The following is a 57,671-nucleotide window of genomic DNA, read 5'->3' as shown; positions in this document are numbered from 1 at the left end:
GAAGACAAATGAAATCTGGTATGAAAATACCTTTAGTATTAATGACACCCAAAAGTTTGCTTAGATACCCCGACGCTAAATCAGCAAAGGAAGAATTCCTCAATGGGAAATTCGAAGAAGTTATCGATGATGATACAATTCAGAATCCAAAGAAAGTAGATCATTTGATTTTAACAAGCGGAAAAGTTTATTACGATCTGACTAAATTCCGAGCAGATAATAAAATAAATAATACTGCAATCATCAGAATCGAGCAGTTTTATCCCTACGCTTCAAAAAAGATTAGAAAAATTGTTGAAAAATATCCATCAGTAAAAAAAGTAAAATGGGTTCAGGAAGAACCTAAAAATATGGGAGCCTGGAATTTTTTGTATCACAGGCTACGTAATGATCTGCCAAAAGATTGTGAATTGGATTACTCAGGAAGATCGGAGAGTGCGAGTCCGGCTGTTGGTTCTTACAAGATTTCGACACAGCAGCAAAAGAAACTAGTTAAAGATTCTTTTAACTAAAAGTTAGTCAGATGATGGTTGGTGTATTTAGCTGAATGAGGCTTACCACCTCACCGTAACGGTAATTTACAACTTTGATTGAATTACCTTTTTGATCATACTTTATCCATCGTCCTTCAGGTTTACCATTAATATAATTCCCCTCACATTTCATATTACCATTCTTATGATACCAAATCCATTTTCCTGAAGGTTCATCATCAATAAAACTGCCGGAACATTCAAGCTGCCCGCTATCGTAAAAGTATTTCCAATCACCGTCATTTTTATTTTTTTTCATATGACCAAGCACAGCGTAACTGCCGTCCATTTTCAAAAGATAAAATTCACCCTGCTTAAAACCATTTACCACATTGTAGTCAACAATTAATTTATTATCCAGAGTATCAAGCATTCTTCCCGTAAAAGGCATATCTGTACCCTTTGAATAAATTACTTCTTCCTCAAAAAATTATTTTGTCTGAATCAGGATTGGATGTTAAAGAATCACTGAACCATACTATTAACAATATTGCAATTACAATAATTTCAACAGCAATGATGAAAGAAAAAAACTTAATTTTATTCATTAAGAATGTGCCCTCAAATATTGAGTATGTTATCAAAATAGTTTAGCCGGAGGCTGGTTTATTGCCCAATAAACCTTTTTATTTATATACAAGGATTGTTCCAAGCATAGTATTGATAAAGTGTAAATAATTGTTAATCACGATTTTTATTTGTTTTGTTCTGATACTATATTGATGACCATTGGCAATAATGATACATTGAAATTCCAAGTAAAAATGCCAAACGTCAAAATAATACTTCCATACTACTATTTTTATAAAAAAAGTTGTTGGCACATTTATTGGCAAAATGCAAGGAAGAAATCTTCCATTCGAGGGCAAAATGAACAACTTTGAATTAAGACATCATAACGATTATGTGATTGCATCAGTCAATCTTGATAAAGCTACTTTTCAGGAAGCAATAGAATTCAAGAGTATGATAGATGATGAAATCGAAAAAGGATTCCATAATATTGTCATATCTTTGAATGATTGTGATTTTCTGGATTCTGCTTTCGTTGGTGTTTTAGTTGTGATTTGGAAAAAGGTTAAGATCAGAGGTGGTTCATTAAAGCTGGTTAAGCGTGGGATATTTAATCATTCCGTCCTGCATCTCACCGGTGCTATTGAAATTTTCGAAAAATATGATTCGGTATTAGAAGCTCTGGCAAGTTCAACTTCGACTGCATAAAATCATTCTCATCAGAAAAATTCATCTCCTTAATTAATCAATAATTCTGATCAGTACATCATACGCATTTACCAAATTATCTTATCTATATCTAAGATATTTGATTATGTCAAAGCTCAGAAAGTAAAAAAAATGAAATGACTTACATCATAACTCTGCTATGATGCAAGAATACCGGTGAGTAGATTAAGACTGACGAGCGCCAATCAAAATATAAAGTGTTAACAATGTAACTACAGAGAAGATGATAATACCAGTAAGCATAGCTTTCCTTTATTCAAATATGGATTACATCAATCCATTTGATAATCAAAATTTTTGTTTTTACCGGAGCTTTTACCCTCGCTCCATAAAATAGTTTAGTTGATTAGAACAATTATCCTCCACAATAAATATACCGAATATTCATTAATCTGAACTTTGAAAATAGAAGGAAATGATTGTATCGACATCGCTTTTTATTATTTTGAAACTTTTTATTGAATCTTAATTGCATAATGAAACATATAATTATTGCAATAATCATTTTTGAAAAGCAGTTTTAATACATTTATCTTTTGGAAGTAAATTTTATTCAAAAGAAAATTTGCGGGCGTAACTCAGTTGGTAGAGTGTCAGCTTCCCAAGCTGGATGTCGCGGGTTCGAACCCCGTCGCCCGCTCAGGGTTCTTCAAAAATTTGCTTTTCAGTGCTATTAGTTTGATATTTGTGCCCTCAATTATTGGGAGCTTAGCTCAGCTGGTTCAGAGCACCTGCCTTACAAGCAGGGGGTCAAAGGTTCGAATCCTTTAGCTCCCACTCCTTCTTTTATATTTTCTTAAATATATGGACACTACGTTTATATAATTTATTCTCACCTTAAATTTCTCCACTACATTGGCACACAAATAATCTTGAGGATAGATTATTCAGACATAATACTAATAGAAATAAATTCACGAAGGGTAAAGGATCTTCGAGTTTGGTTGCTTCCATAAAATGCCATTCAAAATCTGAAGCTTACAATCTTGAATTGAAACTTAAAAAAATGAAAAATCCTGAAAAAGCTATCAAATATTTGAAAAGCCTGGTTCAGAGCATCCCGACTTAGTCGGGAGGGTCAAAGGTTCTGCCATAGGCATTCCATTGGGAAGAATCCTTTAGCTCCCACCTAAGATAATACCCTGTAAGTTAAGCACTTACAGGGTATTTTATTTTAAATTTTAATGTAATTTCAGCTTCACTAGAATCAGTTTTGTTGCATTGCGAACTCTTAATAACCGATCTGAAATTTAAACAATGCGTAATCTGTATTCGTTGTGTTTCCGGAAGAAAGATTTTTGTCCTGAGAGTAATCGTATATCAAAAAAAAGATGAAATCCCGAACAGGTTCAATTCTTAATCCTAGTTGAATATTAGTCTGGTTAAATCTTTCTCCATCTAAAAAATATGCGTTGTCTAATTCCGGATCAGGACCATGTGATACGTTGATATCTCCGCCAACATTTTTAACCAGATTTCCTTCTTCATCATAGATATTCTCACCCCTTCGAATAAATCGATAATTAAGTGAAATCCTTATCCAATCGTTGACGTTGTAGGCAAGTTCACTGAATATTTCATCGGCATTTGGTCCGATTGGATGCCCCATATTTGTTCCCCAGGCAGTATAAGCATTTTGGACATTAATATGTGAATAAACGAACGGACGAATCTTTGTGTATTCAAGTTTTAGAGAAAGATTATTCAATGTAAAAGCTTCATACCAAAAAGCACCAAGCTGATAAGCAGTTTTATTTTTATAACTATCCAGATTTTGGAGATTGGACAGAATATTTTCATCAAGGAAGAATGTGCCCTGAAATTCTAAATTCGGGATAAAACTTGTCTGGATATCAAAGTATAAATTGGCATTATCCCGATCCTGCAGCGATACTTCTACAAATTTGTAAAATGCCAGTGGAGAAGCATAACCGAGTTCAAATCCTCTTCCTGAGTAAACGATGTTCTCTCCGATTCCAATATCGAATAAATTCTCAAAAGAAAATTTTAATCTGTTGAATGCCCAGTACTTAGTATATCTTTCATCCATATTATATGAAAAGTCACCAACAGTAGAACCGTGAATCGAAGAAAAATTTACTATGCCATAGTTCAATCCAAACTCAATAAAATCAAGCGGTGGACTATCACCTGACAAAATCAGTTTGCTTCCATAACCATAACCAACGGTTTTATGTTCTCTTCCCAACTGGAAGAAAATATCCATATCATCAACCGGATTTGTATGATACTTTAAATAACCATCGGTGAATTCGTAATTGCCAATATTCTCAGAATCTTCTACCCATTTAAAACTCTGTTTAATTCTTGGTTCAATTAATTCTGCAACTTGCTTGTTTCCAGCAGCACCTCCTTTAATTACGGCCATATTGTAACCAAGATGCTTGAATAGTGTCCCGTGAAATCTGAAACCGATATCAAATAAATGAGCATTATTGACAGATGGCTGGAGCTGCTGACCATAATAATAATGACCAAGCATGTTCAAAAATACGTTAGCATTTTCCCCCGAATAAGCATAAATATATTTCACTTTATTCGTGAAAGTTTCTGATAGGCTTGCAACAAAATTGTGTTCTGGATGGAAAAAGTATGTTGCATCCTTCAGATCAGTCAATTCATAAAATTCAGATTGATGACGGTAAAAAAGTTTTTTTTCTGTATTACTTAACCTTTCAAAATTTTCTTGAACCATCTGGAGATATGCCTTAACCTGAAACCTTGATAGATTAGGAACGTCTTCATTTATATAAGGAATTATTCTTTTGACTTTCATTTCTTTAAGGAAGGTATAAACCGGATGCGTGAGTGGCACGTTTTCTATCTGAGCTATTATTTCTATACCAAATAAAAGAACCACAATGATTATAAATGATATTAATGTTCTCATAGAAATTTCATGTTGATTTTAAAACTGCTATTAAATATAGTAATAGAGCTTTTTAATGAGTAACTGAAAAATCTGATAAGATGCGGGATAATAGAATTGAATAACAATTAACAGATATTGATGGGCAACAAGAACCTTTCTTTTGCTTGAAAATTTTTATAAAAGATTTGGATAACTCCGAACCAGTTTCGATTACTTATTTTCGATCAATAATAATGTTGCCATTACAAACTCAGATTCAGGTAAAAGAAGATTTCTTGCCTGCTGATACTGCATTTGTGCCATACCAGCATAACTATCCGTTTTCACAAATTTGTTCAACTGGTACTCAAGCAGATTTTCATTATCATCAATAATTATATAATCTATAATTTCGGGGTGTTCATCCAACCAAAGCTGAATTTCCCTACCTCTATTGACAGGACGAAGAATTGGTGTATGCCAATCTTCATGCAAATACGGAATAAGTTTACTTTCTTCGAGTTCATTCATCAGACGTTCAGCAATTCCATTACGCCAGGTAGAAGTAATTACTATTTTAAGTAAAAATTCTTCCACCAATCTTTTTATCAGAACTACACAGTACGGGTCAAAGCGGCTGTGTCCTTCTTCCGGTTTGTAGATGTATTTGTAGTAAATTTTTGAATTTAGGACCCCATCAATATCAAGGAAAAGAATTTTATCGCTCATCGTTTAACACTATTTAATGTTGAAAATTTAAAGATTATCTGCACTTGGAATAGACAATACTTTTCCAATTAAGTGCCAGCAAAATGTTGTCGTCGTTAAATTATTTTAAAAGATTTAGTAAAACTTTCCATGCAAGAAGTAAAAAGCGCGATAAGATTTGGTTAATTTGTTGAAGTGAACTTTCTTACTACAAAATCTGTCGTAAAATCTTTGCTAGTAAACAAACAAAAAAGCCGCTAATAAGCGGCTTTAAATTGCGGGGCCGACGAGACTCGAACTCGCGACCTCCTGCGTGACAGGCAAAATTGATAAAAAAATTCCTTTAAATATTTCGTTTATTTGCAGAATTCAAAGGGTGAATGGTCCAGATAGACCTGGTCAGAACCACTTTTTGCTACCAATTTGCTACCTAAATACTATACTAAATTTAAACACGTTTTTATAAAAACTTTTTTCAATTTTATCTTGCAAAAATAATTATTTTACTCATCCACCTCCCACCAAAATTCACTCACCTTCTCTATGAAGAATATTTTCCTTTCAGAAGTCTTCTTAATGTTCCTTATCTTTTGGTGGGTTAGGGTCATTACCAGGGGCAATAGTATCTTTACTACGAATTTTACCATCACGACCTTTAGTAATCAATTCACCACCTCCCTGATTTCTAAGCATTTTTCTTGCAGCATCTTCAGCAACTTTCTGTGATGAATGTAGAGATGATGCCTTACCAGCACTAGTCTTTTTATTTACCCAGTCTCCACCTGTTGTCTTGAAAACGATTCTATCATTCTTTCTGCTCATTTTTTCTCCTTATTATTATATTATTAAATAATATTTAAACCCTTTTTTGTAAATCCGTCCATTACTAAGTGAAGCAATATCGAACTGCATGTTAAAATGATTGCTACATCGACATACTCTCGAGGACTCCGCGGCTGTATGCCCTTAACCTTTCTTTCATTTCTTTTTAACTGAAAATCTTTCCAAGCTTGGACTCCAACAAATCCTACAACACATCCGAAAGTTAGGCTGTGGTAAAAAGCTCTATGATTTGGATGGATAGCAGGTTCAAGAATATCTGGAAGTCTTGATGTGCTTAGACCAATACTTGTTGATAATATAAGTTCACCAAGATCAGCTTGTTCTCTCTTTTGGGAATCATTTTTAATAGCCAGGTAAGTAATTGATCCTATAACTGCACCAGCAGTTTTATGAATATTTCCATTAGGCATAGAGTTCTCCTTTAAGATACCTTTTTGATTTTAGTAATTCTTCCATTTCTTTTTAGTTCAGCAATTTCGTGCTTACCATAAATTTGAACATTAGGATGATCACCCTTCCCGATGACAGAATGATAAAAACAGTTTGGATGACAAATCTTATCATCCTTTTCCAACTTGCCTAATGACATCTGATAAATCTGTGATCCTATATCGGGCACGCCCCCAGGAGAAACAAACAGTGATATAAATTGTAAAACTTCCATTGAAGCTACGTGAGAACTGAATGCAAAGACATTTTCTCCATTATTGATGACACTCTTATCAGTCATTCCTTTTATATACTCCGGATCATCCAAAAAACCTTCGCTTTCAAGTTTTGCATTTTCTGAATTAAATTGTCCCAAACATTCTAAACAGGTTCTATCGTAACCTACCCTATGTGCACGCCAACTTGCACCAAGTAATTTAGTGTTGGAAGAATTTGTTCGGACTGTTATTCCTCCATCAATTACTGGAATCAAATGTGCATAGGATATAAAATTTAATACCTGTCTTGCCCAAGGTCTATCGACACAACTAAATAATACATCACAGTCAAGAGCAGCTTTGTAGCCTTCTTCTTCACAAATACTAAATTCAACCGGATCAACAAAAATATTTGCTACTGGAGAACTGTTCTTGATTGACCTTGCAATTACCTCAATTTTTGCTTTTCCTATATCAGATTTATATGCACCCTGAGTTCGATCTAAATTTTTTGCTTCCACTGAATCAAAATCAATTAAAACAAAATTTGTAATGCCAGTACGGCAAAGAATTTCTGCAACTATACTACCAACACTACCTAAGCCGACAATTCCAATTTTTAATCTTGAAATATCATCTTGCGTTTTTTGACCCCACGATGAAATAGTTCTTATTTGTGTTTGATTACTGCTTTTTGGTTTTAAAAGTCTATCGTTAAAAGTAACCGATAATTTTTCTCCGATAACTCTAACAGAAATACACCATTTTCTATGATAAGTTCTTTTTATTTTTTCATCCTTAAACCAGAATCTTGCACTCCAGGATTCATCATTACCTAATGTCATTCCCAATAGAGGTGTTCCAGTCATTGCAAAAGCCGTTGTCGATATTCTCTTCTCTGCAATTTCGTCGGGGTAACTCACTCTCTGCCATCCGGGGAACGGATGAGAGTGAAGAAAAACGAGTCCTTCTTTTCTTTCCGATGCAATTTTTGCTGAACGGATTAAATAATTAGAGTAGAATTCTGCATTTCCGTGTACACTTCGTTCATTCTCAAAAGGTAAAATTATTTTGGAGATTATTCCTGTGAATCTTTCACTACCGCTACTTGGAACATATGTAGCAAAACAAAGATCTTCCTGTCCATCAAGTCTTATTAGATGCTTACAGAGTTGTTTGTGAATTTTGTCGGTCAGTATTACACTATAATTATTCATGTCTGTAATAAAAGATTTCGAATATGTGCTAAATACACCTTCACTGTCTTCTTTGTTCTATTCCACTCATTAAATGGACGGCTCCAGTGCCGCCAATCGCTACCGAAACTACTAGAGTGAAGTCCTTGTGATGGATTAATCCATCCTTCATCAATCGGTTTAAAGTGGGGACCGTGCGGACAGTTCAATGGGAAATCTTGAAGATTCTCAAATCCAAGCCATACTTGCTTTCCGCGATTCTTACCTGCATCAACATCATAGATGAAACATACTCTGTTTGGTGAAGGCTCCTGGGGTTCGTATCCAAGAGCCTTTAGTTGTTGAATAAAATCAGACGTTGCCATTTTACCTCACGCTACTGGTGTACCCGCTACGATAGGCAGAAATAAACTTATACCCTGGACATATCATTTCAATCGGCTCATTCGGATTATCTTTATAGGAAACATCATTCGGATAAATTTGTGTAAGATAATAATCGGTTGGATTTAAACCTGCTAATTGGAGTATTTCGTTTGCAGTTAAATAAGATTTGTCTGTTGTCTCGGGCTCCCCATCAACTGTATAATGAAAAACCTCAGGCAGTTTAACTGTGAAGTGCTCAAGCCCAGGTTTGGAAAGATCTACCTTTTCATCAGGACTTATTTTTTCAAAATCACATCCCCTGAATTTCTGATACAAAGTAAAACACTCAACTGGTGTCTTTCCAGCTTTGATTAGAATCTCAGAACCGGCTACTATCGGTTCATTAAACTCTAAAATCATTTCATCGACTTTGATTTTATATTTGTGTTTCTTTTCTACTACTTCCGTTTTCATTTTTTGCACCCTATGTTTGTTTAATAAATATGACATTTGTTGCACCAATGATACATAATTAATTTTTGTTTTACAAATGAAATCTTTGTATTTTTTATGCAACACAAAAAAGAGGTTCAAAATGAAGAAGAATTTAAACGTTGATAAGTTGGGTGAAATGATTAAGTCGAAACGGGGTAATAAAGGATTAAGAGAAACTGCTGCTGAAATTGGAGAGGTTAGTGCTTCAACTTTATCTAGAATTGAGCAAGGTAAGCTGCCTGATGTAGAAACATTCCTAAAACTTTGTGATTGGCTTGAGGTTTCACCAGAGAAATTGAAATACTCTCAACCCCCATCCAGTTCAAAAAGTGAAAAAGAAATAATTGCACATTTAAGGGCCGATAAGAATCTAAAACCCGAAACGGCTTCCTCTTTAATTAAAATGATTGAACTTGCATATAGAGTTGATGGGAAAAAACATTGAAAAGAGGGTTTAAAAGTTGGGCCGAGAAAAAGGCAGAAGAATATAGAATTCTACTTGGTAAAAAATATTATCACTCATTATTTGCAAATGAATTAGCTGACCATCTTGGTTTAAAAATAATTACTCCACAGCATATACCTAATTTATCAAAGAAGGATTCTTCTATACTATTAAATCACGATCATAATAGCTGGTCTGCTATTACAATAAAAAATTACTTAGGTGAATATATTATTATTAGTAATCCCTCCCATTCAAAAAAAAGACAAGAAAGTGATTTAATGCACGAAATGGCTCACATTATTTGTGAGCATACTATGGAAAAAATAAAAATTAGAACTGACTTCCCTTTCCCTTTAAGAGATTATAACACTGAACAAGAGGAAGAAGCAAAGTGGTTTGGAGGATGCTTACAGGTCCCGCGGCGTGCTTTGGTACAAATGATTTATAAAGGGTTGGACATTAATGAATTATCTGATCATTTCAGTGCAAGTATAGATATGATAAATTATCGATTAAGGATGACCGGGGTTGAAAAGCAAATTAATTGGCAAAAAACTTAGATTACTCCAGATTGTGGTGTTTTTATTGACATTTATCTATTATTACAATTACTAGCTATACACGTTACAATTACTTATCTGCGCCTTCCTGTTTTTCATTAGTTTGTTTTGATTCAAAAATAGAATAAATTAGCATAATAAACTATAAATTATACTTCATTATAAACTATAAATACTTAAACATAATAAACTATAAATTGAGCAACAGAATAAACTAAAATAAAATGGCAGCACCAAACGAAAAACTAGCTCAATCCCTTGAAGTGCTAAAGCAGTTCCAGGATAAGGATGGAGTGGCAATAATAAAATCTGATGCACTCTCAAGAACCCATAGAGAGCGATTGTTGAAAAATGGTTTCATTAAAGAAGTGATGAAGGGATGGTACATTTCCAATAATCCACAGGAAAGAAAAGGTGAAAGTACTTCTTGGTATTCATCTTTTTGGAAGTTTTGTTCTGTTTACCTGAATGATCGTTTCGAGAAGGATTGGTGCATTTCGCCCGAACAATCAATATTAATACATTGTGAAAACTGGACGATACCAAAGCAGTTGTTAATTCGTTCTTCCAAAGCAAGTAATAATGTTACCAACCTTTTATTTGATACATCACTTGTAGATGCAGCGCTAACTATGCCTGCAGAAAAAGATATTATTGAAAAGAATGGCATTCGTATTTTCTCATTAACTTCTGCCTTGTTGGCGAGTACACCAAATTTCTTTTTACAAAACCCAATAGATGCCCGGACAGCATTAACTGCTGTAAAAGATGCCTCAGAAATTTTGTCACCGCTTCTTGAAGGCGGTAATAGTGTTGTTGCTGGCAGGCTGGCGGGTGCATTCAGAAATATCGGAAGAGACCGCATTGCTGACGAAATTATTAAAACTATGAAAGCAGCCGGCTATGATATACGGGAAAGTGATCCGTTTGAAAACAAGCTTCAATATACTTTCACAAACCGCACAACTTCTCCATATGTAAACAGAATTAAATTAATGTGGCAGCAGATGCGAGAACCTGTGCTAAAATATTTCCCAAAACCTCCGGGAATTCCCACAGATAAAACTTCTTACTTCAAACATATTAATGATAATTATAAAACAGACGCATACCATTCATTATCTATTGAAGGTTACAGGGTAACATCAGAACTGATAGAACGTGTAATGGGTGGTAACTGGAACCCGAACATAAATGAAAAAGATAATGAGCAGAAAAATGCTCTTGCATCACGTGGTTATTTTCTTGCCTTTGAAGCTGTTAAAAAAAGTATAGCAAAAATATTTGAAGGTGAAAATCCCGGAAAAGTAGCAGACGATGATCATGGTGATTGGTATAGAGAGATGTTTAGTCCATCTGTAACAGCAGGATTATTACGCCCATCTGATCTTGCTGGTTACAGGAATTCACAAGTTTTCATTTCCAACTCAAATCATATTCCGATGAGTTGTAATGGTGTCCGGGATGCAATGCCGGTATTATTCGAAATGCTGCAGGAGGAAAAAGAACCGGCAGTTCGGGCAGTACTCGGACATTTCATTTTTGTTTATATTCACCCTTATATAGATGGCAACGGAAGAATTGGAAGATTTCTGATGAATGTAATGCTGGCATCTGGAGGATTCCCCTGGACTGTTATTCCCTTAGAAAGACGAAATGATTATATGAGTGCATTGGAAATAGCTAGTGTTGAACAAAACATTAATGACTTTGCAAAATTTATCGCAAAACTAGTTTCTAGGGAAGATTAGATATTCTTTCTGTCGGAATTAAGTTTGTTAAATCTATTATTATTATTACAATGTTTTAATCGGAAATAAATTTACTCATAGTTATTTAAACCAACTTCAACTCATTTAGATAAATACTTTTTAACTCCATACTAAACTTAATAAATGCATCTAATTGCTTAATCCTTGATTTTAAATTGTTTTCTTTTTCTTTTTTGAGCCTTTCATCTTTACTTTCTTCACTTTCTGATTCTTCACCAAACAAGCGAATTGCAATTGATACTTCCTCGTCTTTTGGTAGCCCTGATGCAGTCTCAAACCATTTAATTATTTCTTTGTCAGTAGCACTTTGTGCAGCGTATTTAAAAATGTATGAAAGCCAAGCTCGCGCTGCCTCGTCAATTACTAAAGCAATATCTAACCATTTTTTGACATCAGCGGCAATCTTTTTTCTCTTATTAGATTTCAATTCTTTATCAATAGGTGGCTCATAATAATATTGTCTTTTATTGTTAGGGTCTATTCTTTCTAATACTCGAAAAATTGCTTCGAAATTTTCAAAAGGCCTATGACCCGATGGAAGATAAGCTCTATGCTTCCAAAGTTTAAGAATTGTTTCAAAACAGTTTCTCTCAGCTTCTAACTTCTTTTTACCTTTAGCTGATTTTGCAATCCTAATTTGTTCAGCTATATAATGAACCATCCATTTAGATAGCGAATCAATATCTGATTTAGAATTAAGTTCTTTAATAAACTTTTCACCTAATTTTATAACTTTTTTTCTCGTCTCTAAGTTTTCCATGCTGCGAGAGGACAAAAAATTTGAAATGTGGTGGTTTATATCTTGTTTCATCATCATCCCTTGAATATTGCTTATATCTATAATATCGTTGAATTTCTACTTTGTAAATTAATTCACAATTGTGAGTTTTACATAAATTTTTTATGAACTCTAAAGATGCACTTATTCTTATTCCTGTCCGACGAGGATCCTCATCAATCCTAAGTTTTTCCGAACTCCAAATCTCACATATAAATTGTGGTTCCTTTTCATCATTTATATACCAAACTCTTTTCTCCGAATCTGATGACAATTTGAATTCCTTAACAATTGAATTATTTATTTGGTAAGGAGGATATCTAATTTCACCGGAATACGGATCGTGTTTATCTAATCCATTGTCAGTAGAATTTCTCATTATCCAATCAGTTAGTTCAAACGGATATAAACTAAAATTACCGTCATCTCCTTCTCTCTCATTATTAGGCAAATAGGCATCATATGGATTTGAAATAGAACTTAGATAATTTAAAAGAGATTGAGCTGTAGCTTTAGGAACTAATGCGGTAATTATAGAAAAGTTTTCTCTTCGTGTATCATCTGCTTCATCCCAATAACCATCAACTCTTAACCAATATTTTCCATTTATATGAGAAAGTATCCCGTCTAGAAAATCGTAATCAGAAATTTCTGAACGCCAGTTTTCAACATTTTTAATATAATGCCAGTTTCTTTTTTCTAAAGGCACTGGATCTCGTCGATCAGATAGCCAATGCCCGTCTCTACGAGTTAAAATGTGCCTATCAAGCCATTCTTCCCACTCATCTTCATACCAATTTTCTCTATGTACTACGGGAATTATTCTTAGCAGTTTACTTGCAACAACAAACATAGAGTGATAAGATATATAAAAGCCGTAATCATCTGTTCTTGGATAACTACCGTGACTATGCATTGTCTCTCTTTCCCTAGCACTAGAACGCCATATATAATTACGCGGATCAGTTTTATAGCTTCCATCTGTTTTTATTCCCCAATCATTAACTACGACTTCAGTTGCAAGTTCTTCTATTTTCTGCCCTGAAATCCCAAAAACTCGTCCCAATGGTTCGAACCAATAGCGATCAAAATCATATCCAAAATAAAAATTAACTTTTTTATCAGCTATCTTTCTATTAGGCCATATTCCATCAAGACTTTCTTGATATTTCATTTTTCTTCTAGGAAGTTGACTTATACATACGGAACCCAATTTCAGCACTTCCTCATCATTATAAGTATTAGGAAAACTTTTTTCTATGTTAATTGCAATTTCAGCAGAAAATTTTTGAATAAGTATATGAGGTATGGAGTTTAATGCATAGTAAGAAAAAATATCATAGTATTCTCTTAACAATTCCGGTTTATAAATAGAGATTCGAGCTAATGATATTAATAAATACAGACGTGCATGAAGATTGTAGAAAGGAAATTTTTTACTCCCAAAAGCATCTACTTTATCTTCTTTCATCCAACTAATTAGTGATTCTATTTCCGATTTGCATCCGATGTCTGCAAGCCTCCTTATACAGTGTGCTGCCTGCCAACGAATTTCAGAACGAGGAGATCCTAATGCTGCCCATATAAAACCCGTAAGAGCAACACTTACGTTTTTGGGAGGAGATAACCATTTGGACCAATTTCCATCAGCATATTCTTTATCAATATGCATTTCAATTCTTGTTAATCCAAAATCGAGTAGTTCGATTGCTTCTTGTGCGGTAATTTTATAAGCTACTAGCTCAGTAAATCCAAAAAATGTTTCTGCATCATTGAGATCATTTTCATTACATAATCCTTCAAGAATTCCCTCCTGAATTATAGGTATTACATCTTCTTTTTCAGAAATAGTTTCTAAAAAATATTTTAAGGTATAACGATTGGTTAATTCAGTAGGAAAACGTTGACCAATTGATTTTAAAATATTCTCCCAGTTGTATTTTACACTTGCCTTTTGCTTCCAATATTTTGGCATTAATGAAAAGGCATATTTAAGTTCATACAAATTAATGTTTTCAGTATATATCAGAGCCTTTAAAAATTTTAGAACAGCATTATCTGCTGTTCTCTTAAACAATTCTTCCCAAAATGTATTTGAAATATGATGTTCTTGTGAATTAGAATTAAGACGAGTTATGGCCTGATCAATCCCATAACTTGATGCAAGATCTAAACCACTAAATATTTTTTCCCAATCATATTTTTCTTGTTTAGTTATTTGGTTATAGCTAAAACTTTCTTTTTTGTCTTTGTCAAATAAAAAGTGTCTTACCTCCTCCTTTTTATCCGAATAAAATAAAAGAACCTTATCTAGCTCTTTAGACCCGAGTGAAAATTTATGAGCAATGTCTTTCATCGTTTTCCAGGTTTCTTCATTTGTTTCTTTAAGTCGGAGATCGTGAATAGCTTGATCAAACAAATATTGACGTTTATTTTGTTCATTTTCTTTTTCAATACAGAGTGATAGAAATTCATCAAGCATAAATCCGTCCAGAAATGCTGAAAGAGACCAGGCAGATGAAGAAGGTATACTTTTATTTGATACAATTTCACAGGCTAAGGCGAAAAGCTGTTCTTTAAACCATCCGACATCTCTATCTCTCCATCTACTTAAAGCAGCTAAAGCTGAACTTGGTGATAATCTTGTACAAATTCTAATCGCCTCATTTCTATTCCAATGTTTTTCTTCTACATAATCACCAACTAATTCAGCACTTCGAATAAATCTATACGTCAGTTCTGGAGTTACGTCATTTCCCTGTGCACTTCTATTTGCAAGCGTAACAATTGCTTGCCAGCGTTGTACTATTTCATCACCAAATTTTGATACGGCTTCAATTGCATTATTAAAATATGTAGCGGCATCTTCTCTGCTTACGGGAAGTACAGACCGTGCCAGATCAACATACCAATCTGCTTTTGTTTCAGGAGCTTCATCGGTTGTTGAAGAAATTAGTTCATAAGCTGACTGTTCTATTTGCATCCTGATTTCTGAAAGATGGTCTAAACGAAAGGAACAACGCGTTGCTTTTATTAGGTCCTTAATCCAAATTTTATTTTCTGATTTGAGCTTTCTATTAAAAAATTCTTCTATGAGAATATTGCCGCTACTATGCATTAACGATAAAATTTCATAAAGTAATTTTGATATTTCATAAGGAATATTATCATTTTCTCCCCACCTGTGTGTTAACGAACTTCTTGATTTTTGCTCTGAATTTTCTATTTCTTTATTGAAATCAATTGTTCTGTTAGTAAGCATCTTTGCTCGTAGTATATACCATGGTAACAATCCACCAATTACTTCATTAAACTCTCTAACTTCATTTTCATTTTTATACTTATTCTTCTTTTTATCTTTTAGAAATTCCTTTGGAAGTAAATCTTCTAAATTAAGGTCGCTTGAATTAAGTACAGATTTCAGTGCAACAGCACGTAAATAAGGATCACGTTCATTCATTTGAAATCTTTCATAAATCCAACGAGGTGCTCTTGGGGCAAAATAAAAACGGATCACTTTCAAGATCTTTGCCTTTGAAAGATTGTTAGCAGCGCACATCTCTATGAAAGAGATTATAGCAGAATAAGTTGTATCATTATATGAAGAACCAAGCTTTAGAATTTTAGCTTGTTTATTACAAAGTAGATTCAAACAATTTTTTAAAGCGGTTGCGTTTATAAATCTTCCTACTTCTAAAAGTTCACGAGATATGGCAATCATCAGATATGGGTTGGTAGACCCAGCATTAGCTATCTTCTGAATCTCATTAAATTTGCCGCCATCAACGAGCCTTCTAATAAACTCTGATGAAATACGATAGACTACTTCTGGAGGACGCCAGCTTTGAATGAAATTGACGACTTCTTCACTTCCAAATAAATTGAAATGTGCAAATATTAATTCAACAATTTCTTCATCTCTTAATTTTTCATTAAGATTATCATTTTTATTTTGCTTACGTTCTTCAAAATATATATGAAGCCAATTTTCAGCTGATCTTAAATATCCTCTTGCTTCACCTTTGAAATCATTAACCGAAGATAACAATGCAGCGGAATAAACATTTTCTGAACCATTCCAATTACCCTTTAATATCCTTCTAAAAGCTAATTCTTGAACTTTCTGATCGCTTTGCAGAGGTGCTATTAAATCAACATTTTTCATAAACAGATCAAGTTGTCGCTTATCTCCAGCTACTTCTTCCCCAGCGCGTAGAGCTAGCTTTGCAGCATCGGCAAAACGGTTTAATCTGAGTGAAGCTTTAAACGCAAATTGGAGACGATAAACTCGAACATTACGTTCATCGATAGGGCTGTTTACTGGAAGTAATTCATCTGAAATTGCGAGTTTTATCAATTCATCATACATTCCTGCTCGCAAAAATAGAGCGGGTAATGTCTCAGCTACATATGTGTATGTATTGGCAAGTGACTTCAAGCAAGATATATATGATGTTATTTGTTCCGCAGTTGCTGAAAACTTTTGCCTAAACCAGGTTTCCGTTGGTTCATCTCTAAATTGAACTGAATTATCTGTAATCCAAAGTGGCCTACCTAAATCAAAAACAAAACTTCTTACTAGTCCTTCATTTACACCAGCAGCTGTGGCAAGAATATTAATAGGTATAAATGGTGGTAACGTTACAAGCCCTGTACAAATTGCATCAATACTATTCTGATAATTATTTGGTAATTTTTCTTTAACAAAGGATATAGCTGAATCAAGTTGTTTTTCTATCTGTCTCTCAATTGTGGTACCTGATGGACCCAAGCTCACCAATACTTCTTCAATGTTTTGATAACCAAAATTCAATGCGTTTGCTTGCACTCGTGGATTGCCATTATTTGTCAAACGATGAAATTCTAATCCATCTTGTTCAGATGCATTCGGGAAATAATTTCTAAGATGTGTTAGTGTTTCAATATCCGAAAAGGGTTTTAGTTCTAGTTGTAGAATTGTATGGGATGGCTGTAATAAATTTATTCGTTCAGTTCTGCATAACTCAACAAGCCTACATCCATTCGGCAGTTGTTCTTTCAATAAATCTCTAGCAAAACAATGATCTTTATTAATTTCTGCAGCCATTTCCGCATTGTCTGCTGCATCAATTAAAATTACTAGCACCGCCTTTTCATTTCGTTTTCTTAATGATCTAACTGCAGTTTCAATTCTAGATAAGAAGCTTCTCAAAATCTCATCATCTTTGGTGTAAGATTTTGCAATAAGTGGGTTACATAATCCTTTCATTGCAAGTTCATTTGCAATTTGAATAAGAGCATCGCAATGACGATGCCTGAATTTGCTTCTATTTAAATAACTACCTCGACCAAAGCAATCATAGATTATTCCTAGTGAACCATTTGGTAAAGATTGAGTGATCTGGTATGCAAAAATAGATTTTCCAACACCACCAGCAGCATGAATTATTATAGAAGTTGAAGTATTTAAAATATTAGCTAAGTATTCCTGATGCTGTTTCCGAAGAATCGGAGTATCAATTTTTTCTAACTCGTATGGAGCAGGGTATAAATCTCGTTCAGATGTAACCTCAAAACGAAGGAGAATATCCTCTCGAGTAATTTTTCCATTTGAATTGGGTAAAGCTTTTTCCTGTATTAGATTTATCACATTATTGATTTGCGGATTATCAACTGTGCCTGCTACAAATTGTGATATTTCAGATTGGAGCTCAAAGTGTTGTGAATTATAATCACCCTCGCCATCAACAAACTTAATCAAACTGCAAAATTCTTCAAGATCATTTCCATTTAAGTTTGCGTATTTCTCAAGAGTACTTATGAAACGAGCATTCACGGTTTGATTAAGGGCAACAGAAGTAATGTTTTTCTTCAGAATTTCAGAAATCGGCCTGTTTGTTACAATCGAGAAAGTTACTACATAATTCTTTTGCAGTTTGTTTTTTTTAGAAGATATCTCAGAATATCTCTTAGCAAATCCTTCAAATGTAACTTTCAAATCACTTAAGTTGAACGGTTTCTTTTTCCTTACAGTAGTATATTTTAGTTGGATATATTCTATTTTTTGGGTATTTGATTCAGGTACAAAGGAATATTCAGCAACATCAATTACACATTCACCAGCCAACTTGTTCTCATTAGAGCCCTCAATTACAATCGATTGTATAGGAGATTTTGGATAAATCATTCTAAGACAACGGCGAGCTGCCCAACGATAATGGAAAGCATCACCTGCTTTAGAATATCTTACAAGTTTATTTTTCATATATAAAATTGAGATCTAGAGAAAATGCTTTTTCCAACAATGATCAAACCCCCTCACCCCACCACTTTCTTCACCAACTTATCTATCTCCTTCATCTCCTCGACAAGGTGTTTTTTTACGTCGAGACGGAGTTTGCCGAGACGCGTGGCGGTTAGTTCTTTTTGCGGTGGATTGTCCTGTAAATATTTTGCTGCTTTTTTGTGTGCTCGCTCGCTTAGATATGCAAGCTTTTGATGCACTTCGTTTGTTTCATCAAAGCGTGGGAAGTATATGTCGAGAATCTTTTTGTGCACATCCCTTGCACCAAATAAACCTCGTGACTGAAAATCTTTCATTAATTCGTTTGGAATTTTTGAGTTCAGTATTGCTGACAAATAAAATGCCTCAGATAAATTATCTGTATAGAAACAATAAGTTTTATTCTCAACAAAAAATGTAAAATCATAATCGTCTCTTTCGATTACCAGTGAATTAGCATCTTTTGCAGATGAATTGTACAAGACTAAATAAGGTGCAACAAGATTTTGGTCAGTTAATTTATTCTGCCAGTTCAAATAATCTTCACTTGAAATATTCCTGTTCTTTTCAGTTCTCAGAAGTTGCCAGGTATTCTCAACATTACTAAACCACTTCGAAGCATTCAAATTTCCCCCTTGCATCAATTCATTCGCAGAATGCAACTCTATTTCTATCCTTCCCACATTATTCTTCTCTATTAAAATCGGAAGAACAACCAGATCAGGTTTATATAAAGCAAAAGGCAAAATACTTTTTGCAAGTGCAGTTCTAAAAATGAATCTGCTTTCAACCTTACCCGAAAATGTTAAGCCTTTCCAAGGTTTTTTCGAATCTGCATCAATTGTCGTTGTTGTCTTTATATTAATTATTCTCCCTTCAAAATCTTCGGGCAGCTCCTGAGTAATATCAACAAAATAAAATACTCGTGGATAAATTGTAGCTCCATTTTTGAACAAATTCTTATACGGATTTTCACTTTGTTGCTTTTTACTTTTTCTTATTGAGAATGCAGAAGCTTTTCCCTGTTTAACATAATACCATTTAACCGGTTCTTCTGCAATCATTTCTTTAGCAGTTATTAGGTTACAGTTATGTTCAGTTAGTTTCCCGCTAAATACATTTCCTTGTAAACTGGAGAAAGGAACTTTATTCTTTTCATATCTCTCAGCAAAGAAAACAGAGCTTGGAATTCTGAACAATGGAGAAACATCTTTCAAATCCCAAATTTGTTTAAGCTTAAAACCAATAGCTTTCCCACTTCTTGTGTTATCGTGGTGATCTGCACTAAAGAAACTTCTCGGCAGAACAAAAGCAATCTGTCCTTTGTCATTCAAAAAATAGCTGCTGCAGTAGGCTAAAAATATAGCAGCAATTTCAAGATGAGGAAAGTTTGCAACTTTAACCGGCTTCACTTCATATTTATCAGCCAGTGCGTTGAGTATGTTTTGATAATCTTCATTCCTTATCGAGCTGTAAGTAAACCAGGGCGGATTGCCGATAACATAATCAAACTTACCGGCAAGGAAATAAGGTTTGTAAAGGTTCTGCACAATAAACTTCCAGATGCTGTCTCTTCCTTTTTCTTTTACAGATTTAAGTCCTGAATATATTTTATAGAAGCTTTCAATTACCTGCTTGTTAGCGCCAGATTTATTTCCGTTTTTTGCGAAATGCTTTCTGAAAATGTTCTCAAATACTTCCTCAGTCTCTTTCTTTTTCCCCATAGTCTGCTCGGCAAGATCATCACAAATTCCTAGCGCCTCATCAAACAGTTTAACATCTTCAAGTATTTGCGTGGTTAAGTGATACTTTTCTTTGTCAATGTTCAGAAGAAACTCATTGCCGAAAAGGTTCTGCACTCCTTCGGGTGCAAGAAGTGTGTTTGCAAGAATTATGTTTAAGTAAACAGGTTTCTTTGCATTTATAATTTCTTTTCCGAGAGCAAGAAGTAAAGTCGTTTTGGCTATCTGCACACTAAGCGGATGGATATCTATTCCATAAATCTGCTCGTTCAATTCTTCAACTGTTCCTCCGGGATTAAGCTCTTTAATTCTGTGAATAGCTACTCTTAGAAACGAACCACTTCCACAGGCAGGATCGAGAATTTTGTCAGTCTTTTTAAATTCAAATTCTTTTACAATTCTTTCACAAAGCCAGTCAGGAGTGTAATACTCACCGAGAGAGTGTCTTGTATCAATGTCAATTAGTTCCTGGTAAACACCCTTCAGTACATCTTCATCAACATTATCAAAATCGAAGTTTGAAATTTCCTGTGCAATCAGTCTGAATACTTTTTTTAAGTTGTTAAAGCTTCGGTCGGTATTAATCCAGTGGAAGAAATCGTTATCAACAAAATTTCTGATATTATACCTATTGAAGATTGAACCGTCGAGAATTCCTTTCAGTTCAGAGTCGTCGATGTATTCGTCATTTGAAACAACACTATACGCAAGCATCTTTGAAAAAACGCTAAGATAAGTATGAATGAGAAAAACACTATCTCTTACATCAAATGAACCGTATGCAATGCTTAAGAATTTTTCCCATTGATCATAAGAGACCTGGACTTCTCCAAACTTTTTAGCTTCTTTAAACCACTTCTGCAGCTCACGGAACGATTCAATAAATATATGGCTCTGATAACCGAATGCTTCTTCAATTCTTTTAAGGGTTGCGCGCTGTTTCTCTTCTTTGAAAAGAAATCGATCAATCCAATAATAGAACTCATCAGCATTTCTTTCAGTGAGGATAAACGATGCACTTTTTATTTGATTGAGAATGAGTTCGTGTTCCTGCAAAGTTTCAATTTTGTCAAGGCAGGAGACATCAGAGCAAAAACGTTCCAATTAATAAAATCCGAAGCTATCAGAGTAAAGTTATAACCTTCACCGGAACGTAATTGTCCAAGCAGATACCCACTAAGCTGTTCTGTAGCGTGGTCGAATGTAACTTTTAGATCATTTTCAAATTCAATTAATATGTGATTGTAAAGAGTATCTGCACTTCCTTTGTGGATTTTGTCTTTGCGGGGTATGTTCAGGATAGTTTTTTCTGCACCCAAAGTAATCTTATCAATCAGTTTTAATAATTCTTTTTCGTTTGCATAAAGTCTATTTAGTAAGTCTTTGAACGCTTCTTTTTTGGTGGACTCTTTATTAGCCTTTTTAACTTTCTGCAGGTATTCTTGAATTAATTCTGTTTTTAGATCAGCCATAGATTATTTATTGAAGTGTATCACATTTAAATATTTCACTGTAAAAATAAGGAATACTCCCGTTTAAGTGAATAGGAATTAATTACAAAAGGAGAATTGATAAAATTGGGTATAAGAAGGATAGTATTAACAATTAATTGGAGTTACTATGTCTTCTTTCACCATTGGTTGCGACCCAGAGCTCATCTGCCGTCGCAACGGTCAGTTTGTTCCCGCTCATAATTACTTCAAATCTCAGTCTTCATTTGGGCTCGACGGTTGCGAAAGCACGGCAGAGTTGCGCCCCGGTTTTTCAGAATCACCCGTTGATCTGACTTCAAAGATCTATCAGATTCTAGATTACGGTCACGAGAAAGCGCCGGAACTTGAGTTCTATGCCGGACATTTCCAGGATAGTTATGCTATCGGAGGTCATACTCATTTTGCAATTGAATCAACCACTCAGATTATTGAAGCACTTGATTGTGTTCTCGGAAGTCTCTCTAACTGCATCGATGATAAAATTCAAAGACAAAAAAGAGAACGGAGTGGTTATGGTAAACGAGGTTCATATCGAAAGAAACAATATGGATTCGAATACCGGACTCCGGGTAGTTTTCTGCTCTCCCCTTCTGTTACTCTTGTTCATCTTACTCTTGCTAAGCTTGCAGTAATCGGAGTGCTTGAGGATAAAATAAATTTCGTTGAACTTAAGAACGGTCATCACAGCTGCACATTTCTTAAACAGCTCAAACATAATCTTCATACAATACCATCTGATTGTGAAGAAGGTCTTAAAGAGCTTGATACTCTACTTGGTAAAAAGTTGAACTGGAACGTCGATATTTTACCTGGATGGGGCTTAAGGAGGGTAGCTTAAATATGCACTGCACAAATTGTGATGAACCAATAAATGATTATACTATCAGGTGGGCAAATGATCTGCCCTTCTGTGAGGAGTGCTGGGATGAGCTTTACAATTACTGCTCGAGATGTGACAGCGTTATCTTAAGAGAAGCTACACAATACGATTGCAACGGAGATCCACTCTGCTGCGATTGTTATGACGATAATTATGATGATGACTGTCCCGACAATCCACCTGTGTCTGAATCAGATCGTGAGCTTGTAGTTAAACTTTCAAGATGCTGGCTTCAGGGTAAAGTAGAAACCAGAAGACCAATCTATATCAATGAGAAGGATCTTCTTCTCAAAACCATTAAAGATAAAGTCGGACTAGTTGATAATCCGATATATCTCTTTGGTCTTGTGGATAGAGATGAATACCAGATATCAGCTAGTTCTGATCTGTTTGAATCGATCCAGCAGTATATATTAATTAATAATATATTAGCCACGGTAGTTTCAACGCCAGGATGCAATCGTCTGGGTATTAGTCTCTCACTTCGCAAGAATAATCAACAACAGATTGTTGAACTGATCAAATCAATTACAACTGTTAAAGAAACAGTTCCAGCCTAACCAATAACAAAAACGGAGTTTTAATATGTGTGGAATAATGGGATTTTATTCCTTCGGGAATACTCTGCCCGATAGAGAAAAAATAACAACAATGTTTTCATTACTTGAATCCCGCGGCAGAGATGCTTGCGGGTTTGCTTTTATTGAGGACAATAATCTCATAGTTCATAAGAAGCCGATAAAATCATCAGAACTTATTAAAGAAGCGGATTGGAAAAGCCTCACTCTTCCAAAAGTGATGATTCTTCATACAAGAATGAAAACACAAGGAAGTGAGAAGAATAACGCTAACAATCACCCGCTGTTTTCAAAGAACGGAATTGCAATAGTTCACAACGGAATAATTTATAACGACAAGGAGATAATCGGCAAAAAACAGAGGGACGGAGAAGTTGATAGTGAATCCATTCTTCATTTGCTTACTGCAAAAACAAAAAGTGACAGATTAAAAAGATTATTTGACAGAATTGAAGGTTCATTTGCTGTTGCTGTCATTGACAGGAATGATCCTGAAAAACTGATTCTGATAAAGAAAGATAATCCGATTGATCTGTATTACGATTTCAGGAGTGATATCCTCTACTTCTGCAGTGAACGAGAAATAATGCAGCAGTCACTGAACATCGAATCAGTTACTCAAAGAGGATTTAATCTTGGAGAAAAGGACTTCCATTTTTATGAGATGCAGAACAATTATGCACTCATCATAAACAAAGACGGAGTTGAATCCTACCAGAAATACTATCCAGCAAAAAGCAGATGGTTTGACCGAAGATATAATTACCCGATAAAATCTGATTTTGATGAGATGTTGATTGAATGTCCCTGGTGTTTCTGTCAGACCACATATTATGACGGAAAGTTGTTCAACAAATGTGAAGTCTGCGGTATGGGGATAAATGAGGAGGACTTATATGTGTTATAGTCCAAAGATTCAACCTGAACTCGTCAGAAAACTTTACCTGCTTAAGCATTCGAGTAAACCAAAGACACCAATGACAAAATTAGTTAACGAAGCAATAGAAGAATATCTGGAAAGGAAAGAAAATGGAAAGCAAGAAAATGATACGAATAGCAATGAGACTAACAGAATCAATAATTGAAATCCTGAAGGAAGAATTCGGAGACGATAAGAAAGGAAGAAGAAAAAATGCGCAGAGGAAGAAATCGCTGGTTAAAAAAAGCAGCTAAGACTGCAGGTAAAATCGCAATTGAAATAGTAATTATAATCATCACCAGAAGATGGAAAGGAGGATTGCCTTGGAAGTAAACTTCATTGATGAAATGCTGATGGAGATTGAAGCAGCCGAGGAAAAGCAGACTGAAGCAGGTTATGATCTGATGCTTCTGGCTATAAAAAAATACCAGTCAGATATCTCTCACAATTTTGAAGAGAGTGAAAAAGAGATCGCAATGATAAGAAATTTCATTATCCGGAAGAATGCCCAGATTCAGGAAAGAATCAACTGGCTTGAGAAAAAACTGGAAGCATATATTCGTGAGCGAGGAGATAAAACTATCTCCCTTGCCAATGGAACGCTCAGGATGCATAAGAAACCTGATCGTATCGAAGTAGAAGACTTGGGACTGTTTCTAAAGAAAGCCAGACCTGAAATGCTGACAGTTATTCCGGAGCAGGTAAAGCCAAATCTCTTAGCAATAAAAAGTCATATCAAGACTAGGTCTACTCCACCGGGAGTTAAAGTAATAGAGGGTCAGATTGAATTTAGCTATTCATTAAATAAAGAGGAAGAAAATGCCGGAAAAGAAACCGAAACTGGAGCTCGAATTAAACAAGCCAGTTAGAATCGAATTGATGAACGAAAATTGTCTACAAGGAACATCACATTACGGAGAATACTATCTTTACTCTGTTCGCAATGGGAATGGTCAGGAATATAGCTTCTTCCCTGATAAGGAAGTTCACGAAAAGATCAAAGATCTCAGACGAGGTGATAAAGTGGAGATCTGTAAGCGTGCTGAACAGAAAGGAACAAAGATCGTCACAAGCTATGAAGTAAAAGTCTTGTCCAACCATTCAGCTTCATCAAGTCCTACTCAGTCAAGTAAAGATAATTACTTCGAGACAATGTTGACCTCTTACCAGGACGCTCAGAAAATACAGGAAGAGCTGAATGGGATGGTCGATGTAAATCGGATCGCAATAACTCTTTTCATTGCGAGAAGCAAGATCTCACCTAACGGATACAATTAGGAGAGGCAAATATGCCAGAAGAAATATATGTGTTCATTGAAGATGGCAGGATTACAGAGCTCAAGACTGAAGCTAAGAATATCAAAGTAATCATTATCAATCTGGATAAAAGGAAGAAAGGCGAAGAGCCTGTCATTGAGTTCTATGAAACAGAGCTAAAAAAAAGAGAGTTCTCACTAAACTGAAAGATTCGTTCAGAATATTCAATCGATAATGCCAGGCAATTAGTCTGGCATTTTTATTTAATAAACAAAGGAGATGTAATGAAATATTTATTTTCATTAGTGCTTATACTATTGATTAGCTGTAGTTCAACAAATAATATCAGCTGGAATGAAGAGAATGGATATGTTATTATTCAGCTTACTGAAATAAACCCGCTAGTTGAAACTTATTACGCAGAGATTACACTTGAGTTAGGTAGAAGGATAGCAGTTGAGCTTGGATTACCTGATAAGAATGGAACGTTTCGATTAAAGAATAACTTCGGAAGGTTCACTGATATCAAGTTGTATTCAAATCTTGATCTTGAATAGGGAGGGAAATCCCTCCTTTAGCTTGAATATTTTTTAATAAAAAAATTTGATTTAAGAATCGATTGCATTTTGAATTTGCACCTAAAAAATACTTGACTGTTATTCCATTAAAGTAAATATAAAATTGTACCACACTTTATTTGAGATATAAAACGGTCTATTTAAGCAATACCATTTTCTTAGAATCAACAAAACCACCAGCTTTTAGAGTATAGAAGTAAACGCCGCTTGGTAGTTCTGATCCATCAAACTGAACATTATAATTTCCGGGTAGTTTTTCACCATTTACAAGTGTTTTTACTTCTCCGCCTATAACATCATATACAATGAAACTGACATTCGAAGCACTGGGCACAGAATAATTTATTGTTGTTACAGGATTAAAAGGATTGGGATAGTTTTGACTAAGTTGGTATTCAGTTGGGAAAATATAATTTGAATGATAATCAATTCCCGTTACAAAATCCGTTTTGTAAATACCGCTTGCTGAACCTGTATATATGAAATTATTATCAGTTGAAATATTTCTAATGGTGCTGGAATAGTTTATTGGCTGAATCACAGGTAAATTTTCTGAACCAGGAATTAATCTCCAGAATAGAAGTTCATTATCAGAATAAAATAATCCTTCATCCGTCAAAGCATAAAGCACAGATGTTTTTTCATCCTGATAAAAAGACATAAATACTGCATTTGATGTAAACTCACCTCCCATATCATACCATGTGATACCACCATCATTTGAATACTTTATATGTTGATAACCAAATAGATAAATTCGGTCAGGTATAACAATGTCAACAAATACTAATGATACTTGCGGTCCCGATAAGTTTTGCCATGTATTACCTCTGTCCGTACTGCGTCTAAAAAATTCTCCTGCTGAAGCTCCACTAATGTAAAGAGTATTAGGATTTATTTTATCTAAAGCAAAAGTCATTACTATTCCGAATTCTTGTTCGCCGGGACAGCATTTGTATTCCCAATAATTTCCAGCATCTGTTGTTTTATAGAACAATTCAATGGTTTCCCATTCATGACCACGGGTATGAGTTATTACATAATATTCGTTTGGGTCTATAGGCGAAATAATAAAATCTGTAATAGGTGCATCTCCCGGAGTCCCAATTGAATCCCAGCTTAAACCATTATTCGTTGTTCTAAATAAATATCCTGTTTGATAATATGGTTTTAAAATGAAAATTTTTGAACTGTTATTTTTATCTATTGAAAATAAAGTTACAGTCTTATTGCCCAATGAACTATCAAGTTTTTCCCAAGTTTGACTTTGATCAATTGACTTATATAATCCTGAATTATCGTTAATTGAAAGATCGCGTGTACCTGCCCAGATAGTATCCCCTCTTACTTCTAATCCGTAAATAATCATTGAATCCAAACCGACAAACTCCCATTCCTGGGATTTGGTTGGGGTTGCAATTATAAATAGCAGCAAGCTAAAAGAAATTATTTTTGTTTTCATCTTATAATAGCAATTTATGTTTGCACTTGTTTTCAACTTAACAATTATTAATAAAATTACAAATGGAAAAATTGTGAGAGATAAAGGTCTTTTTATAAAATAATTTAATTTGTACTTCTTCAATAAACAAAATTAGAACTAGTAGACAGCAATATTGAAATTGAATAATAAAATGTTACGCAGATATATTACTCATTTATTACCGACTTAACTGAGGAATATGACTTTTCTTAAATTCAAAAGATCAACAATCTCTGTCTGAAGTTTTCTAATTGTCATACGCCCGATCATTGGTTCCTTAATAAGTTCGTTATAATCAACATTGAGTAAATCAAGTATGCATTTTATTTTTTTCTTTTTTCAAAATGCTTGTTTAATAAATTTAGGTAGTTTAATGTAAGATATATCCTGGCTAGCCAGATTAAAATATATTTGTGTTGTTGCGAAATTATCTCTAAGTAATGGGAAGTATTTCCCCACAAAACAGTCTGTATCCGTAAATGTAGTTAAAAACTCTTTTGGTTCTGTTGCTACTAAGCAATCTTTTATCTTCTTTAGATTTTCAAGTATTATTATTCTCGATTTTACTATAGTTCTCTCTCCAATATTCCTATTTCTTAAAATCGAATTGGTTGCTGTATTTAATAACTCTTCGAGTGTAAAAATGTTCTGTTTGTTAGCATAGAATTTTAATTTTAATGGCAAATCAATTGTTCTAAGATATATTTGTCTTAAATGCTGATTATTAATATTGCGAGTATTATACGTACTGAAAAATTTTGATTCTGTTACAAGCTTAACAATATCTTCAAAATTATTATTTTTGGTTGCTTTCATAATTAGTTGCAATTATTTAAAGTATCCTGAATCTTCCATCTAAGAAATCATTTGGATTATTCGGATCAAAGTATCCTTCTTCTTTATCAGCATAAGCAGCTGGATTATTATCAAAGACTTTTTTGCAGGTTATACAGCAGAAATAGTATTTCTCGTTTTTATAGATACTCATACCTTTTGCATCATTTATATTGATTCTCTCCCCACAAACAGGATCTCTTTCCCATTCAACTTTACTAGGATTTTTCTCACCCTTTTTGTTTGCTGGAATGCCATCAATATACTTATCCATATTTTTATCGAACTCCTCTTTACAAGTCTCACAACAGAAATAATATTTCTCACCATTTACATCACTAACCTTACATCCTTCAGTAGTTATTAAATACATCCCACAAACAACATCACGTATAAAATTTTCCTGATTCATTTTATCATCACCTTCCAGGGAAATACTCAGTAAAAGGGAATTTATTGCACAATCAATTTCCCTTTTACCATTCCCATTCCACATTGAAATCCATATTCACCCGGTTTATCAATTTTCAATTCGACCGGAATTGTTTTAAATGGTGTAAGAGTTGCTTTTTTATTAAAATCAGAGAAAACAACCTCTTCTGTACAGGCGGCTGTTTCTTCTCTTATAAAATTTAATTTTATTGGTTTGCCCGATTCAAAAATCAAAACATCCGGCATATAGCCGCCTTTTACTTTTATTATAGCTTCCTGAATCCCGCCTTCTGCAGTCTGAATTTTTACTGCTTTCTTTTCTGAAAACCAGAAATACCAGGCAACCCACGTTGATAAAGTAAGTCCACCTATAATTACTAATATTTGATCGAGTGCCATTTTATAATTTCCTTTCTCGCTATACTTTCGCTTTAAATCTTCTTAACCTATTTGCATTGCTTACAACCGTAACTGAGCTAAATGCCATCGCTGCTGCGGCAATAAGTGGGGAAAGCAATAATCCGAAAAATGGATACAGCAATCCGGCGGCAATTGGCAATCCGAGTCCGTTGTAAAAGAATGCGCCGAATAAATTTTCTTTTATATTTTTCATAGTTGCTTTTGAAAGCTGAATAGCCAGAACAACTCCTTTAAGACTTCCTTTAATTAAAGTGATATCAGAAGCTTCAATTGCCACATCAGTTCCGGTTCCTATAGCCAAACCAATATCTGCCTGAGCTAAAGCTGGTGCATCGTTTATTCCATCGCCAACCATTGCAACTTTCTTCCCTTCATTTTGAAGTTTCTGCACGTTGAAGGCTTTATCTTCAGGAAGAACTTCCGCAAGAACTCTATCAATACCTACTTGCTTTCCAATTGCATTTGCAGTTCTGCTGTTGTCACCGGTAATCATTACTACTTCCAAACCAAGCTTTTTAAGCTGTGTAATTGCTTCTTTTGAATCCGGTTTAATAATATCTGCAACAGCAATTATACCGGCAGCTTTATTATCAATTGAAACAAACATCGGTGTTTTTCCTTCATCGGCAAGCTTACGGCTCTTTTCTTCCAAGCCATTAAGTTGTATAGAAAATTTGTTCATCATTTTAAGATTTCCAAGGAGGACTTTTCTTCCATTAACATTTGCTTCAACACCGTGGCCTGGAACTGCGTTAAATTCTTTCGGATCATTAAGGGTTAGATTTTTATCCTCAGCACCTCTTACAATGGCTTCTGCCAATGGATGTTCTGAAGATCTCTCAACGCTTGCACTAAGTGCTAACACCTCATCTTCCTTAAATCCGTTTGAAGTAATCACATCAGTTAGAGAAGGTTTTCCTTCGGTTATAGTTCCTGTTTTGTCTAAAACTATTGAGTCTAATTTTTGTGCAGTTTCCAAAGCTTCACCACTTCTGATTAAAATTCCGTTTTCAGCACCTTTGCCAACACCAACCATTAAAGAAATCGGTGTTGCCAAACCAAGTGCACACGGGCAGGCAATTACAAGAACAGTCACAAAAACAATCAAAGCATAAATTAATTGAGGAACAGGGCCAAATACATACCAGATAACAAATGAAAGAATTGCAAGAATAATTACTGTCGGAACAAAATACCCGGAAACATTATCTACCACTCTCTGTATCGGTGCTTTTGAACTTTGAGCTTGTTCGACCATCTGAATAATTTGAGCAAGAGCAGTATCTTTTCCAACTTTTGTTGCTTTAAACTTGAATGAACCGGTTTTGTTTATAGATGCACCAATTACTTCATCACCTGTGCGTTTTTCAACAGGGATAGATTCGCCTGTTAACATTGATTCATCTACAGAAGAGGAACCGTCAATAATGACTCCATCCACTGGAATCTTTTCGCCGGGTCTTACAATTATTATATCATCGAGCACTACTTCTTCAATAGGAATATCAGTTTCCCTTCCATTTCTTTGAACACGTGCAGTCTTTGCCTGCAATCCTATTAGTTTTTTAATTGCCTCCGAGCTTCTTCCTTTTGCTTTTATTTCCAAAGCCATTCCTAATACAACCAATGCCGTTACAACAGCAGTTACATCATAAAATACTTCAGCCAATTCAGCCTCCGGAAAGATATCCGGTAACAGAACCGCAACAGTAGAATATACCCAGGCAGCGGAAATTCCAATTGCAATAAGTGTGTGCATATTAGCAGAACGGTTTTTAAAGGCAGCCCAGGCACCTGTAAAGAATTGCGAGCCCGACCATAATAGAACCGGAATTGTAAGGATTCCCATTCCCATCCATATATACATAAGTAAATCAGTGCCTTTTTGAAACTCAGCAGGTAAGCCCCACAGTTTAGGGTAACTGAAAAGAATGACCGGCAGAGAAACAATTGATGCAAAAATAAATTTCCTCATCAAAGTTTTATATTCTTTTTCGCGTGCAAGCTGGTTTTCATCAACCGGTTCTTCAACCTTTCCTTTAGTTTCTTTTTCTATAGTTTTCTTTTCTTGTTTGAACCCTTGAATGGGATAAGTTTCATAGCCGAGTTTTTCAATTACATCTTTAAATCGTCAAGTTGTATTAAACCAGGTACGTATTTTATAATTGCCGATTCAGTTCCAAGATCAACACTTGCAGAAATAACTCCACTTTTTTGCTTCAATTCTTTTTCAATTTTAGAGACACACGATCCGCAATACATTCCTCTTATTCCTATCTTCAGAGTTGACTGTCCTGTCTGATAGCCGGCTTTTTAATTGCCCCGATAATCTCTTCGATGCTGTTTCACCGTTCATATATTCAACGTGTGCCATCTCTGTTGCATAATTAACACGAGCTACTCTAATACCAGGCAACTTCTTTACTTCTTTTTCAATTGTATTTACACACGAAGTGCAGTGCAAACCATTTATTGGTAAAGTAAGTTTTTCTATTCCATCACTAGTTGTTCTGTATGTTGGTTCAACTTTATTCATTTTTTCAATGTAACTGTTCAGATCGAGGGCAAATTTATTCTGGCAATTTTCAGAACAGAACTCATATCGTTTACCATCCAAATCAATATAATATTCCGAGGGTGTTTTCACTTCCATTCCACATACCGGATCGTGTGTCATATAATTATACTCCTTTCAATAATTAGAGTTGGTGATTTTTTAATGATGAGATTCATGATCTGAATCGTTCATATTGCTATCAGAATCACTGCCGGTATTTTGACTCATCATTCCACAGTTCATCATTCTTTTACTTTTATCACCCATCATTATTTCCCGCTGTGATTCATCGCTACCCCTCATCTTACTGCATTTGTTCATAATCATATTGTTGTCACTCATCTGCATCATATTGCCCATCATTCCATGCGAACCTTTTCCTGACATGTTGTCCATCATTTTACAACTATTCATCATTTCAGTGGTGGAATATTTAGTGTATTGATTCAGATATACTTCAAAGTTTATCTGCTGATCTTCCGGCAATACTTTGTTTATTTCTGCCAGCTCATCTATACGAAGATCATCAAGCTTTCCCCTTACATCACGTATTTTCTGACGGAAACCCTTGACCTCGTTTAGATCAATTTTTTCATTCAGACTATAATTGTACGCCTTTGTCTTTAACAGGTTAAGTTCCTGACGGAGTGAGAGAGTTTTTTCACTATACTTCACATTTATCTGGTCAATTTTTTCAGCTTGTTCCTTAGTTAGTTGATCGGTATTAAATGTATATTGACCACATTGATCACTGTTTTCACTAGCCCCATGAGAGAAAACAGGAATTGATATAAGCAATATACCTGCAATTGCAAGTATTGCTATAGCTGAGAAATTTTTTATTTGAAACATTTTTAAGCTCCTTTTGATTTTTAAATTTATTGGATCGTTGGTTAGAATAAGACAATAGAGATGCCATTGAAAAAGCTCATTCTCAGCCTTTAATGAACACTATTGAGTGGAGAGGATTTAAAAATCTTAAAAATTTTTAAGAATGTTAAATGTGATCTTTATTATAAATACAAAATTGTTTTTACCTGTTTTGATTTATTTTAACAGGTAAATAAAAATACCAACTATTAAAATTGCTGTAAAAGAAAGAGCAACAATTCTTTTGTATACAGAACTTCCTTCCATCTTCATAGGTTTTGATGTATCCATAGTTTCTTTGTGTTTTTTTGAAAGCCAAATAAAAACAACTGTTACAGCTACAAATATTACATTCAAATAGAAGGTATAATCAAATGCAAACTGTGAGATATCATCTATTCTTTTAGAACTCTGTGGAGTCAATGAAAGGAGGGCAAATAGATAGTGAAGTATGAGTGCAGTTGTTACAATACTTATGTACATTATAAAAGCAATATATAAAGCAACTCTTTTACCGTAATATTTTGCATTTATCATTACCAGTGGCGGAACCATTAAATCAGAATAAATAAAACCCATGATACCAACAAAGAGAATTCCATTACTATTTAAAACAGTGGCAAGTGGAATATTACCCATCGAACCGATAAATGTAGCAGCAGCAACAAAAGGTGCAACTAGAGCATTTTCAACAGTTATGAGCCAGGTTGGTAATTCATTTTCCATTCCCTGAAGAAATATTATTCCCCAGACAGAAGCAGGAACAAACACTGCTATAAAACCTGCAATCGTAAATCCGATTAATATTTCTTCCCACACCATTTTCCAATCAGACACAAATTTATTACCAACTAAATACCACCCACTCTTCGAACGAATTCTTTTTTTCCAATCAAAATTATCTTCCCCAGCAACATTCTGCGCTTTAACTTTTTCCTTTGCTGCTTCTATCCATTTTTTAGGATAAGTTAGTTTAATTAATAACGAACTTATTATAATTAATAATAAACCCCCTATGATTTCAGCAGCAAGAAACTGCCAACCAAGAAAAATGAGTATTAAAATACCGAGTTCAATTACAAGATTAGTTGAAGCAAACATAAAAGCAACTGTGGAAACAAAATGAGCACCCTTCATAAATAATGCTCGTGCAGCAGCGAGTGCCGCAAATGAACAAGACGAAGAAGCAGAGCCAAAAATTGTAGAAATGGAAACACTTTTAAAGTTTGCTTTGCCCATATATGGGGTAAGTTTTCCTTTAGGAATAAAAGCCTGAATCATAGCACTTATTCCATAACCTAAAATAAAAGCCCAACCGGCTTTCCAAAAAAATCCCAATGAAGTTTTTACTGCTTCACCGTACATTTGCCAAAATGATTGTACAGAATCTTCCATTAGTTTTTCCTGAATTTCTTATGTAAATAGTTTGTTCTATAAATATGAATAAAAATAAAATCAGTGTTAATATTTATTTGTCAAAAAATCGGGTTAGATTTCCAATGAAGTTCTTACAGTACTATAAGTCATTTCCCTTTAAGATAATTCTTCAATTCCTCATCTGTAGGTAATGATGCCTCTGGAGATGCGCGAAAGACAACCTTACCATCAATAATTATATTTGGGGAATTCCGAATCTGATATTCGTCTACAGCTTTGGAATCGTCTTCAACAAATTTCAACTGATAATTAACACTCATCTCCTTAAGTTTTTTTTCTAAAATTGGTCTGTGTGAGCAATCTTTCGTTGCTAAAATTAATATTTCCATTTTTTCTCCGTTAAATTAAAAATAGAAGTAACGTAAGTTGACCCCAAATATTCAAAAACTATTAAAACAGTTAATTACTTAAGTTTTTAAGTCTCACTAACACTGTGATTAATCCCGATGATAATGATAAAACACTCTATATTTGTAACCGTTTCTCTATTGGCATCCTCTCAACACCTTATCTTGACACTGGTCAACTCGATTTAATTAAATTTCTTGTTATTCAATTTTTTCTTAAATATATAATTATTCGATTAAATAATTTCTCATCATTCCCATGTCTTCGTGTTCCAGATTATGGCAGTGATATAAGTACATTCCTTTAAAATCTTCAAATCTCAACAAAACTTTAACTTTTGTACCAGGTAAAAGTAAAAAACTATCCTTCCATCCTTCATCAACGAAACCATCCTTAAGTGAATTGAAAGATTCACTAAAACCGCCATCATTAATTCGCTCAATAATTTTGAACTGTAAACTGTGGATATGAACGGGATGAGGCATCTGCATCATACCACCCATCATACCGCGTCCTCCTCCGCCGTTAATGAACTCCCAGATTTCAGTAGTATTTAATTTTACTTTCTCCCAATCGGCTACTTCGGTCATTTCGAATGTTTTGTTGTTAATAGTCCATCTCATATGACCGCCCATGCCGAAAACGAATTTACGTGGATTATCAAAATTAACTGCTTTTGGAGGATCTGCTTTCTTTATTGCAGAGAGTTTGGAAGGTAAATTAAATTGTTGATTAACTTTCTTTTCTATATCAATTGAAAATAATTCCAGTCTTGTTCCCATATCATTAATATTATTATTGCCTCCCATCATTCCGCGCATCATGCCGCCCATACCGGAAAAAGTTGACGGGAAGGGGAGACTAACAAGTTTGATCTTATCTCCCGGTTCTTTATTTGATAGATCAACAATGATATCAAATCTTTCTGCAGGTCCGAATGTTAAGTAATCTTTTTGTACCGGTTTTTCAAGCAGTCCACCGTCTGTTCCGATTACTGTCAAAGGAGTGCCGTCGCTCCAAGCAAGTTTATAAATTCTGGAATTTGATCCATTCAGTAACCGCATTCTGTAAGCTTTTGTATCAAGATTAAGTGAAAAATTCTGTTTACCGTTAATAATAATTTCGTCACCCAGGAAACCCATCATTCTATCCATTGGATAATTCAAATAAACAAGTTGATTCTCGTTATCAAATGTTCTGTCTTGAATAATAATTGGTATTTCATCATCGCCGGAAGGAAGATTTAATTTCTTTTCTTCTTTTTCGGAAATGATGAAGAGTCCGGCTAAACCACTGTAAACTTGTGGTCCTGTTAATTCATGCGGATGAGGATGAAACCAATAGGTACCGGCGCGATCTTTAACCTCAAACTCATAAACATACTTTTCACCTTTATCGATTACGTATTTGGGATGACCATCCATTTCCGGAGGAACATGCAAGCCGTGCCAGTGAACTATCGTTATTTCGTCGACTTCGTTCTTAAAGATTACTCTTATCTTTTCACCTTTATTTAATCGGAAAATAGGACCCAGATAATTATTATCTAATATTTGCACGGAATCCTTTCTTCCTTTAATAACTGAAGCGGAATACTTCCATACTTTTGTTTTATTGCCCGGTAAAATCGGTACACTGGTTTCATGGGCTGTTAACTCTATTTCTATATCGGGTGTAAAGCTGGGATCTGCTTTGCGGTTGGGTTCTGCTTCGTTTTCGCACGCATTAAGAAAAAAATTTGGTAGGAATAGAAGCGTTGTTGACCCTCCCGTGAATTTCAAAAATTTTTTCCTGCTTACTTTTAAGTTTTTCATACTAACACTTTATTATTTGTTATAATTATCAGTTTCAAAATATCAAGCCAAAGATTCTTGACAGACATACTCTCAAAACCGGCTTTGCGGAGATACTTAATCGTATCACGATTAATATTTGCACCATATATATGAAGGGGAATAGGATTTAGAATATCCATTAACGGGGCAATGACCGGCTTATTGCTTTTTACATGTTCAAGCATTAAAATTTTGCCTCCCTTCTTACACACTCTTCTGATTTCTTTTAGTCCTTGTACCGGATGGGGAACAGAACAGAATACACATGAGGTTACAACCGTATCAAAGGTATTATCCTTAAAAGTCATATGCTCAACATCCATTTCTAAAACATTCTTTATATTTTTTTGCACTGCAGCTTTTGATGATGCAATCTTAACCATCTTCGGGCTAAAGTCTATAGCAGTAACCTCAACATTATCAGGGTAATATTTAAAATTCTTACCTGTTCCGGCTCCTACTTCCAGGACTTTGCCGTTAGCATTAGTAAGCATTTCTTTCCGGTGTTTCGAAAACATATTCTCCATCGGTTTTTCAACGAGATCAAATAAATTTGAAATCCTGTTGTACCGATGTTTTATTTTTTCTGTTTTTTTATCATCAGACATAATAAGCTTTAAATTAATAGAGGAATAATTACTGTAAATCCTTCCTCATACTATCAAATTCTTCTTTAGATATTTCTCCGCGTGCATATCGTTTCTTTAATACATCGAGCGGTGTTTCATTGCTAATTTGTCCGGTTCCGCTGTTTTTTTGGTTTGTGAATCTTACTATTAAATAAATTACCAAACCGATTATAATTATCCAGAAAATCCAACCGAACCACATTCCGCCAAATCCGTTCATCATAATTTTACTCCTTTAAAATGACTAACAGTTTTAAGTTTTTATAAACTTTCTATTACACTCCTGAGTTTATTCCGTATAGTTGAGGCTATTTCGTTCAGCTGATCATTTTTCACTGCCACCATAGAGGCAACCGGGTCTACAGCCGCAACCTCAACTCCGCCTTCAAGTTGCTGAACAATTACATTGCAGGGAAGCATAGTGCCTATTTTATTTTCTGCTTCAAGCGCTTTGTGCGCAAAGGGCGGGTTGCAGGCACCAAGAATTTTGTAAGGACGAAAATCCACGTCTAATTTTTTCTTTAATGTTTCCTTTACATCAATTTCAGTAAGTATTCCAAATCCTTCTTGCTTTAAAGCTTCGGTTACTTTTTCAATTGCGTCTTCAAACTGCAATTGAAGTTTTTTTAAAAAATAGTAAGACATTTTATCTCTCCTTCTATAATTACCTAATTTTCTAATAATTTGATTAGCATAATTGTCCATTTGGATCAAATAAGAAATTTATTTTTTATCTCTTCCCATCATTCGCCCCTCCCACATTGTATTACCCATCATATCACCACTCTGCATATAATTCTGCATATGGTTCATCATAACTGGATACTGAGCCATCATATCAAACATTTCTTTCATCATAAGCGAATCTCCCCGGACATGATCAAACATCTGTTTCATCATATATTGACGGGTATCATTTTTTTTCATCATTTGATCAATATAATCATGTCTCCAATCTTCATTATCCATCATCTGAGTCATTATTTTATCATGAGCTTCAGGATTATGAAACATCGAATCATAATCTGTTTCACTGCTACACGATAAGAACAGAAACGATATAGAAAATAAAAAAGTTACGAGGAATATTATTTTAAGCATCATAAAATCACCTTTTCTGATTTAGTCAAAAATAATAAGTCATTAAGCCTGTCTAAAAATCACGTTACTTAAAATTATTATTAAAGCCAAAGACGATTCACAAGTATTGCCATTTGGAAACTGTTAACCGGTGCCTATCTTTCTGAAATATTTTTAATACTTACATATTACTTTTCTGTGTTGACTTGCAAGCATTTACTTCCTTTAACATATTATTTTCTCACATTTATAATTACTGTTAATTATTTATTCAGTGATGAGATTCGTGATCTGATTTTTTCTTAGTCGAATCTTTCATCATATCCTATTGCATCATTCCTTTATTATGCATCATTTGCATCATCATTTTGTGCATTTCAGGATTATCCATCATCATTTTGCACATCTTCATCATACCGGAAGAATCTGAGAATTTTCACTTGTTAATATTGCAATTGAGTGATGGCAAATTTATCAAGCTCTCCCAGATTTATAATTATTAAAATTTCTAAACAATCTAAAAGCTATTATTAACAGCAGCACTCCCGCAGATAAAAATGGCAAATGAATATTCAGTGCAAAAAGTATCCCTCCCAATATTGCTCCAATTCCTTTACCAAGATTATCAACAGAATTCTGAACGCCTAAGGCAGAACCTGTATTTTGAGGAAATTTTTTTGTTATTAATGAGGAAAGTGAAGGAGTAATTGAAGAAATGCCTACCGAAAGTATAGTAACACTTAATATGATTAGAAATAAATTTTCAAATAACATAAGAGAAAAAATTCCAACAGCGGTTAGCAAGAAGCCAAAGGGCATCAAAACTTTTTCTCCTTTTTTATCAATTAAGTGCCCTATAAAAAAACTTTGAGCTATCCCCATTATTCCTCCGCAAAAACTATATATTATTCCAAGCTCCAGTGTGCCGTAGTTAATCAAATATTTTGCGTGCAGTGAAAAGGTTGCTTCAAACAACATTAACGAATACTGGCTTACGAAAGAAAGTATTAAAAGAAATCTTATACTCTTAACAATACTAAAAATGCTTACCTCTTCCCCGCTGAACGGGATTTCTCTCGACTTGCCGGGATCAACTTTTTTAGGAATTGAAACGGCAAAACCTGAAGAATCTATATTTGAAATTTCCGGTAATTGTTTTATTAAAAATAAGTTGAAGCCCAACAGTATTGATATTGAAGTAAACGGAATAGAGAATTCATCAAAAGAAAAATTAGAAACGGAATAAACCGGTAAATTAATATTGGAAAGAAAAGATGCTGCTGCCGGACCAACAGTTGCACCTATTGCACTTGCACCTCCAATCCACGCTAACACTTTCCCCCTGTTTTCTATGGGAGATAAATCGGATACATAAGAGCTTGCAACCGGAATTACAGCCGCAGAAAATATTCCACCCAACATTCTTGATGAATAAAGCCAGTATAAATTGCTGCTTATTCCAAAAATAAAGATTGATAATGCAGTGCCAATTAAGCCGATAGAAAATAATGGTTTCCTTCCAATATTATCCGAAAACTTTCCCCAAAGAGGTGCAAACAAAACCTGCATCAATGCAAATATTCCGGTTATCATTCCAACATGTAGTGAAACATCTTCCTGACTCATTACAGACGATGACATTCGTTCTACAAAGAATGGAAGTAATGGAAGAGTCAATCCGTATCCAACATAAACTAAAAAAATTGAGAGATAGATATAGAAAAGATTTTTATTCATTTGTCATTTTTTCTTTTAAGCAGCGGATATAATTCCATTACTCCATTACTCCAATATTCCATTTTTATCTCTCTGCTTTACCTAAGGTTACCACAGCACTTTTTTCATTATCATCTCTGTAATACTTTACTTTTACTTTTTCACCCGGCTTGTGCTTTAATAAAATATTAATGAATGGATTCTTTTCATTTATTTCTTCATCGGCTATTTGCGTAATAATATCGTTGATTCTAAGTCCACTTTTATATGCTGGTGAACTCTGGCTGATTTCTGAAATATAAACTCCCCATTCTGTGGGCAAAGAATATCTTTCAGCTAACGGCGGATTAATTGGCAGCCAGTTTATTCCGAGGTAAGGTCTTGCTACATAACCTTGCGCTATAAGCTGCTTAGCCACAGCATCAACAGTATTGGATGCTATTGAAAAACCAAGCCCTTCAGCGATATCCCCGGAATAACCGCTGCCTCTTACTATCAAAGTATTTATCCCAACAACCTGTCCGGCTAAGTTTACCAAAGGACCGCCGGAGTTGCCGCGGTTAATTGCTGCATCAGTTTGAATTAAATCTTCCATCGAAAATTGTTGTGATGTTTCTATAGCTCTACCGAGTGCGCTTACTACTCCCACAGTAACAGTATTTTGAAACTCACCAAGTGGTGAGCCCATAGCGATGACAGTTTCACCCGGCTTAAGTATATCAGAGTTCCCTAATTGAGCAAAATTGTTCCAGCTACCTTCAACTTTAATAACTGCAACATCTGCAAACTTATCACCGCCGATATATTCAGCGAGAAGAGTTTTTCCGTCACTTAATATTACTTCAAGAGAATTAAATCCCTCAACTACGTGATTATTGGTAATTATATAACCATCTTCTGAAACAATAACACCTGATCCGAAACCTCTCCTTTGAATTCTTTGACTTCCAAAGAAACCTCTCCTTACTTCAGTTAAATTATTTATTACTGTAACAACAGCCGGACTCACCTTTTCAACAGCACGCGTTACAGCAGTTTCAACATCAACAGTGGGAAGTGATTCTATATGTTGGGGAAGTATTTTTACTTTATCATTATTTACGAAAGTTTGGTTTGCAGAGTTTGAGGAAGTTATCCAATAAACAATGAAACCGCCGGTTGCAGCTCCTAACAATGCGGCTATGAAAATAATTAATAAGTAAGCTTTATTTAGTTTTGTATTTTGATAATTTGACATAATCACACCTTTATTTAGTCAAGCTTGATGATAATTTACTCCGGATACTTCACACAATTAATGAGGTACTGGAGTTAAAATCAAAAATAGAATGACGAATGCGAGAGCAATCAGACCAAGTGTAACCAAAATAATAATTAGTAAGGAGCCCTTTTCTGATTTTGTATTTTGATCATCCGCCATATTTTTTCTCACTATTTAGTAACTACTAAACCTATACCCGTTTTTTGAACGAAATCAACAAAATGGTTTAATGAAGAATTTATCGGATCAATAATAATTGATGGGTATACACCAAGTAATATTATAATTATTATAAGTGGCACGAACATAATAGTTTCTCTTTTATCAACATCGGTCAGTGTATTCCATTTATCAGGAAGTTGCCCAAAGAAAATACGCTGAAAGCCACCTAACATATAAGCTGCACCTAAAACAATTCCTGTGGTGGATAAAATTGCAATCCAAAAGAATGATTGAAATGCACCAATATATGAGAAGAGCTCGCTTACAAATACATTAAGACCAGGTAAACCTATTGCAGCAAAAAAGGCAATAGTGGTAACACCGGTATAAACAGGCATTTGCTTAGCTAATCCGCCAAAATCGTCCATACCACGTGTATGTGTCCTGTCATAAATTACTCCTACTATTAAGAACAGCATAGCCGTAACAATGCCGTGGTTAAACATTTGAATAACACCGCCGATTACTCCCATTGAATTTAGTGCTGAAATTCCAATAAGAACTATTCCCATATGGCTTATACTCGAGTATGCAATCATCTTTTTAAAATCTTTCTGAGCCATAGCGCAGAAAGCACCATAGATTATATTTATCATTCCTAGTAATGCCATAGGGAAAGCGTAACTAAGCATCATATCAGGAAAGATTGAGTAACTGATTCTTAATAAGCCGTAGCCGCCCAGCTTTAATAAAACACCCGCAAGTATAACGCTAATTGCTGTGGGAGCTTCAACGTGAGCATCCGGCAGCCAGGTGTGGAAAGGAAATACAGGAACCTTTATAGCAAAACCAATAAACAATGCAATAAAGGCAACGGATCTCCAATATGTTCCAATCCCCGCAAGTAAAGAACCAGGTACAAAATTTTTGGGATTCATCATATCAAGCATATTAAAGGTATGAATGTTAAGCCCGGAAATTGGATCGAGCACTCTAACACTAGCATATAATCCTATAATTACAAGTAAAATTAGGACTGAACCAAGCAGAGTATAGATGAAAAATTTAATAGCTGCATATTCGCGTCTGGGACCGCCCCAAATACCAATCAGAAAATACATTGGAAGGAGAGTTAATTCCCAGAAAAGATAAAATAGAAAAAAGTCGAGCGCAACAAAGACTCCCATCATTCCAGTATCGAGCATAAGATAAAGAGCAAAATATCCTTTTATTGATTTATTGATATTCCAGGAAGCAATAACTCCGATGAATGAAATAATAGCTGTAAGCATAATCATTGGTAAAGCAAGACCATCAATTCCCACGAAGTAATCAATAGCTACGTTACCTATCCACGCAAAACCTTCTATATCAATCCACCTGGCTTTCTCTATATACTGGAATCCATTAGGATCATTTATGCCGGTAAGAGACGGGTCAAAATTTATCCAGATAAATACTGCAACAACAAGTTGAAGCATTGTTGTTATCAGCACAGTCCATTTAACTGTATTTGTCTTACTTCTTGGAATCAGCATCACAACGACCATACCTATTAGAGGAAGAAAAGTGATCCAGGTTAGATATCCGATTTCTAAGAATTGATATTGCATTATCATTCCATTTAGTTTTTAGATAACTATTTCAGTGAAATTTTTTCTCAATATGACTTTAGAATTTTGCTCATTCTAATATATTCCTTACCATTTCAATATATTTATTTCATTGATGTTCACCGTAAGCTTGTTACGAAAGATTGCAACAATGATTGCTAATCCTACCGCCGCTTCAGCCGCAGCTACAGCCATTACAAAAAACACAAATATTTGCCCGGTCACATCGTTTAGAAAAGCTGAGAAGGCAACAAAGGTTAAGTTTGCTGCATTCAACATTAATTCAATACACATAAAAACCATTATTGCATTTCGTTGAGTCAAAACTCCAACAACACCAATTGTAAAAAGTATTCCACCAAGTATTAAATAATAGTTTAAAGGCATATTCACTCCTTTTTGTATTATGGAAATTTCTTTTTTGCCAAGACTAACGCGCCGATAGTTGCAGCAAGAAGAAGAAAAGATACTGCTTCAAACGGAAGCAAATATGTGGTGTATAGAACTGTTCCGACAGATTCCACAGTCCCTGTTTTAGCAGCATCCGGAGGTAATGATGAAATCTTGCTGCTAACTGATGATGCAACAACTGCTATTATTTCGATAAGAATTCCAATACCGATTGTAATGGAAAGCCACACTCTTAATTTTCCTCCTTTTGGGTGCTCTTTTTCTTTAATATTCAACAGCATAATTACAAAAAGGAATAACACCATAATTCCACCGGCGTATACTATAATTTGTGTAACGGCTATAAATTGTGCGCCAAGTGTGAGATATAATATCGCTAGTGAAACAAAACTCACAATCATACTTAACACACTCATAACCATATTACGTGCTATAATCATATAAATTGCAGAGCCGATAAGCACTGCATCGACAAATAACAAAAAGATTTGCTCAACATTCATTTTAATTTATTCCTCCTTTTCATAAGCCAACTAATAACCAGAGAAGAGCAGCTAAAATTCCGATTGCCATTAGTATTGCATAATCTTGCACAACTCCGGTTTGTATTTTTCTTATTGATGCAGAGATGATATTAATTAGTTTCCCTATTCCATTAACAAAACCATCAATTAATTTATTATCTGTAATTTTCCAAAGAATATTTTGTGAACCTTTAACTACGGGATTAACAATTGTGGCATCGTAAACTTCATCAACAAAATATTTATTCAACAAAAGATTATATAATCTTTTAAACCGAACAGAAGTTCTCAAAGCTATTCCCGGTTTCCTCAAATAAACAAAGCCGGTGTAAAGAATTGCTGAAAGAGCAACTGCAACGGATATAAACATTAAAAGATGTTCGGTTAAATGTGAGAAAGAATTAAACTGCATCAGTTTTCTTTCAGAGGATTTGAAAACCGGTGCCAGCCAGTTATGAAGAACATTTCCATTTTCACCTGAAATGATTTCCGGAAGCCCAATAAAACCGCCAACTGCTGAAAGAACCGCAAGAGCAATCAATGGTATTGTCATAACTTTGGGAGATTCGTGGGGATGAATTTTGTTATGATCATACGTTTCTTTTCCTTCAAAAGTCATAAAGTAAATTCTGAAAATATAAATAGCCGTGAACGCTGCTGTGATTATTCCCAGAAGCCAAACAAGAAAACCAATATTCATAAATGAATACCAGAGTATTTCATCCTTACTAAAGAAACCGGAAAGCGGCGGTATTCCAGAAATGGTTGCTGACGCAATAAGAAATGTTAAAGAAGTTACCGGCATATACTTTTTCAATCCGCCGAATTTTCTCATATCCTGAACATCGTGCATTGAGTGAATAACAGAACCAGCTCCGAGAAATAATAAAGCTTTGAAAAATGCGTGAGTCATCAAATGAAAAATACCGGAAGAAAAAGCACCCGCACCCATAGCGAGAAACATATACCCAAGCTGGCTTATTGTTGAATAAGCTAAAACTTTTTTAATATCATTCTGAACAATTCCAACTGTCGCGGCAAAGAATGCAGTTGAAATTCCTATCACTGCAACAACCAGCATAATTGATGGTGCTGAAGCATAAATAATATTAGTACGTGCAAGCAGATAAACTCCCGCTGTTACCATCGTTGCTGCGTGAATAAGCGCTGATACCGGAGTAGGACCCGCCATCGCATCGGGAAGCCAGACAAAGAGAGGAATTTGTGCAGACTTTCCTACTGCACCAATGAGTAAAAAGACTGCAATAAAACCAAAAATATATTCCGGCACATTAAAAGTAACTGCACGTGAAAAAACTTCTGTAAAAGTCAACGAACCAAATGTTGAGTAGATAAGAAACATACCCAGCAGAAAACCAACATCACCAACCCTATTAACAACAAATGCCTTTAGTGCTGCAGCAGATGTTGTGCTTTTCTCAAATTTCTTTTCATACCAAAATCCAATTAACAAAAAGGAGCTTAACCCAACACCTTCCCATCCTATAAATAAAAAAGGAAAATTATCTGCGAGAATTAAGTTCATCATAAAGAATACAAATAGATTCATATAAGCAAAGAATCTCCAGAAACTTTTATCCCCGTGCATATAACCGATTGAATAAACGTGAATGATGAAGCCAACACCGGTTACAATTAAAGCCATTACAAGAGAAAGCTGGTCAACCTGGTAAGAAATGCTTAAACTTATTCCGCCTGTCTTTATCCAATCGAAAAGAGTTACAATGTTTAACCGCTTATCAACCGGAAGTGAAATGGTTTCTATCAAAGCGCCAACAGCAATTAGAAATGAAAGACCGATTACGCCGCTGCCGATTGTTCCAATTATATTTTCTCTTTTTATTTTTCTTCCAAACAATCCATTGACCAGAAATCCAAGAAGTGGAAGAATGATTGTCAAGTAAATTATATCAATCATAATAATTTATAAGCTGTCAATTACTTTTTTTAATTTTGATTGAATCTCTGAAGCAATTTCACCTAAAGATTTATTTTCAATTGCCTGAATAGAGGCAACCGGGTCAACTGCCGCCACTTCTATCTGATTTTCGGATTGTTCAATTACAATTACATTGCAAGGAAGCATAGTACCTATTTTATCTTCCGCCTGCAATGCTTTATAAGCATACGGTGGATTACAAGCACCAAGAATTTTATAATTCTTGAAATCAACATCCAGCTTCTTCTTTAAAGTTGCTCTAACATCAATTTCAGTTAGGATACCGAATCCTTCTTTCTTCAGTTCATCAGTAACTTTTTGAATTGCAGCGTCAAAACCGGTCGTTATAATTTTTGTATAGTAATAACTCATTTTAGTTCCTTAATTTTTATATATAAAAGAAAAACCAGATTTACTTTGAATCATCCGAAGTAACGGCGGAACGCTCAAAAAGCTGTTGCCGTTTGCCTTTTACCGGAATAAACATTGGCACATTCCGCTTGTATTCGAGATATGCTTCTCCGAACTTCTCAATTGTTTTCTGCTCTTCTTTACGTGCAAGACGGTAGTATGCAAATACAATGATTGGGAATAATCCTACTGAGAATAATGTTGGCCAATGAACAACACCTTCACCGAAAAGCCCGAGAAACAAACCAGTATATTGTGGATGCCGGACTAAGCTGTATAATCCATCGGTTGCAAGCCGGTTTTCCTTATGAGCACGGTATAGCTGCCGCCATCCCTGAAGAAAAATACCAAAGCCCACAAAGAGTAAAATATAACCGGCTATCATAGAGATCATCATACCAGTTTCACCAACTCCGAGAAGAGTGGACCAAAGATTTGCATTAAGATAAGTGCGGTCTAATCCAAAAAACCTTACAAGCAGATAAATTGTAAGCGGGAAGCCGTACATCTCTGCATACAATGCAATTATGAACGCTTGTATCAATCCTGCACCAGCCCACTCCCTCCACGTTTTAGGAGCGAGATAGCGGTACAATAACCAGGATGCAATAACAATAAAAATAAGTGCAAGCGCCCACGCACCTGAATGTTCTATACCTCTTTCCATTTTTTAATTCCTTTCATCGTTATATAATTGATACACTGATTTATACCGCTATCTCTCTTTTATTAATGATGATGCCCCATATGTTCGTCATCTTTCTTAACATACTTCTCAGGGCTTTGCTGGAATTTACTCTTGCAGTCATTACTGCAGAAGTAATAGGTTTTACCCTGGTAATCTAATTTTTCTGCTTTGAAAACATCTTTTATTTCCATTCCACAAACAGGGTCGTGTACCATCTTACACCTCGTTTTTTGTTAGTGATAAGTTAATTAAGTCGTCTTTTTTAAAGCTTCACCACGTTACTCACACGAATTTAGGTTAAGTTTAAGAGTAACTAATTGTGCAAAGACTTCTATCATAATTTTCACACTGCTTCTACGCATAAGGGCAATTTATTCCCAGCGTTTGATAAAATGAATGCGGCACGGGTGTTAAAATCAAAAATAAAATGACGAAAGCAATTAAGCCAATAGCAACTCTTTTGCTATCAAGCTTTGTAACATCATTTAATGGTGGAGCACTTTTAATTCCTGCTAAGAAGAAAACTATAATTGCCCACGTTAGTAATCCGCTCCAAACAAATAAACCAAGCAAGAAGAGCGAGAACAATGCAACTGTTCCGATTGTGTTTGCATTTTTTCTTCCAAATAAAGCGTGAGCAATATGCCCGCCGTCTAATTGTCCGATTGGAAGTAAGTTAAGTGCAGTTACAAAAAGTCCAAGCCAGCCTGCAAATGCTAAAGGACTAAATTGAAATGTGTGCCCACTTATTAAATCTTTACCGATAGAAATTTTTGCAAGCAGTGCAAGCAAAATTGAAGAACCAACATCAGAGCCGCCCATCATTGCATTTTCATTCGACATAGGAATTATCTTTGAACTTTGCAGTCCGATTAGCAACGCCGGAATTGCAAAAACTAATCCGGCAAGAGGACCGGCAACACCAACGTCAAATAAAGCTTTACGATTTTCTGAAGGAGATTTCAAACGTATGAAAGCGCCGAACGTTCCCAAGGCAAAAGGAACCGGGATAAAATATGGAAGCGTAACATTCATTTTGTGATACTTTGCTGTAAAGAAATGACCAAGTTCGTGTGCACCTAAAATTACCATCAAAGCAATTGCATAAGGTAAACCAACATTTAACTTATCCGGTTCTTGTAAAAGATTTATTCCCTGGTGAAGCGCTCCGGCATAAGTTGTTGTTATAAATGTAAGTATAAACAGAATTAAATTGACTGTAGGTCTGGAAGGTCTGTCAGCTTTTACTGACTGCTTCTTTCCTGAAACAATAATTAAAGTTCTCCCGGAATCATCCTCCTGCAATAATGTTGAAATATTTTTTTTATCAGATTCTTCTTTTAATTTTTGATAAGCTGCATCCGGCTCTATTAATAAATTTCCTTCAAAGATTATCGTGTCATCAATTCTTTCAACGTGATTTGTATGAAAAACATCACCAAGATTTTCCGGCATTGGGATAACACTTTTTATTTTTTCCTCTTCATTTTGAATTTCTGTATGTGCAGACATTTCTGAATCCGGCTCCGGATGCGTCTGTCTCATAAAATAAAACATTGCAAGACAGCAAATTGCAATGAATAAGAAAAAGAGAAGAGGGTTTAGTTCAACGCCGTTTATTGCTAAAATGAAAAACACAAACAGCGGCAGCAAGCAGAAAAGAAGCATTAAAATCGTATGCTGAAAATTTTTATGTCCTTTCATATTCTTTCACTCCTAAGTATGGTTTTAAACTTTATGAATCATCTTTCATCAATAAAACGTTTTTTTAGTTTTAAGAATAATACTACCAGACCCCCTCCTATTAAAGCACCGTCTATAAATGAGTACACAAATCCTGAAAAAGTTGAAGTTATTTTAATATTAAAAATATTTGCTATCAGAAAGATGAAATTTTCATTAAACATTTCAGTCATTCTATGCATTAATGAAAAAACCAGGTAAATGACACTCCAGATCAATCCGAATGAAAAGCTGATAATTAATACCATAGTTTTTTCTTTCAATTGCCTTCCTCTACTTGTTTACCTGGACATTTAACCGAACCATACGAACAGAACACACAGCAGTCACCTTCTTTAGGTCTAATAATTTTTTTGCACTTCTTGCATTCATAAAAAAACTGACAAGCATCTGTTGGCATCATTTCTTTCTTCTCAAATCCACAAAAAGGACATTGAATTACAGATGTATAAATAATTTCACACATTTCCATTTTCCATCAAACATCTTCCATTTTCCATCTTTAATGATGATGCTGATGTTCATTTTTTCTTTTTTCCTTGCTATGTGAAGATTCACCTTCCTTCTGTCCGTGCCCTTTATGCTGCCCGTGTGAATGCCCGCCGCAGCCACCCATACCACTGCCGTGGGCGCCGTGCCCTCTATGCATAAAAAACATAATCGCTGCAAATATGATTATATATATTAATGTTTCAGACATTTTATTATCTCCTTTATCCAACTAACTGAAATCCATTATTGTCTTTTCTAACTCACCTTTGATACAAAAATCTGATCTCCTTTTAAACTTACATTGTACTGAGTTAATGGTCTTGGCGGTGGTCCTGCGATATTAATTCCATTTAAATTATAGTGTCCATTGTGGCAAGCACACCAAATATGCTGGAAATCATCCCGATATTGTACAGTGCATTCTAAGTGAGTACATATTGCAGTGAACGCTCTTAACTCTCCCTGAGGTGTATTTATAAGAATTCCGGGTTTATTACCGAAACGAAAAATTTTTCCACTGTTTGGTTTTAGTTCGCCTACTGTACCTGCAATAACCGATGATGGTATTGGCTCAGTAGATTTCGGTGGAATTAAAAACTTAACGACCGGATAAATAACAGAAAAAGCAAATGCTGTAAAGCTTCCGCCAAGAAAGAATTTGAGAAAATTTCTTCTTGATCTAGTACTCTTATTAACATTTTTTCCCATTGTATGATCTCCGATTCTAACTAACAGACTTCTGTTGATGCGTGTGCCAGTTTACCATGTCTACACCAAACGCAATCGCAGTGTTCGTGCATACACTGCTTATCTATTAATCTTGTTTTATACCATCTCCTTGCAACCGGATAAATTAATCTTTTACTTAACGAAGTATTATAATGTTTTCTTAAAGCCGGAATTACATCATCTATCGCTTCCATTTTTTTAAGTAACAATGAATATCCTTTGTTGTACAAGTGAGCGAACAGCCATCTGTTTGCAAGCGACGTTTGAAGTTTTGGATAAAGATATGCCTTGCAAAGTTCACTGTAGGATTTATTCTGAATTATACTTCTTGCAGCAAGATAACCGGAAAGCATTGCGTACTTAATTCCAAATCCCCAAAGAGCGTCCTGGAATCCGGCATTCTCACCAACGTAAAGAATTTTATTATCCTTTGTTGTAACCGGCTGATTAAAGAAATTAACGAATCCGCCAAACTCTTTCGGCTCAATAACATCAATATCTATAACAGATTTTAATACTCTAAGCGCTCTTTCATAGTATAGTTTTTCATTTTTAAAATCCTCAAACATACAGGTTGCAAATGTTGCTTTCCCGTTGTTTACTAATAGGTAAGCATAGGCTTTTGGTGCAATCTTATTATTTACAAATCCGATAAACATATTTTGTAGTGATGTTTTAAACACCATTCCTTTTGCAATTGCGTCTGCAGCTTTTGGTCCGGTGCCAACTATTGCAGCTTGACCATCTACTGAGTCTAATTTCCTGCCCCAAAGAATATTAACTCCAGCTTCTTCGGCTTGCCTTCTTAATCCCTGGTCAAGTGAATTTTCATTAGAACCTCTTTCAATTAAATAGAAAAGCGGACGTGAAGTCTTCACCTGTGTCTTTTGAAGATTTGGTCCGTAAAAAAATCCATCTTCACCGGAATATGGATGACACAGGAAATTAATTTCGATACCGATCCGGCGTAATATTTTCAACGTATCTTCGTCATCAGACCAATTCTCTAGCCCCTGAAAATCACCGTTAAATCTTAATCCTACATCATTGTTCTGTTCTAATAAATTGACATCGTAACCATTTTTAGCCAGAGAAATTGCTGCTGTTAAACCAGCCGGGCCAGCACCAATTACTGATATAGATTTTTGCTTCAACATATCTCAAAATTCACTTATTTAATGGTGATGATGCTTGTGCTCATCCCCATTATCTTTTTTAATATACTTTTCAGGATTGCTCTGGAATTGAACCATACAGAGTGCACTGCAGAAGTAATAGGTTTTACCCTGGTAATCTAATTTTTCTGCTTTGGAAACATCTTTTATTTCCATTCCACAAACAGGGTCATGTATCATAATGTATTCCTTTCAGTTTAGGTGAATAATTGTATTAATGATTAGCATTTGGATTTTTTTATTAATAGCCAAAATGCAAGCCAGAGGAAAAAGTTTGATTTTGCTAAAATTGGGGACACTTTTAATTATTATTTTTTTAGAAATTTTAAAAATCTTTAAATACTTTAAATGTAGAAGTAATCTATTTCTAAGTAAGCCATGGCAGTACCAAATACTAAATAAGTATCATAAATATTTTTTTCAATGCCTAGCAGCTTATCTATCAAATTCATTTTTCAGAATGATTACCTTAATGTTATACTGAACGCTTTAATTTATATTCATTGAAGAGAGTCAAACCTAATGCTGATATAACTATTATAATTCCAACAACCTCAAGCGGTTGTAAAGTCTCTCCAAAGGCAGCAAACGCAATAAGCAGTCCAAATACGGGGGTTAAAAACAGATATAAAGATAATTTGCCGGCATCATATTTTTGCAGCAGCCAGAACCAACTGATCTCCGTAAACGCTGTTCCAATTACACCTAAAAATATCACCAGACCAATAAAGAATCCCGACCAGATTTCAGTGCCGACCGGTTCGAAAAAAAATGAACCTGCCAGCAGCAATAAACCTCCTGCAATTAACTGCCATCCTGTAAATGATATAAGATCACTCCCCGGTTTAAGCCATTTTAATAATACAGCAGTAACTGCAATCCCGGCTGATGTTCCCGTTGCGAGTATTGCCCCAAAGAATGCACCAGTGTTTTCGCTGGTAAACGCATCGGCAAAAATGAAGATGATACCTGTTATTCCTAAAATAAGAGATGTTATTTTAACAATAGTTATTTTCTCATTAAGAAATAATGCGGCTAATACAATAATAATAAGAGGCGACGTGTTGCCAAGAACCGTAGCAATTCCGGCTCCTGTAAATTCGGGGCTTGTAAACATAAAACCGAAAGTAATACTGGTTGATAAAATGCCGATTGGTATAATCCATTTAACCAGGTCACGGCGCGGAAGAATTGGTTTCCGTAAAACTAATAGTAGTATAATAAGTGAAATGCCTCCAATAAGAGTACGCAAGCCGGCAAAGCGAATTGCGGGAGAATATTCCAGCCCTGCTTTAATTGCAGTATAACATACCGAGGCAACTAATGTATACATCAGCATCAGACTGAAAACAACGTAAGGTGAAATTTTCCTGCTCTCACTAAAAAATCCTGATTGAACGTGACGTGATTGAACCTGATTTTTATCCATTTATAATTTCACTGAGTCATCTTGTTGCTGTGTTTTATTCATTGAGATATTTTTATACCAGCAAGCTTTACTCTTTTTAACAGGAGTGCATTTACTGCAACAATTAATGAAGAGCCGGACATAGCAACAGCCGCCGCTTCGGGACGCAGCACCAATCCTATTGAAGGATAAAGCAATCCTGCCGCAATAGGGAATGCAATAGTATTATAACCGGCAGCCCACCAAAGATTCTGGTGCATTTTACGCAATGTAGCGCGGCTTAATGTTATAGCTCCAATTACATCAAACGGATCGGATTTCATCAGCACTACGTCAGCAGTTTCCATTGCAACATCGCTTCCGGCTCCAATAGCAATGCCCACATCAGCTTGGGCAAGAGCCGGTGCATCGTTAATGCCGTCTCCAACCATTGCTACAAGTTTTCCCTGCGATTGCAGCTCTTTAACCTTATCAGCTTTTTGCCCCGGCAGCACTTCGGCAAAGACAGTCTTAATTCCAAGTTCGCCTGCAATTCGTTCTGCGGTTGCACGGTTATCTCCGGTTAGCATCGCAACCTGTACTCCCATATCTGTTAATTTTTCTACTGCATACTTTGCATTAGAACGAACCGCATCTGCAATGGCAATTAAGCCTGCAAAGTTTCCATCAATTGAAGCATAGATAACTGTTCTGCCTGCACCTTCAAGAGAACCGGCAGTTTCTTCAAAACCGTCCAAAGAAATTTTGTTATCCTTCATCAACTTTTTATTTCCTACCAGCAGAGTTTTTCCGTCAACAATAGATTTCATTCCGTGCCCTGGAATTGCATTAAAACCGGTTGTTGGCGAAAGAGAAAGCTGCTTTGCTTTTGCTTTATCAACAACTGCCTGCGCTAATGGATGTTCTGACGATTGTTCGGCTGAGGCAACAAGCTTTAGAAATTCATTTTCACTTAATTCATTCTTTGCAGTTTTTATTTCTACAACCTGCGGTTTACCTTCTGTAAGAGTTCCTGTTTTATCAAAAATAACAGCTTGAAGCTTAGCTGCCTGCTCGAGTGCAGCAGCATTTTTATAAAGCATTCCATTCTGAGCGCCCAGACCTGTTGCAACCATTATTGCAGTAGGCGTTGCTAACCCAAGTGCATCCGGGCAAGCAATAACAACAACTGTAATTGCAAGTGTAAGCGCCCAAATTACAATGTTTGAACCAGCCGGAGCGGCGGAAATGCCAAACAAATACCAGCCAAAGAAAGTTGCCAAACCAAAAACTATGGCTGCGAGAACTAACCATTGAGACGCTTTATCTGCTAAACGCTGCGAAGGTGCTTTAGAGTTTTGTGCTGCCTGAACCAATTTAACAATTTGTGAAAGTGCAGTATCGGCACCGACTTTTGTTGCCTTGAATTTAAAAGTGCCGGTTTTATTTATAGTTGCGCCAATTACCTTTAAGCCGGTTTCTTTTTTCACCGGAAGACTTTCGCCGGTAATCATTGATTCATCAACGCTGGATTCACCTTCTATTATCATCCCATCTACCGGTATTTTATTACCCGGGCGTATGAGAACAATATCATCAACAACCACTTCAGAGGTAGATACTTCAAACTGCTCACCATTCCGGATTACAACGGCTTTAGGAGGAGCGAGGTTCATTAATGCTTGTATTGCATTTGAAGCTCCCGAACGTGCACGCATTTCCATCCAATGCCCGAACAATACAAACACAAGTAATAAAGCTGCAGCTTCGTAAAACACTTCTGCCTCAAAGAAAAAAGTAGCCGCAACACTGAATAAATATCCGGCAAGAACTGAGAGCGAAACAAGCACAGCCATATTAAGGATGCCGTTTTTCAAGCCCCGCCAGGCTCCTGTATAAAATACCCATCCTCCATATAAAACCGCGGGTGTAGCTAAAAGAAAAGATAAAAATTCATTAGACATCCCAAACGGTGAGGGCAATTGAATATCGAAATAGTCTGTAAAAAGAGGTGAATAAAGAAACACCGGTATTGCTAAAATGAAAGAGACCCAGAATCGTTTCTGCATATCTTTTACCATCCCTTCCATGCTCATTCCCCCTCCGTGTCCCATTTCGTGCGCCATAGCGGATGTATCTCCTCCCATTTCGTGCCCTGCGTGTTTATCGTGTTCTTCCATTTTATCACCGGCGTGAGCATCCATTTTTTCAGAAATATTTCCGTGTTCTTTATGCTCATCCATTTTGTGCTGATGATGATCCGTATGCTTCGAGCCTGGAGGATCTCCTGGCTTGCACATATTTTCGTGCATAGATTCGCCGGTACAATGGTAACCGCATTCACCTACAAGCTTTTTAATTTCAGCAAGTGAGATTATTGAATCATCATAATGAACTGTGGCAGTGCAGTTCAAATAATTTGCTTCAACGTAGTGAATACCGGAATGTTTTTTCAGTTGTTTCTCAATACCGCGCTCTTCGCCAATGCACATCATTCCGTGTACACATAAAATAACTTCTTTCATTTGAGAGACTCCTTTTGTTTGATAGTCGTGCTATTGTTCTGCCACTAAAGCTTCTTTAAATAATTTTAGTCACACAGAGAATAAAAAATTAAATACTCTGTGTCTCCTCTGTGTAACTCTGTGTAACTTACATCTACAAATGAATTCCAAAGTTGTAAAATTATTTGAGTGACAGAACACTGTAATAAAATTATACCTTTAGAAAATCTTTTCTCATTCCCATTGCTTCATCGGTAATCATTATAGATTCTTTGCCGTCTTTTACAGCGCCTGAAAGCGCGCGTATAGCATCAATAGTTTCTGGAACAACAATTGCCTCGTTATAAACCTGGTAAGTATAGTAAGCTTCATTTCCTTTTACTGTTAATACATCTTCCCATAAAGCAACTTCCCACATATCGCCGCGTGGGCGTCCTATATCTTTCATTAATTCGATTGTGCTGTTAAGAGCGACAATTCCATCTTTCATTCTAATGAAGGCGATGCGCGGTGCAGCTTTGAATGCAGCCAGCACTTCGTCGCGGCTTGCTTCACGGCTTAATTCAACAACCCAATAATGATTATGAGTTTGTGTATGTGCGCCTTTTGCTGCTAATGTTATAACGTCTAAATCCGGAACAACAGTTTGTGCATCAGGTCCCTGATGGCTGGGGATATGAGCTTCCGGAACAACAGTATTCATAATTCCGCTATGGTCAGATTCCCACGGATCCGTAGCCCGCCTGATTAAAACTCCGCGTGCTTTTTTAAGTAAACCGGCATCACGTAAAGCAATAAGAGTACGAACAGTGCTTGTGGTATTGCAAGAAACTACTCTTGTTGCATTAAGCCCGAGTGCGGTTTCATAATTAGCTTGTGCAACAAAAGAATGTCCGGTAAGACTATGCTTTTCGCCTCCTTGATAAATTGCTTTTACACCTGCTTTTTTATATCGCTCAAGGTTTTTAGCACCGATTCCTTTTGGAGTAATCTACTATTACATCAATCTGCTTAATCAAATCATCAAGTGAACCTGCTACAGAAATACCTGCTTGCTTCAGTTCATTTGTTTTTTCTGCAAGCGATGAATAAACCGGCAGACCTATTACTGCCGCTGCTTTTACACGGTAATCGCTAACAACATCCGCAACGCCAATCAGTTCCATATCCGGCTGAAGCCTTATTGCATCGGCAACGCGTTTGCCAATAACACCATAACCATTAACGGCTGCTTTTATTTTTTTGTTTGACATAGTTACTTCTCCTTATGATTATTTTTTTACAATTTATTCAAAAATTGAGCATCAAAACTATTACGTGATTTCCCCAATATAATCGGGGCAGTCACTTCATTCAACATTTTACACCTCCGCTCATTCAGTATTTTGTTGAAATTATTTTAAACCATAAAATATGTTCATACAAGCTTGACCAAAGCATTCCGAATGAAAAAGCAAAAAGCAGTTCTTCAATCGGGATACCGAGGATAAGAATTCCGGTTAATACTTTTAAATTCCATACGTGAATTACGTAATCTGGAAAGAGAGCTAATAATGTTAGGAAGAAAACAAAATAATAGATCAAGAATAATAATCCGCCTATCCATATTTTCCATTTCAAATCGGGTCTGCAGTACAATGTTAACAATGCGCCGGCAAACATTGCAATTATTCCACAATATATGTGGTTTAGATTAGTAAATACAGCAAGCACAAGAAAAATCGGAATTGGTGAAGTGAGAATATAAATATGGTATTTGTGGCGGCTGTGTCCCATTTCGGCAATATCCATTTTGGTAACATTTTTTTTATAGATAAACCTATATAACACAGAACCTGTTCCCCCGATGGCAAATGTAAAGATTAAGCTTTCGATATCGAATCCTGTTTGCTGCGCCAAATCAAAAAGTGATGGAGGATTCCAATATTCGGGAACAAACAAAGGTTCTGTTAATCCTAATAACATTGTAGCAAGACTAATGGACATCATTTCAAATCTGGAAGAAGGTCTTAATAAATATAGAATTAACCAAACCAGTAATGTGACTAAAGACCATATTAACCAAACATATTGCATTATAATTTCTCTCTAATAAGTCAAAGTTATTCCTATTCCGGCGCCCATATCACTGTCGTAATGTGTAGAGACTGAAAAATATTTTGTGAGAATGTACCGGAAACCCGCCATGTATTCTTTATCTGTATTTATCATTAAATTAAAACGTAAGCGGCTGGTTACTGCCACATCTTCTCTGCTTAATTGAAAACGGAACTTTCCATCACTATCAATTCTTGCATCAGCAATAAATAGCATAGGTAATGTATATGCAATACCAGCTACAGCAGCTTTACGATTATTCTTATTACTTTTCTGACCAAACATATTTTTATCTTCGTTGCCAAAAATATTTTTTGGTCCGCCTTCTCTTTTAAAATGATAATCAAAGCCGACATAAGGAAACCACCACTGCATACGATCGAGATAACGCCCGATAAATGTTTCACTCTCGTAGCCATGTTCATCGTGATAACCCAAATGCCAAATAGTTTGCAATTTCCAGCGGGTATTGGAATACATGGCTTCTCCATCACTTCCGTTGCTTTCCACACCTGCACGACCCATAAGATGAAATTCACGGTCATCATCATAAAGCTTTTGAATGGCATTTACAGGATCTGGCAGATCTGGATTTGGAGGAGAATTTTCGTAGCTGAAAACCCTGCCCATCCCAGACATCATGTGGTAAAGAATATGGCAATGAAAAAACCAGTCTCCGCCGGGTTCTGAAGCAGCAAATTCTA

58 protein-coding genes, 2 tRNA genes and 2 pseudogenes (1 of these 62 running past the window's edge) are annotated in these 57,671 nt (G+C 35.4%); 16 read left to right on the top strand and 46 right to left on the bottom strand.

The features are described from left to right. A protein-coding gene (locus tag IPM14_15615; GenBank protein MBK9099506.1) for a multifunctional oxoglutarate decarboxylase/oxoglutarate dehydrogenase thiamine pyrophosphate-binding subunit/dihydrolipoyllysine-residue succinyltransferase subunit crosses the window boundary here: on the top strand, positions 1-512 show its final stretch. Its footprint begins 3,100 nt before the window's first position; the window shows 512 of its 3,612 coding nt (coding positions 3,101-3,612); its start codon lies off the left edge, out of view; it ends in the stop codon at positions 510-512. A gap of 7 nt (positions 513-519) precedes the next feature. Here IPM14_15615 and IPM14_15610 read toward each other — a convergent pair whose 3' ends face one another. Continuing rightward, positions 520-924 (bottom strand): hypothetical protein, encoded by a 405-nt coding sequence (locus tag IPM14_15610; protein ID MBK9099505.1) that lies wholly within the window; start codon positions 922-924, stop codon positions 520-522. 479 nt (positions 925-1,403) lie between these two features. On the opposite strand from IPM14_15610, the gene IPM14_15605 reads away from it, so the two are divergent. The 4 genes from IPM14_15605 to IPM14_15590 all read left to right on the top strand — a co-directional run bounded on the left by IPM14_15605 (position 1,404) and on the right by IPM14_15590 (position 2,844). Then, positions 1,404-1,754: an STAS domain-containing protein gene (locus IPM14_15605; protein ID MBK9099504.1), complete on the top strand. Its 351-nt coding sequence runs from the start codon at positions 1,404-1,406 to the stop codon at positions 1,752-1,754. 588 nt (positions 1,755-2,342) lie between these two features. Continuing rightward, positions 2,343-2,415 (top strand) — tRNA-Gly (locus IPM14_15600). A gap of 62 nt (positions 2,416-2,477) precedes the next feature. Then, positions 2,478-2,552, top strand: a tRNA-Val gene (locus tag IPM14_15595). Between the two features lie 64 nt (positions 2,553-2,616). Then, positions 2,617-2,844 (top strand): GIY-YIG nuclease family protein, encoded by a 228-nt coding sequence (locus tag IPM14_15590; GenBank protein MBK9099503.1) that lies wholly within the window; start codon positions 2,617-2,619, stop codon positions 2,842-2,844. 162 nt (positions 2,845-3,006) lie between these two features. On the opposite strand, the gene IPM14_15585 is transcribed toward IPM14_15590, so the two are convergent. The 7 genes from IPM14_15585 to IPM14_15555 form a co-directional block, all read right to left on the bottom strand. Continuing rightward, entirely contained in the window at positions 3,007-4,686 is a 1,680-nt protein-coding gene (locus IPM14_15585; protein MBK9099502.1) for a hypothetical protein, read from the bottom strand. 192 nt (positions 4,687-4,878) lie between these two features. After that, positions 4,879-5,376 carry a hypothetical protein gene (locus IPM14_15580; protein ID MBK9099501.1) on the bottom strand — a complete coding sequence of 166 codons (498 nt, stop codon included), beginning with the start codon at positions 5,374-5,376 and terminating at the stop codon, positions 4,879-4,881. 552 nt (positions 5,377-5,928) lie between these two features. Further along, positions 5,929-6,177 (bottom strand): DUF2188 domain-containing protein, encoded by a 249-nt coding sequence (locus tag IPM14_15575; GenBank protein ID MBK9099500.1) that lies wholly within the window; start codon positions 6,175-6,177, stop codon positions 5,929-5,931. A gap of 23 nt (positions 6,178-6,200) precedes the next feature. Continuing rightward, on the bottom strand, positions 6,201-6,608 hold the full coding sequence (locus tag IPM14_15570; protein ID MBK9099499.1) for a metal-dependent hydrolase: 408 nt from the start codon (positions 6,606-6,608) through the stop codon (positions 6,201-6,203). 11 nt (positions 6,609-6,619) lie between these two features. Continuing rightward, on the bottom strand, positions 6,620-8,062 hold the full coding sequence (locus IPM14_15565; GenBank protein ID MBK9099498.1) for a ThiF family adenylyltransferase: 1,443 nt from the start codon (positions 8,060-8,062) through the stop codon (positions 6,620-6,622). Next, on the bottom strand, positions 8,059-8,406 hold the full coding sequence (locus IPM14_15560) for a hypothetical protein (protein MBK9099497.1): 348 nt from the start codon (positions 8,404-8,406) through the stop codon (positions 8,059-8,061). Before IPM14_15560 ends, IPM14_15565 begins: the two co-directional genes overlap by 4 nt. Position 8,407: 1 nt before the next feature. Beyond that, a complete protein-coding gene (locus IPM14_15555) occupies positions 8,408-8,881 on the bottom strand; it encodes a multiubiquitin domain-containing protein (GenBank protein ID MBK9099496.1) in 474 nt (157 codons plus the stop codon). A 121-nt stretch (positions 8,882-9,002) separates the two neighbouring features. On the opposite strand from IPM14_15555, the gene IPM14_15550 reads away from it, so the two are divergent. The 3 genes from IPM14_15550 (at position 9,003) to IPM14_15540 (ending at position 11,661) form a co-directional block, all read left to right on the top strand. Beyond that, complete coding sequence (locus IPM14_15550) at positions 9,003-9,347, top strand: helix-turn-helix transcriptional regulator (GenBank protein ID MBK9099495.1); 345 nt, start codon at positions 9,003-9,005, stop codon at positions 9,345-9,347. After that, positions 9,344-9,910: an ImmA/IrrE family metallo-endopeptidase gene (locus IPM14_15545; protein ID MBK9099494.1), complete on the top strand. Its 567-nt coding sequence runs from the start codon at positions 9,344-9,346 to the stop codon at positions 9,908-9,910. Before IPM14_15550 ends, IPM14_15545 begins: the two co-directional genes overlap by 4 nt. A 224-nt stretch (positions 9,911-10,134) precedes the next feature. After that, positions 10,135-11,661: a Fic family protein gene (locus IPM14_15540; GenBank protein ID MBK9099493.1), complete on the top strand. Its 1,527-nt coding sequence runs from the start codon at positions 10,135-10,137 to the stop codon at positions 11,659-11,661. Between the two features lie 85 nt (positions 11,662-11,746). Here IPM14_15540 and IPM14_15535 read toward each other — a convergent pair whose 3' ends face one another. The 4 genes from IPM14_15535 to IPM14_15520 are packed head-to-tail and all read right to left on the bottom strand — an operon-like array spanning position 11,747 to position 21,936. Further along, positions 11,747-12,493: a hypothetical protein gene (locus IPM14_15535; GenBank protein MBK9099492.1), complete on the bottom strand. Its 747-nt coding sequence runs from the start codon at positions 12,491-12,493 to the stop codon at positions 11,747-11,749. Next, positions 12,399-18,704, bottom strand: a complete 6,306-nt coding sequence (locus tag IPM14_15530) for an ATP-binding protein (GenBank protein ID MBK9099491.1) — start codon at positions 18,702-18,704, stop codon at positions 12,399-12,401. Before IPM14_15530 ends, IPM14_15535 begins: the two co-directional genes overlap by 95 nt. 53 nt (positions 18,705-18,757) lie before the next feature. Continuing rightward, entirely contained in the window at positions 18,758-21,568 is a 2,811-nt protein-coding gene (locus IPM14_15525; protein ID MBK9099490.1) for an SAM-dependent DNA methyltransferase, read from the bottom strand. Beyond that, on the bottom strand, positions 21,487-21,936 hold the full coding sequence (locus tag IPM14_15520) for a hypothetical protein (GenBank protein MBK9099489.1): 450 nt from the start codon (positions 21,934-21,936) through the stop codon (positions 21,487-21,489). Before IPM14_15520 ends, IPM14_15525 begins: the two co-directional genes overlap by 82 nt. A gap of 148 nt (positions 21,937-22,084) precedes the next feature. On the opposite strand from IPM14_15520, the gene IPM14_15515 reads away from it, so the two are divergent. The 8 genes from IPM14_15515 (at position 22,085) to IPM14_15480 (ending at position 26,148) form a co-directional block, all read left to right on the top strand. Continuing rightward, complete coding sequence (locus IPM14_15515) at positions 22,085-22,795, top strand: hypothetical protein (protein ID MBK9099488.1); 711 nt, start codon at positions 22,085-22,087, stop codon at positions 22,793-22,795. 2 nt (positions 22,796-22,797) lie between these two features. Next, a complete protein-coding gene (locus IPM14_15510) occupies positions 22,798-23,397 on the top strand; it encodes a hypothetical protein (protein MBK9099487.1) in 600 nt (199 codons plus the stop codon). Positions 23,398-23,422: 25 nt separating this feature from the next. Beyond that, positions 23,423-24,322: a hypothetical protein gene (locus tag IPM14_15505; protein ID MBK9099486.1), complete on the top strand. Its 900-nt coding sequence runs from the start codon at positions 23,423-23,425 to the stop codon at positions 24,320-24,322. Between the two features lie 122 nt (positions 24,323-24,444). After that, a complete protein-coding gene (locus tag IPM14_15500) occupies positions 24,445-24,588 on the top strand; it encodes a hypothetical protein (protein MBK9099485.1) in 144 nt (47 codons plus the stop codon). Between the two features lie 69 nt (positions 24,589-24,657). Next, positions 24,658-25,203, top strand: a complete 546-nt coding sequence (locus IPM14_15495) for a host-nuclease inhibitor Gam family protein (GenBank protein ID MBK9099484.1) — start codon at positions 24,658-24,660, stop codon at positions 25,201-25,203. Next, positions 25,154-25,612 carry a hypothetical protein gene (locus IPM14_15490; GenBank protein MBK9099483.1) on the top strand — a complete coding sequence of 153 codons (459 nt, stop codon included), beginning with the start codon at positions 25,154-25,156 and terminating at the stop codon, positions 25,610-25,612. Before IPM14_15495 ends, IPM14_15490 begins: the two co-directional genes overlap by 50 nt. 11 nt (positions 25,613-25,623) lie before the next feature. After that, positions 25,624-25,797: a hypothetical protein gene (locus IPM14_15485; protein MBK9099482.1), complete on the top strand. Its 174-nt coding sequence runs from the start codon at positions 25,624-25,626 to the stop codon at positions 25,795-25,797. Positions 25,798-25,875: 78 nt separating this feature from the next. Next, positions 25,876-26,148: a hypothetical protein gene (locus IPM14_15480; protein MBK9099481.1), complete on the top strand. Its 273-nt coding sequence runs from the start codon at positions 25,876-25,878 to the stop codon at positions 26,146-26,148. Between the two features lie 157 nt (positions 26,149-26,305). On the opposite strand, the gene IPM14_15475 is transcribed toward IPM14_15480, so the two are convergent. The 34 genes and pseudogenes from IPM14_15475 to IPM14_15310 all read right to left on the bottom strand — a co-directional run. Next, the gene (locus IPM14_15475; protein ID MBK9099480.1) at positions 26,306-27,631 is read right to left on the bottom strand and encodes a T9SS type A sorting domain-containing protein; all 1,326 of its coding nucleotides are present in this window, start codon (positions 27,629-27,631) and stop codon (positions 26,306-26,308) included. A gap of 360 nt (positions 27,632-27,991) precedes the next feature. Further along, on the bottom strand, positions 27,992-28,468 hold the full coding sequence (locus IPM14_15470; GenBank protein ID MBK9099479.1) for a hypothetical protein: 477 nt from the start codon (positions 28,466-28,468) through the stop codon (positions 27,992-27,994). A gap of 16 nt (positions 28,469-28,484) precedes the next feature. Continuing rightward, a complete protein-coding gene (locus tag IPM14_15465; GenBank protein MBK9099478.1) occupies positions 28,485-28,982 on the bottom strand; it encodes a YHS domain-containing protein in 498 nt (165 codons plus the stop codon). Then, positions 28,940-29,317 carry a cupredoxin domain-containing protein gene (locus IPM14_15460; protein MBK9099477.1) on the bottom strand — a complete coding sequence of 126 codons (378 nt, stop codon included), beginning with the start codon at positions 29,315-29,317 and terminating at the stop codon, positions 28,940-28,942. Before IPM14_15460 ends, IPM14_15465 begins: the two co-directional genes overlap by 43 nt. 19 nt (positions 29,318-29,336) lie before the next feature. Next, a pseudogene (locus tag IPM14_15455) lies at positions 29,337-31,600 on the bottom strand (copper-translocating P-type ATPase). After that, complete coding sequence (locus IPM14_15450) at positions 31,575-32,015, bottom strand: YHS domain-containing protein (protein MBK9099476.1); 441 nt, start codon at positions 32,013-32,015, stop codon at positions 31,575-31,577. The pseudogene IPM14_15455 and the gene IPM14_15450 overlap by 26 nt, the downstream one beginning before the upstream one ends. Before the next feature lie 39 nt (positions 32,016-32,054). Continuing rightward, a complete protein-coding gene (locus IPM14_15445; GenBank protein ID MBK9099475.1) occupies positions 32,055-32,747 on the bottom strand; it encodes a hypothetical protein in 693 nt (230 codons plus the stop codon). Between the two features lie 195 nt (positions 32,748-32,942). Then, positions 32,943-34,160: a permease gene (locus IPM14_15440; protein ID MBK9099474.1), complete on the bottom strand. Its 1,218-nt coding sequence runs from the start codon at positions 34,158-34,160 to the stop codon at positions 32,943-32,945. A 128-nt stretch (positions 34,161-34,288) separates the two neighbouring features. Then, positions 34,289-34,531 carry a thioredoxin family protein gene (locus IPM14_15435; GenBank protein ID MBK9099473.1) on the bottom strand — a complete coding sequence of 81 codons (243 nt, stop codon included), beginning with the start codon at positions 34,529-34,531 and terminating at the stop codon, positions 34,289-34,291. A 246-nt stretch (positions 34,532-34,777) separates the two neighbouring features. After that, positions 34,778-36,364: a multicopper oxidase domain-containing protein gene (locus tag IPM14_15430; GenBank protein ID MBK9099472.1), complete on the bottom strand. Its 1,587-nt coding sequence runs from the start codon at positions 36,362-36,364 to the stop codon at positions 34,778-34,780. Continuing rightward, on the bottom strand, positions 36,361-36,993 hold the full coding sequence (locus IPM14_15425; GenBank protein ID MBK9099471.1) for a methyltransferase domain-containing protein: 633 nt from the start codon (positions 36,991-36,993) through the stop codon (positions 36,361-36,363). The genes IPM14_15430 and IPM14_15425 overlap by 4 nt, the downstream gene beginning before the upstream one ends. A 28-nt stretch (positions 36,994-37,021) precedes the next feature. Further along, positions 37,022-37,237, bottom strand: a complete 216-nt coding sequence (locus IPM14_15420; GenBank protein ID MBK9099470.1) for an SHOCT domain-containing protein — start codon at positions 37,235-37,237, stop codon at positions 37,022-37,024. Positions 37,238-37,275: 38 nt separating this feature from the next. After that, positions 37,276-37,659, bottom strand: a complete 384-nt coding sequence (locus tag IPM14_15415; protein MBK9099469.1) for a DUF302 domain-containing protein — start codon at positions 37,657-37,659, stop codon at positions 37,276-37,278. Between the two features lie 78 nt (positions 37,660-37,737). Continuing rightward, positions 37,738-38,118: a hypothetical protein gene (locus tag IPM14_15410; protein MBK9099468.1), complete on the bottom strand. Its 381-nt coding sequence runs from the start codon at positions 38,116-38,118 to the stop codon at positions 37,738-37,740. Positions 38,119-38,568: 450 nt separating this feature from the next. Beyond that, a complete protein-coding gene (locus IPM14_15405; GenBank protein MBK9099467.1) occupies positions 38,569-39,831 on the bottom strand; it encodes an MFS transporter in 1,263 nt (420 codons plus the stop codon). A gap of 64 nt (positions 39,832-39,895) precedes the next feature. Beyond that, positions 39,896-41,047 (bottom strand): trypsin-like peptidase domain-containing protein, encoded by a 1,152-nt coding sequence (locus tag IPM14_15400; GenBank protein MBK9099466.1) that lies wholly within the window; start codon positions 41,045-41,047, stop codon positions 39,896-39,898. Between the two features lie 194 nt (positions 41,048-41,241). Next, positions 41,242-42,846: an NADH-quinone oxidoreductase subunit M gene (locus tag IPM14_15395; protein ID MBK9099465.1), complete on the bottom strand. Its 1,605-nt coding sequence runs from the start codon at positions 42,844-42,846 to the stop codon at positions 41,242-41,244. A gap of 87 nt (positions 42,847-42,933) precedes the next feature. Beyond that, on the bottom strand, positions 42,934-43,233 hold the full coding sequence (gene nuoK / locus IPM14_15390; GenBank protein MBK9099464.1) for an NADH-quinone oxidoreductase subunit NuoK: 300 nt from the start codon (positions 43,231-43,233) through the stop codon (positions 42,934-42,936). Positions 43,234-43,250: 17 nt separating this feature from the next. Beyond that, entirely contained in the window at positions 43,251-43,760 is a 510-nt protein-coding gene (locus IPM14_15385) for an NADH-quinone oxidoreductase subunit J (protein MBK9099463.1), read from the bottom strand. A gap of 19 nt (positions 43,761-43,779) precedes the next feature. Continuing rightward, positions 43,780-45,720 (bottom strand): NADH-quinone oxidoreductase subunit L, encoded by a 1,941-nt coding sequence (gene nuoL / locus IPM14_15380; GenBank protein ID MBK9099462.1) that lies wholly within the window; start codon positions 45,718-45,720, stop codon positions 43,780-43,782. A 6-nt stretch (positions 45,721-45,726) separates the two neighbouring features. Further along, positions 45,727-46,113 (bottom strand): DUF302 domain-containing protein, encoded by a 387-nt coding sequence (locus IPM14_15375; GenBank protein MBK9099461.1) that lies wholly within the window; start codon positions 46,111-46,113, stop codon positions 45,727-45,729. A 40-nt stretch (positions 46,114-46,153) separates the two neighbouring features. After that, the gene (locus tag IPM14_15370; GenBank protein ID MBK9099460.1) at positions 46,154-46,819 is read right to left on the bottom strand and encodes an isoprenylcysteine carboxylmethyltransferase family protein; all 666 of its coding nucleotides are present in this window, start codon (positions 46,817-46,819) and stop codon (positions 46,154-46,156) included. Positions 46,820-46,881: 62 nt separating this feature from the next. Further along, complete coding sequence (locus IPM14_15365) at positions 46,882-47,055, bottom strand: YHS domain-containing protein (protein MBK9099459.1); 174 nt, start codon at positions 47,053-47,055, stop codon at positions 46,882-46,884. Between the two features lie 139 nt (positions 47,056-47,194). Next, a complete protein-coding gene (locus IPM14_15360) occupies positions 47,195-48,544 on the bottom strand; it encodes a site-2 protease family protein (GenBank protein MBK9099458.1) in 1,350 nt (449 codons plus the stop codon). Positions 48,545-48,582: 38 nt separating this feature from the next. Continuing rightward, a complete protein-coding gene (locus IPM14_15355; GenBank protein MBK9099457.1) occupies positions 48,583-48,846 on the bottom strand; it encodes a hypothetical protein in 264 nt (87 codons plus the stop codon). 239 nt (positions 48,847-49,085) lie between these two features. Then, entirely contained in the window at positions 49,086-49,283 is a 198-nt protein-coding gene (locus IPM14_15350) for a DUF2933 domain-containing protein (protein MBK9099456.1), read from the bottom strand. Between the two features lie 47 nt (positions 49,284-49,330). Continuing rightward, positions 49,331-49,783, bottom strand: a complete 453-nt coding sequence (locus tag IPM14_15345; GenBank protein MBK9099455.1) for a Rieske 2Fe-2S domain-containing protein — start codon at positions 49,781-49,783, stop codon at positions 49,331-49,333. Positions 49,784-49,803: 20 nt separating this feature from the next. Then, positions 49,804-50,961, bottom strand: a complete 1,158-nt coding sequence (locus IPM14_15340) for an NAD(P)/FAD-dependent oxidoreductase (protein MBK9099454.1) — start codon at positions 50,959-50,961, stop codon at positions 49,804-49,806. A gap of 18 nt (positions 50,962-50,979) precedes the next feature. Then, positions 50,980-51,159 carry a YHS domain-containing protein gene (locus IPM14_15335; protein MBK9099453.1) on the bottom strand — a complete coding sequence of 60 codons (180 nt, stop codon included), beginning with the start codon at positions 51,157-51,159 and terminating at the stop codon, positions 50,980-50,982. Between the two features lie 295 nt (positions 51,160-51,454). Beyond that, positions 51,455-52,408 carry an EamA family transporter gene (locus IPM14_15330; protein ID MBK9099452.1) on the bottom strand — a complete coding sequence of 318 codons (954 nt, stop codon included), beginning with the start codon at positions 52,406-52,408 and terminating at the stop codon, positions 51,455-51,457. A 38-nt stretch (positions 52,409-52,446) separates the two neighbouring features. Then, positions 52,447-54,891, bottom strand: a complete 2,445-nt coding sequence (locus IPM14_15325) for a copper-translocating P-type ATPase (GenBank protein ID MBK9099451.1) — start codon at positions 54,889-54,891, stop codon at positions 52,447-52,449. Positions 54,892-55,081: 190 nt separating this feature from the next. Continuing rightward, positions 55,082-56,123 (bottom strand): annotated as a pseudogene (locus IPM14_15320) (type II glyceraldehyde-3-phosphate dehydrogenase). Positions 56,124-56,247: 124 nt separating this feature from the next. Continuing rightward, entirely contained in the window at positions 56,248-56,946 is a 699-nt protein-coding gene (locus tag IPM14_15315; protein MBK9099450.1) for a hypothetical protein, read from the bottom strand. A 12-nt stretch (positions 56,947-56,958) separates the two neighbouring features. Further along, the coding region (locus tag IPM14_15310) for a multicopper oxidase domain-containing protein (protein MBK9099449.1) at positions 56,959-57,671 on the bottom strand (713 nt) is incomplete at its 5' end.

The sequence above is a fragment of the bacterium genome, from assembly GCA_016716565.1.
In the GTDB taxonomy this organism is placed as follows: Bacteria; Bacteroidota; Ignavibacteria; order Ignavibacteriales; family Ignavibacteriaceae; genus IGN2.
The sequence above is the reverse complement of the archived record's forward strand: the minus strand, read 5'-3'. Positions and strand labels throughout refer to the sequence as shown.

Bases quoted from the DNA above. Each gene is read 5' to 3' on its own strand.
- IPM14_15555 (MBK9099496.1), bottom strand. From the start codon at position 8,881: ATGAAAACGGAAGTAGTAGAAAAGAAACACAAATATAAAATCAAAGTC.
- IPM14_15405 (MBK9099467.1), bottom strand. From the start codon at position 39,831: ATGAATAAAAATCTTTTCTATATCTATCTCTCAATTTTTTTAGTTTAT.
- IPM14_15510 (MBK9099487.1), top strand. From the start codon at position 22,798: ATGCACTGCACAAATTGTGATGAACCAATAAATGATTATACTATCAGG.
- IPM14_15520 (MBK9099489.1), bottom strand. From the start codon at position 21,936: ATGGCTGATCTAAAAACAGAATTAATTCAAGAATACCTGCAGAAAGTT.
- IPM14_15480 (MBK9099481.1), top strand. From the start codon at position 25,876: ATGAAATATTTATTTTCATTAGTGCTTATACTATTGATTAGCTGTAGT.
- IPM14_15435 (MBK9099473.1), bottom strand. From the start codon at position 34,531: ATGGAAATATTAATTTTAGCAACGAAAGATTGCTCACACAGACCAATT.
- IPM14_15370 (MBK9099460.1), bottom strand. From the start codon at position 46,819: ATGGAAAGAGGTATAGAACATTCAGGTGCGTGGGCGCTTGCACTTATT.
- IPM14_15415 (MBK9099469.1), bottom strand. From the start codon at position 37,659: ATGTCTTACTATTTTTTAAAAAAACTTCAATTGCAGTTTGAAGACGCA.
- IPM14_15440 (MBK9099474.1), bottom strand. From the start codon at position 34,160: ATGGAAGATTCTGTACAATCATTTTGGCAAATGTACGGTGAAGCAGTA.
- IPM14_15335 (MBK9099453.1), bottom strand. From the start codon at position 51,159: ATGATACATGACCCTGTTTGTGGAATGGAAATAAAAGATGTTTCCAAA.
- IPM14_15610 (MBK9099505.1), bottom strand. From the start codon at position 924: ATGCCTTTTACGGGAAGAATGCTTGATACTCTGGATAATAAATTAATT.
- IPM14_15585 (MBK9099502.1), bottom strand. From the start codon at position 4,686: ATGAGAACATTAATATCATTTATAATCATTGTGGTTCTTTTATTTGGT.
- IPM14_15445 (MBK9099475.1), bottom strand. From the start codon at position 32,747: ATGTTTCAAATAAAAAATTTCTCAGCTATAGCAATACTTGCAATTGCA.
- IPM14_15560 (MBK9099497.1), bottom strand. From the start codon at position 8,406: ATGGCAACGTCTGATTTTATTCAACAACTAAAGGCTCTTGGATACGAA.
- IPM14_15420 (MBK9099470.1), bottom strand. From the start codon at position 37,237: ATGATGAACGGATTTGGCGGAATGTGGTTCGGTTGGATTTTCTGGATA.
- IPM14_15345 (MBK9099455.1), bottom strand. From the start codon at position 49,783: ATGGGAAAAAATGTTAATAAGAGTACTAGATCAAGAAGAAATTTTCTC.
- IPM14_15365 (MBK9099459.1), bottom strand. From the start codon at position 47,055: ATGGTACACGACCCTGTTTGTGGAATGGAAATAAAAGATGTTTTCAAA.
- IPM14_15375 (MBK9099461.1), bottom strand. From the start codon at position 46,113: ATGAGTTATTACTATACAAAAATTATAACGACCGGTTTTGACGCTGCA.
- IPM14_15475 (MBK9099480.1), bottom strand. From the start codon at position 27,631: ATGAAAACAAAAATAATTTCTTTTAGCTTGCTGCTATTTATAATTGCA.
- IPM14_15505 (MBK9099486.1), top strand. From the start codon at position 23,423: ATGTGTGGAATAATGGGATTTTATTCCTTCGGGAATACTCTGCCCGAT.
- nuoL (MBK9099462.1), bottom strand. From the start codon at position 45,720: ATGATTGATATAATTTACTTGACAATCATTCTTCCACTTCTTGGATTT.
- IPM14_15580 (MBK9099501.1), bottom strand. From the start codon at position 5,376: ATGAGCGATAAAATTCTTTTCCTTGATATTGATGGGGTCCTAAATTCA.
- IPM14_15340 (MBK9099454.1), bottom strand. From the start codon at position 50,961: ATGTTGAAGCAAAAATCTATATCAGTAATTGGTGCTGGCCCGGCTGGT.
- nuoK (MBK9099464.1), bottom strand. From the start codon at position 43,233: ATGCCTTTAAACTATTATTTAATACTTGGTGGAATACTTTTTACAATT.
- IPM14_15350 (MBK9099456.1), bottom strand. From the start codon at position 49,283: ATGTCTGAAACATTAATATATATAATCATATTTGCAGCGATTATGTTT.
- IPM14_15360 (MBK9099458.1), bottom strand. From the start codon at position 48,544: ATGAAAGGACATAAAAATTTTCAGCATACGATTTTAATGCTTCTTTTC.
- IPM14_15500 (MBK9099485.1), top strand. From the start codon at position 24,445: ATGGAAAGCAAGAAAATGATACGAATAGCAATGAGACTAACAGAATCA.
- IPM14_15410 (MBK9099468.1), bottom strand. From the start codon at position 38,118: ATGATGCTTAAAATAATATTCCTCGTAACTTTTTTATTTTCTATATCG.
- IPM14_15460 (MBK9099477.1), bottom strand. From the start codon at position 29,317: ATGGCACTCGATCAAATATTAGTAATTATAGGTGGACTTACTTTATCA.
- IPM14_15325 (MBK9099451.1), bottom strand. From the start codon at position 54,891: ATGAAAGAAGTTATTTTATGTGTACACGGAATGATGTGCATTGGCGAA.
- IPM14_15515 (MBK9099488.1), top strand. From the start codon at position 22,085: ATGTCTTCTTTCACCATTGGTTGCGACCCAGAGCTCATCTGCCGTCGC.
- IPM14_15605 (MBK9099504.1), top strand. From the start codon at position 1,404: ATGAACAACTTTGAATTAAGACATCATAACGATTATGTGATTGCATCA.
- IPM14_15550 (MBK9099495.1), top strand. From the start codon at position 9,003: ATGAAGAAGAATTTAAACGTTGATAAGTTGGGTGAAATGATTAAGTCG.
- IPM14_15535 (MBK9099492.1), bottom strand. From the start codon at position 12,493: ATGAAACAAGATATAAACCACCACATTTCAAATTTTTTGTCCTCTCGC.
- IPM14_15470 (MBK9099479.1), bottom strand. From the start codon at position 28,468: ATGAAAGCAACCAAAAATAATAATTTTGAAGATATTGTTAAGCTTGTA.
- IPM14_15425 (MBK9099471.1), bottom strand. From the start codon at position 36,993: ATGTCTGATGATAAAAAAACAGAAAAAATAAAACATCGGTACAACAGG.
- IPM14_15330 (MBK9099452.1), bottom strand. From the start codon at position 52,408: ATGGATAAAAATCAGGTTCAATCACGTCACGTTCAATCAGGATTTTTT.
- IPM14_15575 (MBK9099500.1), bottom strand. From the start codon at position 6,177: ATGAGCAGAAAGAATGATAGAATCGTTTTCAAGACAACAGGTGGAGAC.
- IPM14_15540 (MBK9099493.1), top strand. From the start codon at position 10,135: ATGGCAGCACCAAACGAAAAACTAGCTCAATCCCTTGAAGTGCTAAAG.
- IPM14_15315 (MBK9099450.1), bottom strand. From the start codon at position 56,946: ATGCAATATGTTTGGTTAATATGGTCTTTAGTCACATTACTGGTTTGG.
- IPM14_15430 (MBK9099472.1), bottom strand. From the start codon at position 36,364: ATGAAAAACTTAAAAGTAAGCAGGAAAAAATTTTTGAAATTCACGGGA.
- IPM14_15395 (MBK9099465.1), bottom strand. From the start codon at position 42,846: ATGCAATATCAATTCTTAGAAATCGGATATCTAACCTGGATCACTTTT.
- IPM14_15450 (MBK9099476.1), bottom strand. From the start codon at position 32,015: ATGACACACGATCCGGTATGTGGAATGGAAGTGAAAACACCCTCGGAA.
- IPM14_15465 (MBK9099478.1), bottom strand. From the start codon at position 28,982: ATGTGGAATGGGAATGGTAAAAGGGAAATTGATTGTGCAATAAATTCC.
- IPM14_15385 (MBK9099463.1), bottom strand. From the start codon at position 43,760: ATGAATGTTGAGCAAATCTTTTTGTTATTTGTCGATGCAGTGCTTATC.
- IPM14_15530 (MBK9099491.1), bottom strand. From the start codon at position 18,704: ATGAAAAATAAACTTGTAAGATATTCTAAAGCAGGTGATGCTTTCCAT.
- IPM14_15400 (MBK9099466.1), bottom strand. From the start codon at position 41,047: ATGTCAAATTATCAAAATACAAAACTAAATAAAGCTTACTTATTAATT.
- IPM14_15570 (MBK9099499.1), bottom strand. From the start codon at position 6,608: ATGCCTAATGGAAATATTCATAAAACTGCTGGTGCAGTTATAGGATCA.
- IPM14_15490 (MBK9099483.1), top strand. From the start codon at position 25,154: ATGCCGGAAAAGAAACCGAAACTGGAGCTCGAATTAAACAAGCCAGTT.
- IPM14_15565 (MBK9099498.1), bottom strand. From the start codon at position 8,062: ATGAATAATTATAGTGTAATACTGACCGACAAAATTCACAAACAACTC.
- IPM14_15485 (MBK9099482.1), top strand. From the start codon at position 25,624: ATGCCAGAAGAAATATATGTGTTCATTGAAGATGGCAGGATTACAGAG.